Genomic DNA, 55,787 nt, shown 5'->3' on the forward strand with positions numbered 1-55,787 from the left:
CGGCGGCGCGACGGAGGGCGCGACGGCCTCGGCGATCTGTGGCGGCGGCGCATGCACAACCCGCTTGGCCGGAGCGGACTCGCTGGCCGGGGCCAGCTGAATGCCCAGGACCAGCGAGAGCGACGAGACGAAGGTGATGGCACCGGCGGCCAAAGCGGTCACCGCGCCGGCGTAGGACAACTTCCGGGGCCGCGCCTCGGGCGCGGCGGCGGGATCACTGACGTGCCCCACCAGCCGGTCGTCGGTGAACTCGGTGCTTCGAGCCGCGGCCAGCGCCGCGCCCCGCGCGATTGTCACCTGGGCCATGGTCTGCGCGAAAACCGGCACGGGCAGGGTCTTTTCGAGCTGCCAGGAGAATCCATCGACGTCGTTGCCCGGGCCGACGACAACCACTCCGCCGGGGCGCCAGCCAGTCGGTCGTTCGAACATTCCGCTCAGCCAGGAAGTCAGCCCGTCGAAGCCGCCGCGCACGTGCTTGACGGCCGTTTGCGTCTGGCCGGCATGGATGTCGACCATGACGACGGTCGCCCACTCGTGGTCGAGGATGCAGACGGCGGTCTGCTCGTATCCGATGACGGGTGCGATCGCGAGGGCCAGGGTCTCGACCGCCTCGAGTAACCGGACGGGCACCACGTTGTCGAAGCCGGCGTCGGTCAAAGCCTCCAACAGGAGCGCCGCCTGTGCGGCCGCTTCGTCCTTCCAAGTCAGCCCGATGACACGCAGCCGGCGATCGCCGGCGGCCGCCAGAGCGTCCACCCGCAATACCTCATCTGCCACTTGCTCTGCGGTATTCAGGGCGCGCGCGCCGCGGCCGGCGCGCAGGCCAAGCTCGCGATGGTCCAGGATCGTCCCGTCTGCGCCGTGTCCTTCAGCGAGGACCCACCCGACGGTGGTCGGCGTCAGCGATAGCCCCAGTACCGTGTCCAAATCTGCACCTCAATCGGTCCCGGACCTCCGACGCCCTCAGCCGCACTCACGCACCACAAAATCCGCTGGCGCGGTGGTTCATGAGGGCCGGAACGGACCGGGATTGCGTGGTCTCCATCGGCTTGCTCCGTGAGAGCCTACGCGGTCCGCGCAAGTTCGGCTGCCCCGGTTCCAAATCTCCGTCAAACGCGCGAGGGAAACGCGACGAAGCCGCGAAGCGCTCCCCGGATCCGGCGTCGTGCGCACCGCAAAACGGCAGGTGACACGCCCACGTGGCAGGCGCCCCGAGGCCCTCCGGGATTTCGCCGGGCCATCTTTTACGGCGTCGAAAAATTACTGCGCCGTCGGCCTCGATCATTCACCGGCGGCAATCGAACGCTTGGGCGACCAACTCCGACACTCCCGGCCATGCTCGACGCATGTCGCGCGCGGTTCGATGGAAATCGCCTCCGCCATTTCAATCGGAAGTGCTCGGTCCCATAAGTCGTATGCGGCCCGCTCCCCTGGCTCCGCTCACTCCACAGGCCTGCTGCCTGGGGCTTTCGGGCGGGAAGGTCGCGACCAAGGGGGCGCTCCGCGCGCCACTGCGGCCCGCGCGAGCGTCTTATCCAGATTGCGAAATTCGCACCGAAACCGATATGAAACTGAACGACTTCGCGTCCCGATCGACATTTGGATCAATCACCCGGTAAATTCCTGCCTGAGGTCGCGATCACATACGGACAAGGGGCAGGTATGACAGACGTGAGCGAGAAGATCCGGGCCTGGGGGCGCCGGCTTTTGGTCGGTACGGCGGCGGCCGTCACCCTGCCGGGCCTGATCGGAATTGCCGGGGGTGCGGCGACCGCGGGCGCATTCTCGCGCCCGGGTTTGCCGGTCGAGTACCTGCAAGTGCCGTCCGGGGCGATGGGCCGCAACATCAAGGTCCAATTCCAGAGCGGCGGAGACGGCTCGCCCGCGGTGTACCTGCTCGACGGCCTGCGAGCGCAAGACGACTACAACGGCTGGGACATCAACACGCCCGCGTTCGAGTGGTACTACAAGTCGGGCCTGTCGATCATCATGCCGGTCGGCGGGCAGTCCAGCTTCTACAGCGACTGGTACAGCCCGGCCTGCGGCAAGGCGGGTTGCTCGACCTACAAGTGGGAAACGTTCCTCACCAGCGAACTGCCGGGCTGGCTGGCCTCCAACAAGAGCGTCAAGCGCACTGGGAGCGCCGCGGTCGGCATCTCGATGGCCGGCTCCTCGGCAATGATCCTGGCCGCCTACCACCCGGACCAGTTCATCTACGCCGGCTCGCTGTCGGCCCTCATGGACCCCTCGTCGGGGATGGGGCCCAGCCTGATCGGCCTCGCGATGGGTGACGCCGGCGGCTACAAGGCCGCTGACATGTGGGGTCCGACCAGTGACCCCGCCTGGCAGCGCAACGACCCGACGGTCCAGATCCCCAAGCTGGTCGGCAACAACACCCGCCTGTGGATCTACTGCGGGAACGGCACGCCGACGGAGCTGGGCGGTGCCAACATGCCGGCCGAGTTCCTCGAGAACTTCGTGCGCAGCAGCAACCTGAAGTTCCAGGACGCCTACAACGCGGCCGGCGGCCACAACGCTGTGTTCAACTTCAACGCCAACGGAACTCACAGCTGGGAGTACTGGGGAGCCCAGCTCAACGCCATGAAGCCCGACCTGCAGGGCAGCCTGGGCGCTACCGCCGGCGGCGGTGGATAACCACCTGACCTGCCGGAGGTCCGCTACTGCGCTTGGCGACGCCGTCAGGCGCAGTAGCGCGTTAAGGACCCTTTAATCGGTCGGTGACGTCGATCCAGGCCGTCGAGTCGGTCCGGTGGTCGTTCATGTTCCGGCACTGGCCGTAGAGGCGTAGGACGCCCAGGCTCGGGGCGTCGGTCTCCCGGTACACGATCGCGGTGACTGCGTCCTTGGTGAGGGACCTGGCGAATACGTGATCGTTGGGCGGCAGGCCCTCCGTCCAGCCATGGGTGGCGAGCGTCGCCGCGACAGCCGGGAAGTAGGCCTCGGGCCGGGCGCCGACGGGCAGCGCGAAGGTCAGATAGATCGCGCCTTGATACGGCGGGTCGTCACGGTCTTTGCACGACATCCACGTGTAGCCCGCCGACGCCGTCCGCAGTCCGGTCAGAGTGACGATTTGTCGGGCCGACTCGACCGCCTGAGCCTCGGACTGATCGTCGGTGACGGGGTTGGCGGGATGGTCGAGGACGTCGGAGGGTGTCGTGTGCAGTCTGTCCATCAACACGATGGCTCCGCTCAGCAGCAGCGAGGCCGTCAGCGCGGCGGCGATCAGCGCGCGAACCTGCGTTGAGCGCAACCATTCTGCGCGTTTGCCGCCGCCCTTGCCGGGACGGCGAGTCTCGGCAGTTACAGACATCAGTGGCCAGGCTAACTCGGGAGAAAGCCAGAGTCAGGCCAGAATCATGGTCATGACCGGAACTTGCGGGCGCGCCCGGCGCGTCGTGGCGCGGGCTGCGCTGTCCGGCATGGTCGGCGTCTTGGTGTTCGCGGCACCGCTTGCGCGGGCACGAGCCGACTCCACCAGCCCGCTGACAGCGTTGGTTGGCGCGGCCGCCCAGCGGCTCCAGGTCGCCGAGCCGGTGGCCGCATTCAAGTGGAATACGCACGGCGCCATCGAGGACCCGGGCCGCGTCGAGCAGGAGCTCGCCAAACTGGGCGCCGAGGCGACCGCCGCGCACGTCGACCCCAATTACGTCACCCGCGTCTTCGGCGATCAGATCAACGCCACCGAGGCAATCGAATACAGCCGGTTCGCGGGTTGGAAGCTGAACCCCGCGGACGCGCCGGCCACGGCGCCGGACCTGTCGGCGTCACGGTCGACGATCGACGGCCTCAACCAGACGATGCTGACTCAGATCGCGGCCGACTGGGACCAGTTGCATTCGCCCGCCTGCGCACCGGACCTGGACGCCGCCAGGAGCGACGTCGTACGCGCCCGTCAACTCGACGGCCTTTACCAGCAAGCCCTTTCGCTGGCGACCCAGTCCTATTGCCAGGGCTAATTTAGTTATTTCTCACCAATTTCTAAAGCTCTGATTTTCGCTGCTCAAGGAGCTAATTTCCCTGCTAGACGGCTTATCTCGCGACATTTTCGAATCGGTAACACTTCGGACACGCCCCGCGAAATGCCTGACATGAGAAAACTCTGCAAGCCTCTCGTCACGTCCGCGCTGGTCGGCGGATTCCTGGCAGCATCGCTGAGTTCCTCCGGCGTGGCAGACGCCGCCCCCGTCGCCCCCAACTGGGATGCCGTCGCGCAATGCGAGTCCGGCGGCAACTGGCAGGCCAACACCGGAAACGGCGAATACGGTGGGCTGCAATTCAAGCCGGGCACCTGGGCCCAGTACGGCGGCGTCGGCAACCCCGCGGCCGCGTCCAGGGATCAACAGATCGCCGTGGCCAACCGGGTCTTTGCACAAGATGGACTCGACGCATGGCCGAAGTGCGGCTCGACTTCCGGCCTCCCGAGCGCAATGTATACGCACCCCGCGCAGGGCATCAAGGAGATCATCAACGGCCTTATTCAGGCGGCGGTGCCGCACTGATAAGTTCGGGCCCGCGCTCTATGACCCAGCGCCAAGCTGTGTTTGGATCAGGCCATGGATGGTTCGGCGACGGTTCACATGGCGGCGCCCGCGGCCAAGATCTGGGATCTCATTTCGGACGTTCGCAACACCGGCCGGTTCTCCCCGGAAGTCTTCGAGGCGGAGTGGCTGGGCGACGCGACCGGCCCCGCACTCGGCGCCAAGTTTCGCGGCCACGTTCGGCGAAACGAGATGGGACCGGTGTACTGGACGACCTGCAAGGTCACCGCGTGCGAGCCGGGTCGCGAGTTCGGGTTCGCGGTGATGCTCGGCGACAGGCCGGTGAATAACTGGCACTACCGGTTGGCACCGAGCGGCGGCGGCACCGACGTGACCGAGTCGTTTCGGCTCAATCCCGCACCGTGGCTTGGCGTCTATTGGTTGCTCGGCGGATTCCTGCGCAGGCGACGCAACATCCGCGATATGACCAAGACCCTCAACCGGATCAAAGACGTGGCCGAGGCGGGCTGACGCGTCGTGAAATCGGTCTTCATCACCGGCGCGGGCAGTGGCATGGGCCGCGAGGGAGCGAAGCTCTTCCATGCCAAGAGTTGGCGCGTCGGTGCGGTGGACCGCAACGAGGACGGGCTGGCAACGCTGCGAGGAGAACTCGGAGACGATCGGCTGTGGACGCGCGCCGTAGATGTGACGGACAAAGCCGCGCTCGAGGGCGCGCTGGCCGACTTCTGCGCCGGCAATACCGGCGGCGGGCTCGACATGATGTGGAACAACGCCGGCATCGGCGAATCGGGATGGTTCGAGGACGTGCCGTACGAAGCCGCGATGCGCGTCGTCGAGGTGAACTTCAAGGCGGTGCTGACCGGCGCCTACGCCGCGCTGCCCTACCTGAAGAAGATTCCCGGCAGCCTGATGTTCTCGACGTCGTCGTCCTCGGGCACCTACGGGATGCCGCGCATCGCGGTCTACTCGTCGACCAAGCACGCGGTCAAGGGATTGACCGAGGCGCTGAGCGTGGAATGGCACCGGCACGGCGTGCGAGTCGCCGACGTCCTACCGGGGCTGATCGACACCGCCATCCTCACCACGATCACCAACCACTCCGACGATGGCGATCCGGCGATGTCCGGTGAGGCGCTTCGCGCAAGTGCGCCGAAGAAAGGCATGATGCGCCTGATGCCCGCGACGAGCGTGGCTGAGGCGGCCTGGCAGGCCTACCACAACCCGAAGCGGTTGCATTGGTACGTGCCCAAGAGCATTCGCGTGATCGACCTGCTCAAGGGCCTGAGCCCCGAGTTCGTGCGGGGCCGCATCGTCAAGGCCCTGCCGGCGCTGATGCCGAAGCAGCAGTGAAGGAGGTGACGTGGTGCAAAAGCGGCTGCTCGCAGTTGTTTTCATCCTGATCGCGGGGGCCGGCGTCGCGGGGTGCGGGCAGGCGCAGACGACGCCCGGGAAAGCCGCCCGGGTGACCATCGACGGCGCCACTCGCACGACAAGTCCCGCCGCGTGCAGCCAAATCCAGTCGTACCGGACGCTCGACATCGGTGACCACGATGCCCACATCGAGGCGGTGGTGATCCTCAACGGCTACCGGGCCATCCCGCAGTGGGTGAAGATCCGCAACTTCGACGGGTTCACCGGCAGCTTCTGGCAAGGCGGGGTCGGGGACGCGCACGTCGACCTCACCAACGCCGCCTACACCATCACCGGCAGCGCATACGGCATCAACAGCAGCAATCCCAACAAAACGGTGACCACGGACTTCAAGATCATCGCCGAGTGCTGAGCGCTGCAACGGCTTCGGCCTACGCTGGGCGAAGACCGCACGCGAGGTGATGGAGGACCCCGTGAAGGAGAGATTGCACTGGCTTGCAATGCACGGCTTTGTCCGGGGCATCGCGGCGATCGGCGTCCGGCGGGGTGACCTCCAGGCCAGGTTGATCGCCGATCCGGCGGTGGCCCAGGATCCGGTGCCGTTCTACCAGCAACTGCGCGCCGAGGGGCGGTTGGTGAAAGGCCGCGCCAACTACCTGACGGCCGACCACGCCCTGGCCCACGAGTTGCTGCGGTCCGACGACTTCCGCGTGGTGAACATGGGCTCGAACCTGCCGGCGCCGTTGCGCTGGCTGGAGCGCCTCACCAGCGACGATCTCTTGCATCCGCTGCGCGCGCCGTCGTTGCTGGCCGTCGAGCCGCCGGACCACACCCGCTACCGCAAGACGGTGTCGGCCGTATTCACCCCGAGGGCGGTCGCCTCATTGCGTGAGGGCGTCGAGCAAACCGCAACCCATCTTTTGGATCAGCTGGCCGGCCAGTCCGGCGACTCGGAAGTCATAGATATCGTCGGCGTGTACTGCTCGCAGCTTCCGGTCGCGATCATCAGCGACATCTTGGGGGTCCCCGAGCGAGACCGGCCCCGGGTCCTGGAGTTCGGGGAGCTCGCGGCCCCGAGCCTGGACATCGGCTTGCCCTGGCGGCAGTACCGCAGCGTGCAGGAAGGGATCGCGGGATTCAACTTCTGGCTCGCCGACCACCTGCGCGAATTGCGACGTGCCCCGAGTGACAGTCTGATGAGCCAGCTGATCCAAGCGGCTGAAAGTGGCTCCGCCGGAACGCATCTCGACCAGGCCGAACTGCAGGCGATCGCCGGCCTGGTGTTGGCCGCGGGATTCGAGACCACGGTGAACCTGCTGGGCAACGGGATTCGCATGTTGCTGGACACGCCCGAGCATCTGGACACGTTGCGTCGACGTCCGGAGTTGTGGCCCAACGCCGTTGAAGAGATCCTGCGGCTCGACTCGCCGGTGCAGCTCACCGCGCGGGTGGCGCTCAGGGACGTCGACGTGGCCGGCACGCGGATCAAACAGGACGAGTTGGTGGTGATATATCTGGCCGCCGCCAACCGGGATCCGTCGGTGTTCCCTGATCCGGACCGCTTCGATATCGAAAGACCAAACGCGGGAAGGCATCTCGCGTTCTCCGGCGGGCGTCACTTCTGCCTTGGGGCCGCCCTCGCACGTGCCGAGGGGGAAGTCGGGCTGCGGACGTTCTTCGACCGTTTTCCGCGAGTGCGGGCGGCCGGTACCGGAAGCCGGCGGGACACGCGGGTGCTGCGCGGATGGTCGACGCTGCCGGTGGTTCTGGGGCCGGCACGGTCGATGGCTCCGATCGACGCCTAGTTTTTCTGGGGGCCCGCGTCACGCGTTAGCGGCGATGCCGTCGTCGCCGGCTCGGCCAGTTTCTGCTGCCGGAACAGGCCGCGATGAGCGTGGTGGGGGCCGCGGTCACGGCGACGAGCGCCAGTCGTCGGATGGCCTCGCGCCGGGTCAGCAGGCCGTCGACCGGGTCGGCCCCAATCTCCTCGGAGGTATCGCGCTGCGATGTCACGTCGCCAAGTATGCGGCAAAGCCGCAGTCAGCAACTCGGTTTTTTGACCGCTTTGACAGAGGTTTGTCCGTGCGGCGAGGGGCTGCTCACTAGCCGGCCAGATAGCGGCCGAACCAATCCAGCAGCCGCTGCCAAGCGTCAGCCGCCGCAGTGGCGTTGTAGCGCGGACCGGTGTCGTTGAAGAAGGCGTGGTCGGCGTTGGGTTCGACGACGATCGCGTTGACCAACCCGGTGCGATCGAGGGCCGCTTTCGCGGCGGCCTGCGAGCCGGTAACCCGGGAGTCCAGGGCCGCGTAGATCGCCAGCACCGCGGCTTTGCATCCGGCGAAGTCCGGATTGGCCGGCAAGGGACCGTAGAACGGGACCGCGGCCGACACTCCCAGCGCACCCGAGGCCAGCAGTTGCCACACCAGTCCCCCGCCGAAGCAGAAGCCGACCACGCCGACCTTCTGCCCCGGCGCGCGCAGCTTCAGTTCCGCGACACCGGAATTCAGGTCATGGGTGAATCGTTCCGCCGGGGCCTTGCCCAACGCTGCGGTGGCCTGCGCCGGATCCTGGAATGCAGCGGTCCCCCCTTCCTCGGACAGCAGGTCGATGGCCAGCGCCGAATGGCCGGCGCCGGCGAGCCGCCCGGCCACCGACCGCACCCAGTCGGTCAAGCCCTTGTTCTCGTGGATGACCAGGACGCAACCTTTGGAATCGGGTGCTTGGGCCCACGCCCCTTGCAGCTGGCCCTGTGGCCCGGCCCACGTGATGCGAGCCGTCGGCCGCGTGTTGGCCGCACCGGGCGGTTGCGCTGAGCCGGTTGAACTTTCGGGAACGGGCGCGGGAGTGGGGGCTTCGGCCGGGTTTTCCACGGAGCAGGCCGAGATCAGCTCGCTGGCGGCCGCGGCACCGATACCGAGTAGGGCGAGCCGCCGCACGGCTTCGCGGCGGGTCAGCAGGCCGTCGACGTGGTCAGTCGCAATCTCCTCGGCTATATAGCGCTGCAGCGCGGTCACCCTGGTGAGTATCCGCCGCCAAGCTGCAGTTGACACCCGTTCAGCAACCGAGTTTATTTGGCCGCTATGACAGACATTTCTGCGGCCGCGGTCGAGGACGTCGTAATCGGGATGTGGCAGTCACTCTCGCGGCGGGATTGGGATGCGGTGAAGACGTTCCTTGCCGAGGACTGTCTCTACGTCGACATGCCTGTCCCCGCACTGTCGGCGCGCGGCCCCGAAGACATCGTCAAACGGCTCAAGATGGGGCTCGAGCCGCTGGCGGGCTACGAGAACCACGACGGTGTGCTGGTGGCTAATGGCTCCGACGTCATCTACGAGCACTCGGAGACGTGGACATTCGCGTCGGGCGAGCAGGGTGTGCTGAGATTCGTCACCGTCCACAGGGTCGAGCACGGCAAGATCACCGTGTGGAAAGACTATTGGGACATGAACAGCCTCATCAGCTTCGCGCCGCCGAATCACTTTGAGGGATTAGCGACAGCGGATACCAGCTGGGTTTTTGACGCGTCGGCGCTGGTCTGACGGCGCCTGCGAAACATCAATGTTCGAATGATGTTCGCGGGGCGCATCACCGGACGGTCCGCGGATAAAAATGGCTACCGCGCCCAAATGACTCGTCATGTGGTGGTGCTAGTCGCTGCTGTGCGCGCCGAGCCGAACGCGGCGCCAGCGGCCGTCGTGTTGGCGATGGCCGCAATTCTGGACTAACCGCAACGCCGCCGTTCTATCGCGAGCGGGCATTGGGCATGGTGCCTGCCCGTCAAAGGTGCTCCATCAGGCGGGACATCAGCTCGTCCTCGAGGTAACTGGCCTCATGCAGCGGCCGGGCGGCCGCTTGATGGTGCTCGACTTCAGCACGCCGACCTCGAAGATGCTGAAGGGCGTTCACGACCTGGTCTACTTCGTCCTGATGCCGGCGGTGGGTTGGGCCTTTGCCTGGCATCGCGCCGCCCATCACTACACCTCCGAATCCATCCGCACCTGGATGTCGCGGGACGGGCTGAGCAACACGATGCTGGAAGCGGGCTTCGTCGATGCCCGATACATCCGCTGAGCAGCGGGTTCGCAACGGTCCATTTCGGTTTGCGCGCGGCCGGCTGATTGCAATCGTCGCGAAGTTCGACGTGAAGTTCGTTCGGGACTGACGGTTCCGACGCCACGGACTTGTCTAGGCGCCGCTGACCACCGGCGGTGGAGGCTGCCAGCCGCCGAATACCTTTTCCAAGTGGCCCGCGACCGCCAAGGCCGTCGCGTCCTGCCACGGCCGCGCGACGACTTGGACGCCGATGGGCAACCCGCTCTTCGAGGTCCCGCAGCGGACGACGGCGGCGGGAAACCCGGTCAGGTTGTGCACCATCAGATGCGAGAAATCGCTGACCTCCGCCAGCCCGTGATGGTGCGGCTTGGCCGGTGTCGGCATCGCAGGGCACACGATGACGTCGTAATCGCCCATGAAGAACAGCATTTCGATCCGGTAGCGGTCGACATCGACCAGGCGGTCGCGCGCCTCAGTTAAAGAGAATTCGACTTCCCTTGCCTGGCCTAGGAATTCGGCCAGTTCTTCGGAGGAATCTGTGGCGCCCATCGCTCGCAGGTCGGCTTCGAACCCCTGTCCACGGTCTCCGCCGAGGAAGACCGATGTCCACAGCAGCCCCATGGTGCGACCGAGGCAGGCCGGCGTCGCGTGCCGCACTGCGGCGGCCACTTCCCCCATCGCCTCGGCGGCGGCGGTGACCACACCGGCGACCTCGTCGGTGGGCGGCGAGATGCCGTCGTCGAGGTAGGTGGCGACGCGCAGTGCGCGCAGGTCGACCTCGTCGGGCTTGCCCAGTGTCGCCGGCACCGCATACGGATCCAGCAGATCCGGTCCGCTCATGATCGCCAGGCCGAGGAACAGATCCGGCACCGACCGCGCTAGGGGGCCGTAGTTGCAGAACGGGCCGAAGATGCCCGGGGCATCGCCGAAGACGTTGCCGGTTCGCGGAATCCGGCCGTGCGAGGGCTTCAGCCCGGCGATGCCGGTGTTGTGGCACGGTTGCCGGATGCTGCCGCCCTCGTCTGTGCCGACACTAAATGCCGCGCCGCCCGCGGCGACGAGCGCGGCCGAGCCGCCGCTGCTTCCCCCAGGCGTCCTGGCCCGGTCGTACGGATTGTTGGTGCGGCCGTAAAGATTGTTGTTGGTTTCGCCACCGCGGCCCAATTCGGGGACGTTGGTCAGACCGAGCACGATTGCACCGGCGGCTTTCAGCCGCGCCACCGCCGTCGCGTCGACGTCGGCCACCGCGCGCAGCGCACTACTGCCCCCGGAGCAGGCCAACCCGGCAACCTTCATCACGTCCTTGATGACCACCGGCAGTCCGTGGGCCGCGCCCAACGGATCGCCATGAGCGGCACGCTCGTCGGCGAGGTCGGCCAGCCGCAGGCACTCCTCCGGGTCGGCGGCCTCCACCAGCGCGTTGAGCGCGGGGTTGATCGCCTCTATTCGCTCCAGGTGCGCCCGCACAACCTCCCTGCACGACACGGCGCCGGACGACATCAGCCGGACCAGTTCATGAGCCGGCAGGTGACACAGGTAGCTCATGCCCATAGAGTGTTGCCGTTGTCGCGCTTGACGGCGGCGAAATGGCCGACGATGCGGAGGGCAGCGATGCCGCGGGCGGGCTACGAGCGGATGCGGGCGGCGCATCTGAACGCGGTGCAGGCCGATCTCGAAGACCACGTCACGCGGCTGGATTGGTCCCGTCACAGGATTGAGCGCTACCAGAATTGGCGGCTGCGATCCCTGCTCGCCTTCGCGCGGGAACGCTCCCCGTTTCACGCCCGGCGGCTACGCGGGCTCGACCCGTCCCGCGCGTCGGTGGGCGATCTGGCGTCGCTTCCGATCATGACCAAGCGAGACGCTCAGGCAAACTGGGACGCCATCGTCACGGTGCCCGACCTCGACCGCGACCGCGCCGAACGCATTCTTGCTGAGCAGCAATGGTTTTCGTATACCGCCGGAAACCAGCAGATCTTCAGCTCGGGCGGCTCCAGCGGGGTTCGCGGCGTCTACGTGTGGGATTGGCAGTTCTTCGTCTCGGCGGCCTGCCTGGCATGGCGCACACAGGCGCGGGAGGAGCTTCGCGGCGCGAAGGTTTCGCGCCCCGCCCGGCTTGCGGTGCTGGAGGCCGGCGTTCCGCCGCATGCCAGCACGCCGCTGTTCGATGTGCCGACCGCCCCGGGCATGGAGACGGTCGTGATCGCCGCCGGTGGGCCTTTCGACGAGGTGCTTGCCGCGGTGACAGCCGCGCGACCCACGCACCTGGTGGGTTACCCGTCGGTGATCGGGCGGCTTGCCCGCGCCGGCATGGCCGGCGAACTTCGCATCGAGCCGGTGCGCGTGAGCACCAACTCCGAGCCACTGCTCGACGAGGACCGGCAGGCAATCCGCGAGGCGTGGGACGCACCGATCCATAACCTATGGGGCTCCACCGAAATCGGGGTGCAGGCGGTGGGCTGCGGACGCGGCCGGGGACTGCACATCTGCGAGGACGAGGTGGTCCTCGAGCGTGTCGACGACGACGGCAAGCCGGTTGGGCCCGACGAGCCGGCCGCCCGAACGCTCGCCACCGGGCTGGCCAACCGGACGTTCCCCTTCATCCGCTACGACCTGGGCGATCAGGTCACGTCGCTACCGGGTGAGTGCGCCTGCGGCAGTGCGTTCGCGCGGGTCGCGGACATCGGCGGGCGACGCGACGACGACTTCCGGTACGGCGCAACGTCGGTGCCGGCGATCGCGTTTCGTCATGTGCTGGGCACCGATCCCCGCATATCGGAATATCAGGTCACCCAGACCGCCGCGGGGGCCGACATCGTGGTCGTCGGGAATCCGGACCCCGAGGTCCTGATTGCCTCGCTGGTCGCCGCGCTGCGGCGGTACGGGTTGCCCGAGCCGACGATCCGGATCCGGTTCGCCGACGGGCTGCAGCGCCACCAGGCCAGCGGCAAGCTGCGGCGGTTCGTTCCCCTTTAGCATCGCGCCCATCTGAGCCGCGGCGAGCGTGCGTGTTTGCACGGCGACATGCCGGTACAGCTGACATTCTGCGCACGCTCGCAGCCAAGACCGGGCGGCTACGACTCGGCCAGCCCCTTGAGGCACTTCAGGGTTGCGGACAGGTTGCGGCCCACCTGACGCACGGCGATGCGGTCGGCGATGTAGCCGAGTATCCCGCCGGGCGCCTGGTACGACAGCCGGAACGTCACCTTCGTCTTGCCCTCCCCGCAGTCGCGCAGCCGTATCCGCCCGCGCAGGGCGACGCCGGTGATGCCAACCCAAGCGATGTCGCGGTCGTCGTCGAATTCGACCACCTCGATCAGTCCGCCGACCGGGACAGAGCCGATCTTCCAGTGGACCGTGTAGCGCGCACCGACGCCGCGGGGCACGTCGTTCGACGACTCCCACCGCTCGAGGCCCGTCATGAACGACGGGTAGCAATCCGGGTCGCCGACGATCTTCCAGACCGCGTCGCGGTCGGCGTTGATGACGCAGCGGCGTTCGACGCGCATCAGCCGATCACCGGGAATCGACGTTCGGCGGCCAGGCGGTCGACGCCGCCCTGCAGGCTGGTCATCACCTTGTCGTGCACGGCCTGGTCGTCACCGTCGGCGTTGATCGGCTCCTGTACCTCGATGACGATCTTGGTCGGCAGGGGGATGTGGCCCGCCAGGTCCCCGATGTTGAGGCCCCAGGGGAACGTCAGCGATATCGGGATGCTCTTGAGCCGCAGCAGCTTGTCGGCCATCAGCAGCTTGGCCAGCCACTGCCCGCGGTTGAGGAACAGCGCGCTCTCCTGGCCGCCGACGCTGGCGACCGGGACGATCGGCACGCCGGCCTCCCGGGCCAGCCGCACGTAACCCTTGCGCCCGCCGAAGTCGACCTTGTGGCGTTCCCACGACGGGCGGAATACCTCGTAGTCCCCGCCGGGATACACCAGCAGCGCCGCCCCGGAATCCAATGCAAGGCGGGCGTTTTCGCGGTTGGCGGCGACCGTACCGAATTTGCGCAGCCAGCCCAGCGGCGGCGCGGAGACGACGAGGTTGTGGGCCAACTGGTAGAAGGGCCGCTCGACGCCGAAGTAGGAGCAAAAGGCGAGCGTGAATACGAACGTGTCCGGGGGCACGTTTCCGCCGCTGTGGTTGCCGACCAGCAGCACGGCCCCGTCGCTGGGAATCCGGTCCATGCCCCGCACATCCGCCCGGAAGTACAGCGACGCCAGCAGCCAGGTGCCCGGAAGCTGGTCGCGGATGTAGTCGGGGTCGCGCTGGTCGAGGTCGGCTGTGGGGACCCGCGACACCACCTGCTTGCGGGCCCACTCCAAGACGTCCGCCACGGTCGCCATAACCGCCGGTATACCCCGGTGTTACCCGGCGTCAAACGCGATAGATGCGGGCGGCGTTGTCGCGGGCGATGAGGTCGACCACCCGGATGGCATCGCCCTCGCTCCAGTCTCCGTCGGCGACGAATCCGCTCAACACGCGGTGAATACCCTTGCGCCACAAAGCCGCACCGAGAAAGTGCAATTCCGCGGGACCGTATCCGTCCGACGAGTACAGGATCCTGCGGAAAGGCGCCATTTCCAGCAGCCGGGCGATGAACGACGACGCGCGCGCCCCAAGATGGTTCACGCTCAGCCCGCCGTCGACGTAGACGTTGTTGAAGGCTTGCGCCAGATATCCGGCCTCGCGCTCGTAGGGGTAGCAGTGCAACAGCACGATGGACGTGTCCGCGGACTGTCGCAGGAAGTCGAGGAGCAGCAGCGGGTTGGCCTTGCGCAGATCGCAGTCCCGGTCGCCGAAGCCGACGTGGAATTGCAGGGGTTTGCCAAGCCGCAGCGCCTGGTGCAGCCCGAAACGCAGCAGCACCCGATCCCGTAGCCGGGTGCCGCCGCTGTCGCGCCACCGGCCCGCGGCGTCGGCGACCTGGGACGCCGACGGTTCGCTCAGGTCGCCGTCGAACCCGCCGCGGTAGGCGAGGATGGACTTGGTGCCGACCGCCGCGGCCGCGCGCAGGTGCAGGATCTCCTCGAACGCCGAGGCGTAGTCGCCCGGCGCCCGCGCGGCCTGCTCGGCTACCTGCTCGAGCCGGACGACCTCGTGAGCGCGGTTGCCGGACCATTCGGCCATCTCGGCAGTGCAGGCCGTTGTGCCAGAGCCGATCCCCGTGTCGACGAGCCAGTCGCTCACTGTGGCTGCCGGTAAGAACAGACGCGCCAGCTCGGCCTCGCTGTGCTGCCGGCGGCGTTCCCAATAGGCGTCCGGTTCAACGTGTTTGGGCAGGCCCAGGATGGGCCCGCAATGGGCGCGCACCGCGAAGCCCAGCTGCGAGTCGAATCCCGAATCCACGAGTGGTTCGGTATTGGCCTCGTTGAGGGCGTTCTCGAACCGCCGCCGGTCCCCCGGCCTCAGCCAGCACCCGTGGACGTGCTGGTCGATGAGTGCCACGTCGTCGATGTGGTGCGCCAGCGCGGAGGGATCGGACGCCATCACACGCCCCCTCACAGGCTCCATGCCATGCGGAACTTGTCCGCCAGCTGCTCCGGATCGAGGTTGCCGTAGCGCTCCTGCTCCAGGCGGCGGACCGCGACCACCAGGTCGATCACGGGATCGCCCAGGATTTCCCGCAGCAACCCCGAACCGTCAAGCGCGGCAATGGCTTCCGACTGGGCTTCGGGCAGCCGAACGATGCCGGCTTCGGCGCGCTCCCATTCGGACAGTTTCGCCGGGTCCACCGTGATCTCCGGCGGCAGCGCCGCCTGGCGCTTGATCCCGTCCAGCGCCAGGCCGAGGATCGCCGCCGTCGCCAGGTAGGGGTTCGCCGACGGATCGACGATCTTGACTTCGACGTTGCCGCCGCGCGGACTCCCGGGCCCGCCCTTGACGAACCGCACCGCCGCCTCCCGGTTCTCGGTCCCCCAGCACGCGTAGGCACCGGCCCAGTTACCGGGCCGCATCCGCAGACCGGACACAATCGATCCGCACAGGATGCCCTGGGCTTGGGGCAGCCCTCCGATCACCCCCGCGACGGCGCTCTCCCCCAACGCCGTCATGCCCGCCTGCCCGGTTCCGTCGGAAAACAGCGGGCCTTCGGGGGTTGTTAGCGAAAAGTGTTGGTGTGCACCGGATCCGACGCTGTCGGCGAACGGCGCCGGTGACATGCTGACGCGCAGCCCTTGACGGCGGGCGGCCCGGCCGATGATGAGCCGGGTCAACGCCAGCTGATCGGCGGCGGCCACCGGCGTCAACGGCGACAATGAGATCTCGAATTGGTTGGCGCCGTACTCGGGATGGAACTGTTCGATGGCCACACCGGCCGTCGTGGCCGCGGCGTTGACGTCGCGAATGAACGCCTCGTGTTCGAGCACCCCGGCCAGGCCGTACTGCGCCCACACCGCGGCGGGCAGCCGGCGACCGTCCGGGTCGACCAGGAGGAACTCGATCTCGTGGCCGATCGCCGCCTCGAGGCCGGCTTCTTCGAGCGCGGCCTCGATCCGGCCGAGCGTTCCGCGGCTGCACGCCGGAACGGGTGTGCCGTCCTGCTCGAAAAACGAGGCGGGCGCCCAGGCCAGCCCGTCGCCGACGATCCGTAGCCCCGACAGATCGATGCGGAGGCGCTGATCGCCGACCACGCCGACGTCGTCGGTGAACGCGATGCCGCTCTGGTCGATGGCGAATGCATGCCAGGACGGACTGGCGCCCAGGCCGGGATCGGCGAAGGTGTTGGTCCGCCGGATGGGGACCGTCTTGGCTTGCGTGAGGCCGGCGGGGTTCACGACGGTGCCGATGACCGTGTCGACGCCTTCGGCCTCCAGCTGGGCGATCGCGGCGGCGGCGAGCGGGGTGGCTGTCATGGCAGCCATTGTGGCAATTCGATCAGTTCTGGCGGGCGATCAGCTCGGCGACGAACCGATCGAGGAAGCCGTCCAGTGGGGATTTGCCCGCAGGCCGGATGACGAATTTCGTCAGTCCCGCGTCGATGTAGGCGTCGAGTTGTCGGTGCAGCTGATCCCAGCCGGCGGCGATCAGCGCGGCGGGATCGATTTCTGGACGACGGCGGCGGGCCGCCGCGACCAGCTCCGCGGGCAACTCGCCGTCGGAGACGGCCAACGAAATGCCGAAGTGATCGGGTTCGATGCGCCGGCCGGCTTGCGCCGCGGCCCGCTCGATCGCCTCGCGCCCGGCCCGCGCCTCGGCCGGGGTGAGGAAACTACCCAGCCAGCCGTCGGCCAGCGCGCCGATGCGCCGAAACGCCGCCGGCGCCGACCCTCCCAACCAGATGTCCAGCGGCGGGACCGGCCGCGGAGCGACCGCGGCCCCGCTCACGGTGAAATACCGGCCGCTGTAGCTGGCCGGATCGTCGACCAGCGCCGAGCGCAGCACCCGCAGCGACTCGTCGAACACCGCCGCCCGCTCGCCGTCGGGCACCACGAACACCTCACGCTCGGCCGGAATCGCCGAACGCAAACCGAAGACGGGCAGCACCCGCTTGGGCGCGACGGCCGCCAACGACGCCAACTGCTTGGCCACCAGCACCGGGTGCCGCCCCGGGAGCACGGCCACCGACGTGCCCACCTTCAACCGGGTCGTCCGGGCCAATGCGTAAGCCATGCCGACCACCGGATCGACCGCCGGGGAGTAAACCAGCTCGGAGAACCACAGCGAGTCCACCCCGCTGCTCTCCAGGTGATCGACGATGCCGGCGAGCCGGTCCGGAGCGGTGTCCGCGCCCAACGCGACACCGAAGCGAATCTTCACAGGTATCGCAACACGGCGGTGCCGCCGTTTGTGCCCGCGAAACTTAAACTAGCGCGACCTTTTCCGGCGTGTCGTCGCAGCCAACGCAGTGTCGCGACGCGAGGGCGATGGAGGTTGAGCTCGCGCGGTGGCTATGCGCGGCTGGGCAGGGTCAGCTTGCAAGCCTGGCCGATATCGAGGGTCCGCAGCATCCGGCCCATCCCGACCCACAGTGCGCAGGACATGGCAAGGTCGGCGAGCAGCTCTTCGGAGAAGTGCTCGTTGCACCGGTTCCAGAAGTCTTCGTCGTCGCGCAACTTGGTGTGCTCGGTGCCAAAGCGGTGCGCGAACTCGGCCGCCAGGCGCTCCTGTTCGCTGTACCCCGACCAGGTGCGCCACTCCAGCGCGTGCTCATAGAGCTCTTCAGGAACGTCCGAGTCGTGGGCGCCGTCATCTGCGATGCGGGTGTTCATGCACACCGTGCATTCGTTGTCATGGGCGATCACCGTCCGGGCCAACTCGCGGGTGCGCATGGGCAGCCGGTTCTTGGTGTAGACCGCCTGGCTGAAGTTGGCGATCGCGCCGCCGAGGTCTGGCGACTTCGTGGCCCAGCTGTAGACGTCGTCGTCAGCGAATGTTCCGATTCGGCTCATGGCGTGATGGTACGCCCAGCCCCCGGGCCCGCCGTCTTGATGGCCACCGTCGGATGCTCGTCGTGCCAATCGCGTTGGGCCAGAACCCGATGCGCGACGCGGTCGAGCGCTGCCTGCACCTGGCGACGATCGGGCCGGCCCTCGAATCCGGGCGAGCGTTCCAGCTTGTCGACGAGCCAGGCCAGCAGCAGCGAGTGCACGTATTCGACCTGCTGCGCCCCGGCGGGAGTGAGCCACATTTCGTCGCCGTCGCCGTGCGCGTACCCGGCGGCGATCAGGCGGCCGAAGGTGGGCTCCAGCACCTCGAAAGGGATGCGCATGTAGTCGCCCATGTCGGTGAGCCGCGCCGTCCCATACATCTGCTGATAGCGGTTGATGCGCAGGACGCCCCACAACCCGGCGACGTCGAGCCGGCAGTCGGGTCGCATGGCGATGCTGCGCAGCCGCATGCCGGGAGCGCCCCGCAGCAGCCGGCCGATCGCGGTCTCCAGCATGTCGTCGGGCGATTGGCTGGTGGGCATGGCGAACGCCTCGCCGATGTCGCCGCGGTTGTTGCCGATGCCCCGCAGCGGCACTTCCCGCAGAAACAGCGCCAAGACGAACCCGACCAATGCGACTGGCACCGCACAGAGGAACACCTGGGTGAGCGAGTCGGCATAGGCGGCCACGATCGGGGCCGCCATCGTATGGGGCAGCCGGTGCAGCGCCTCCGGCGAAGCGGCCGCGGCCGCGGGCGCGTGGCTGGCGGCCAGGGCCGGACCGATCCGGCTGTGCAGGAAGTTGGTGAACAGCGAGCCGAATATCGCCGCGCCGAAGGAACTTCCGATGGTTCGGAAAAAGGTGACTCCGGAGGTGGCGACACCGAGGTCGTCGAAGCTCGAGGTGTTCTGGACGATGAGGACCAGCGTCTGCATGCACATCCCGATGCCCGCGCCAAGAACGACCAGGAACAGCGACTGCACCAGGGCCGATGTCGACGGGTCCATCCGCGACATCAGGAAAAACCCTACCGCCATCACCGCGGTGCCCGCGACGGGAAAGATCTTGTATCTGCCCGTGCGGCCGACCAGGACACCACTGCCCATCGAGGTGGTCAGCATCCCCAGGACCATCGGGAGCGTGCGCAGGCCCGACGTGGTCGCCGAGACGCCGTCGACGAACTGCATGTACGTGGGCAGGAACGTCAGCGCGCCCAGCATCGCGAACCCGACCACGAAGGACAGCACGCAGCACACCGTGAATACCGGGTTGCCGAACAGCCGGGTCGGCAGGATCGGCTCGGCGACGCGGCTTTCCACCCAGACGAAGATGCCGAGTGCTACCGCGGAACCGGCGAACAGCCCGAGGATCGTCGCCGAGCCCCATGGATACGTGGTGCCGCCCCAGCTGGTGGCCAGCGTCAGCCCCGTGGCAGCCAGGCCGACGAACAGGATCCCGAGGTAGTCGATGACCGGTTTGGTGCGCTCGCTGAGCGCCGGGATGGCCGCCGCGGCCACGAAGAAGACCACGATCGAAACCGGCACATTGATCCAGAAGGCCCAGCGCCACGTCAAATGGTCGGTGAAGTACCCGCCGAGCAACGGCCCGATCACCGTGGTGACGCCGAATACCGCGCCCATCGCGCCCTGGTAGCGGCCGCGATCCCGCAGCGGAATCACCTCGCCGATCAACGCCGTGGCGGTCACCATGAGCCCGCCGCCACCGATTCCCTGCAGGGCCCGGGCCCCCACCAGCATGGCCATCGACTGGGCGAGCCCGCACAACACGGATCCGACGACGAAGAAGACGACGGCCGCCTGGAACACCCTCTTGCGGCCGAACAGGTCTCCGAGCTTGCCGACCAGGGCGGTCATGATGGTCGACGCCAGTAGGTAGCTGGTGACGACCCAGGACTGATGGCCCGCCCCACCGAGATTGGCGACGATGGTCGGCAGCGCGGTCGCAACGATCGTCTGGTCCAGTGCGGCCATGAGCATGCCGAGCAGGACCGCCACGAAGATGAAGTTCCGTCGCTGCGGATTGACCGCGACGTCGCCGGGTGCGGGCTCGGCAGCCGGGCTGGCCGGGATCGCTGATGGTGTCGCCCTCGTCATGCCTGCCTTTCCGTCGGCGTCCGATGGTTACGGGTGCCCACGGTTAAGCCACGGCAATCGGCAGATTATGCGGCGTTGGCGCGCTACCCCGCCGAGCAGCGCGCGATGATCAGCTCGGTGGCCGCGACACGCACTGCGCCGAGTACAGCTCCTCGCCCAGCTTTTCCATCAACTCCAACTGGGTCTCCAGGTAGTCGATGTGGCTCTCCTCGTCGGCCACGATCTTCTCCAGCAGGATGGCGCTGGTGCTGTCCTGCTTCTCGCGGCACATGATGATTCCGGGCTTGAGCCGGTCCATCACCTCGTATTCGATGGCGAGGTCGGCCTCGAACTGCTCGCGCAGCGTCTGGCCGATGCGCACCGAGAAGAGGCGCTGGTAGTTGGGCAGCCCGTCGAGCAACAGGATGCGATCGGTGATCGCCTCGGCGTGCCGCATTTCGTCGAACGACTCCGAGCGGGTGTGCTCGGCCAACTCGGTGAAGCCCCAGTTGTCCTGCATCTTGGAATGCAGGAAGTACTGGTTGATCGCGGTGAGCTCACTTGTCAGCTGCTCGTTGAGCAGACGCAAAACGTCCGGGTCGCCTTGCATGATCACTCCTACGGTCTGAAAGCTGTCACGTCTGGCCGCGGCGGTGGGCTGGGCTGAAGCACCGGGCTGTAGCAGCACTTTGCCATGCCGGTTTGGAATCTTCCAGGAAGGTATGGCTGTGCTCAGTGTGTCGCGTGGGTGACGAACCCGGGGTTAGGCATCGCTAACCTACTTAGGCTAGACTTCGCTAACATGCGGCTTGTTCGCCCGGCTTACGCCTGCGCCCGAGGGGTGCGCTGATGTACGTGTGCCTGTGCGTCGGGGCCACTAACCAAATCGTGTCCGATGCCGTCGCGCGGGGCGCATCCACGTCCAAAGAGGTCGCCGCCGCGTGCGGGGCCGGGACTGATTGCGGGCGCTGCAGGCGCACGCTGCGCGCGATCATCGAATCCGCGTGTCAACTCGAGCCCGCTCGGTCGCGATAGCCGGTCAGCGTTTGTTGAAGTCCGCCAGGGCCGCGGCGTTGGCCTGGGCGCCCATCAGTTCGGCGAAGTGAGCGTTTTCCCGGGCGCTCGCCGCGGCGATCTCCGGACGGATCGGTTCCATCATCGTGTGCTTGACGGCCATCAGGCTCGAAATGGGCCGTGCCGCAAGGACTTCGGCGTGCCGACGGGCTTCGGGTAGCAGCTCCTCCGGGTCGCAGACCCGCCAAACCAGGCCCATCCGCAACGCCTCGTGGGCGTCGACCCACTCCGAGGACATCAACAGCCACGCGGCGTTTTGCCGGCCCACCAGCTGGGGCAGCAGATAGGACGAGGCCGCCTCGGGCGCCACGCCCAGGCTGGTGAAGGGGCACTTGAGCCGGGCCGTCGACGACATGAAGGCCAGGTCGGCGTAGCCGAGGATGGTCGCGCCGATCCCCACGCCGACGCCGTTGACGGCGCAGATCAGTGGCTTGGGGAACGCGCCGAGCGCGTCGATCAGGCCGGTGAAGCCGTGCTTTCCGGGTGTGAAGGTCGGGTCGGTGATGCGGGCCTGCATTTCGGCGAGGTCGGTGCCCGCGCTGAAGCCGCGGCCCGCGCCGGTCAGCAGGACGACGGCGACCTGGGGATCGTCGGCGGCGGCGAAGAGCGCGTCCGCCGTGGCGTCGTAGAGGGCCTCGTTGAACGCGTTGAGCGCCGCGGGCCGATTCAGCGTGAGGGTGCGCACCCGGTTCTTGTCGTCGATCTGCAGCGTCACCGCTGCAGCGTAACGGGTGAGGCTCAGCCGTTGCTGTAGACGCGGGTCGGCGCGATCAGCACGACCGCCCGCCGCTCCTTGGCCATGACGCGGTCGTATTCGTCCCAGTCGTCGTGGGTGCCGCCGGCGGCGGTGAAGACCTCGCGGAGCAACAGCCGCAACTGGTCGGCGTCTTTCAGCCAGGGCGCCGTGTCATCCGGACCGGCCAGCTCTGCGCGGCCCTCGACCGTCGCCCACTGCCATCCGTTGCGAAACGTGACGGCGAGCTGCGGCCTCGCCCGCAGGTTGGCCAGTTTGACCTTGCCGTAGGTGGTGAAACCCAGGGCCGGCTCACCGGTCACCGGGTGTGGCAGCAGGCCGACGTTGACCAGCGAGGCCTGCACGGTTCCGTCGGCGCGAACCGTGGAGATCACCGCCAGGCCGCTTTCTCCCTTGGCCAGCGCCACTGCCTCGTCGAGTGTTGTCATGGGCGATCCTCAATCCCGGAATGGTGTTCTGAACACGTAGCGGCTGGTCGGCACCGTGTCGATGTTCTGGTTGGCACCGAATGCCGTTGTGCTGGCGACCATCCGGCCGAGCCGGTGTTGTAGGTCGTCGTCGTCGGCAGCACCGAAGAACGCCTTCAGATCGGTGATCGCCTCCTCGGGGAACAACTCCTCGACGATGCCCGCGATTCCCGGCGCACCCGGGGTGAGGGATCGCACCACCCAGTTCTGGGTGTAGCCGAACGTCGACTGGGTTTCGATCGCCACCGAGGTGTGGTCACCCTGCCACCGGGCCAGCCAGGTCGCCTGGTCCAGTTCGGCGGGACGGCGCAGCAACGCGATGTTGGCCAGACCCGTTGTTCGACAACCGGATTCGGTCGGTGGCGCGGGAAGCGGAACCGATTCCGTCACCAGGTAGGCGGCGAGCTGCTCGCATTCCTGCGCGAGAAATTTGAGCGCCGCCGTCGTCTGGTCGCCATAGCATTGCTGGGTCCACATGCTCACCACCGCGGCGGCCGGCGGGTCCATCGTTGTCAGCGTCATCAGCGAGTGACGCACCGCGCGGTCACGAACGTTCAGCTGCAGCCCGGGGACGCCCAGTTCCAACAACGCGTCAGCGACGTGACCCCGCTGCCGGGCACACCAATCGTCGTCCGGCTCCGAGCGCATCAGGACCGCGATCACCTTTTCCATGCGCCGAACTTACCGCCGGCGAACGGCTATTTCGCCGGGCGTACCTGGTGTTCCTGGCCGATCAATTTGCCGATCATCGCCGCGAGCCGCCGGTAGGACTCATCGCGTCCGCTCGAGGAGCGGAAAACCAGGCCGATCCGCCGCCCCGGGCGGGGCGCGGCGAACTGCGCGAGCCCGAGCCGGCTTCTGGCGGCCTCGACCGGCACCGCGCTCTGCGGGATGAGCGTCACCCCCAGCCCGCCGGTCACGCACTGGACCGCCGTCGCCAGCGACGCCGCGCGCGTATTGGCCAGCTCCGCGCGCACGCCCGCCTTGTGGCAGACATCCAGCGCCTGGTCGCGCAGGCAGTGGCCTTCATCCAGCAGCAGCAGCGGCAGGTCGGCCAGCGCGGTCGCCGGCACCCGACGCTTGCCCGACAGCGGGTGCCCGGGCGGCAGCGCGAGCACGAAGTCCTCGTCATAGATCGGGACGGCGGTCATCCCGACGGCCTGCAGCCCTGAGGCGGGCAACGCGATCAGCGCGGCGTCCAGCGCCCCTTCGCGAAGCAGCCTCAGCAGCCGTTCGGTTTGATCCTCGATTACGCGCAAGGTCAGCGACGGCAACTGTTCGGCCAGCCCGGCCAGCACCGTTGGCAGCACATAGGGCGCCACGGTGGGAATCATTCCCAGCCGCACGCCCGCCTGCAGCGGATCGGACGCGCCCGCGGCGGCGGAGGTGAACGCGTCGACGGCCTCGACCACCGCTTGGGCGTGCGGCAGGAGTTGCGTGCCCTCCCTAGTCAAGAAGACACGCCGGGTCGACCTTTCGATCAGCTGGTTGCCCAGCCCCGCCTCCAGCGCCGCCAGCGCCTGCGACAGCGTCGACTGGCTTACGCCGAGAGTTGTTGCGGCGCTGCTGAAGTGCTGTCGTTCGGCCACCGCGACGAACGCGCGAAGCCCGGCGATGGTCGGCTGATAGATTTTATCGGACATACCTATAAGTATAGTGCGATATATCACCTTTACTTCAAATCCATGGGGCGGCATCATGGTGACAGAATGCTAATCTTGACTTAATCCAGATAAGGAGCGATATGTCCCTGCTGACAATCGGCGACCAGTTCCCCGCCTACCAGCTCACCGCGCTGATCGGCGGCGACCTGTCGAAGGTCGATGCCGAGCAACCCGGCGACTACTTCACCACCATCACCAACGAGGACCACGAGGGCAAGTGGCGCGTGATCTTCTTCTGGCCCAAGGACTTCACGTTCGTGTGCCCGACGGAGATCGCCGCGTTCGGCAAGCTCAACGACGAGTTCGAGGACCGCGACACGCAGGTCCTCGGCGCCTCGATCGACAGCGAGTTCGTGCACTTCCAGTGGCGCGCGCAGCACGAGGACCTCAAGAAGTTGCCCTTCCCGATGCTTTCGGACATCAAGCGGGAACTCTCCCTGGCCACCGGCGTGCTCAACGACGACGGGGTCGCCGACCGGGTCACCTTCATCGTCGATCCGAATAACGAAATCCAATTCGTCTCGGCCACCGCCGGATCGGTGGGGCGTAATGTCGACGAGGTGCTGCGGGTCCTCGACGCTCTGCAATCGGACGAGCTGTGCGCCTGCAACTGGCGCAAGGGCGACCCGACCATCGACGCCGGCGACCTGCTCAAGGCATCGGCATAGGGGGGCGAGATGAGTGTCGAGAACCTGAAGGCCGCGCTGCCCGAGTACGCCAAGGACCTCAAGCTGAACCTCGGCTCGATCACGCGCAGTACCGTGCTGAACGAGGAGCAGCTGTGGGGCACCCTGCTGGCCAGCGCCGCGGCCACGCGAAACGCCGGGGTGCTGGCCGAGATTGGCGCCGAGGCGGCCGACTACCTGTCCGCCGAGGCGTACCAGGCGGCACTGGGGGCCGCGTCCATCATGGCGATGAACAACGTGTTTTACCGGGGCCGCGGCTTCCTGGAGGGTCAGTACGACGACCTGCGGCCCGGGTTGCGGATGAACATCATCGCCAATCCGGGCGTGGACAAGGCGAATTTCGAGCTCTGGTCCTTCGCGGTGTCGTCGATCAACGGGTGTTCGCACTGTGTGGTGGCCCACGAGCACACGTTGCGTGAGGCGGGCGTGGACCGCGAGGCCGTCCTCGAGGCGCTGAAGGCCGCGTCGATCGTTTCCGGTGTGGCGCAAGCGATTGTCGCCTCCCAGACGCTGGCCGCCGTCGGCTGATCGCGGCGCTGTGACGAAACCCGCCTGGATCGAGCACGCGATCTGGTGGCAGGTCTATCCGCTGGGGTTCGTCGGCGCGTTTCCACCGTCGTCGCAGCCGCCGCAGCCGGGCCAACATCGGCTGCGGCGGCTCGTCGACTGGTTCGACCACGTCATCGCGCTGGGGGCATCGGGGATCGCGTTGGGACCGATCTTCGCCTCGCGCACCCACGGTTACGACACCACCGACCACCACCGGATCGATCCGCGGCTCGGGGACGACGCCGACTTTGATTACCTGGTGGCCGAGGCGCATCGCCGCGGGCTGCGCATACTGCTCGACGGCGTGTTCAATCACGTCGGCGTGGACTTCCCGCGGTATCAGGAGGCGCCCAACGATGAGGCGTCGGCCCGCTGGTTTCGCGGGCGCCCGGGCCGCTTCCACGCGTTCGAGGGCCACGCGGAGCTCATCACCCTCAACCACGACAACCCCGAGGTCATCGACTACGCCGTCGACGTGATGGCGCACTGGTTGCGGCGCGGCGCGGACGGCTGGCGCCTGGACGCGGCGTATGTTGTGCCGGAACAATTCTGGGCTGCGACGCTGCCGAGGGTCCGCGAGCAGTTTCCGGATGCCTGGTTCGTGGGCGAGCTCATCCACGGTGACTATGCCGCGGTGGTCGAGGCGGCGAAGTTCGACTCGGCGACCCAATACGAGCTGTGGAAGGCGATCTGGAGCGGCCTCAACGACGGCAATTTCTTTGAGCTGGACTGGGCGCTGCAGCGGCACAACGAGTTTCTGGCCGCCTTCGCCCCGCTGACGTTCATCGGCAATCACGACGTCACCCGCATCGCCAGCCGGCTCGAACGCCCCGAACACGTGGCCCACGCGCTGGTGATCCTGCTGACCGTCGGCGGGGTGCCCAGCGTGTACGCCGGCGACGAGCTCGGATTCCGCGGCATCAAGGAGGAGCGGTACGGCGGCGACGACGCGGTGCGCCCCGAGTTCGGGACTCCCCCAGTGGAATTGGACGCGTTCGGCGCCGACCTGTGGGCGTTGCACCAGTACCTCATCGGGCTGCGGCGTCGCCATGCCTGGCTGCACGCGGCATCGACGACCGCGTTGCGGCTCGGCAATCGGCACTACGTCTACGAGGCCCGCAGCGGCGACAACGCGCTGCTCGTCGCGCTCAACATCGACGACGAACCGCTGCGGGTGGTGCTTCCGGAAGTGGGCACTCCCCGCGCGCGGGTCGTGGGCGGATCGGCCGCCCCGCCGCAGGAGGTCGTCGAAACACTGGTGGTGGAACCCCACGGCTGGCGGATACTCAGCCCCGCCTAAGGGCCCGTCAGCCGCGCCAGCGTCGGCTGATCCTGCTGGCCGTCGTAGTACCTATCGAGCAGTGCGACGAAGTCCTCGTTGGCGTCCGTGGCGTGGGCGAACAGCGTCATCGACGAGCGCAGCTTGAGGTCGTCGGGCGAGCCGAAGATCTCCCCGATCGAACGGCCCCGCACCTCGTTGACCAGCCGAGCGCACTCGTGCAGTCGGGGTCCGAGCAGCGCGTGCGCCAGGTAGGCGCGGGCCTCCTCGAGCGAGGAGATGCCGTAGCGCACCGCCATCGGGCTGCTGCCCAGGCCGCGGATCTGCGGGAAGACGAACCACATCCAGTGGCCGCGTTTTCGTCCGCCGCGCAGCTCGTCGACGACGCTGCGGTAGACCGGGGCCTGCGCGTCCACGAAACGCTTCAGGTCGAAGGGATCGCTCACCAAGGCCATTTGACTACGGTGGCATATATGCGGGTCAAGCGACGAGTGCCCAAGGTGCGCGACCTGGCGCCGCTGATCCAGTTCAAACGACCGCAGTTCGACGCGACCAAGCGCCGCCTGGACGCCGCGTTCACCATCGAAGACCTGCGCCGCATCGCCAGACGCCGCACCCCCAAGGCGGCGTTCGATTACACCGACGGCGCGGCCGAGGATGAGCTGTCCATCGAGCGGGCCCGGCAAGCCTTCCGCGACATCGAGTTTCACCCGACGATTCTGCGCGACGTCTCCAACGTGACCGCCGGATGGAACGTCCTGGGCCAGCCGGTGGTCCTGCCGTTCGGGATCGCGCCTACCGGATTCACCCGGTTGATGCATACCGACGGTGAGATCGCCGGCGCACAGGCGGCGGCGCGGGCCGGGATCCCGTTCTCGCTCTCCACCCTGGGCACCACCGCGATCGAGGATCTGGTGAGCGCTGTTCCCCAGGGCCGCAAGTGGTTTCAGCTGTACATGTGGCGCGATCGGGACCGCTCGATGGCGCTGGTGCAGCGCGCGGCGGACGCGGGATTCGATACCCTGCTGGCGACCGTCGACGTCCCGGTCGCGGGCGCGCGGCTGCGCGACAACCGCAACGGTATGACGATCCCGCCGACGCTGACGCTGCGGACCGTCCTGGACGCGGTGCCGCACCCGAAGTGGTGGTTCGACCTGCTGACCACCGAGCCGCTGGCCTTCGCGTCGCTGGATCGGTGGTCGGGCACCGTCGGCGAGTATCTCAGCACGATGTTCGACCCCAGCCTGACCTTCGATGACTTGGAGTGGATCAAGGCCCAATGGCCCGGCAAGCTCGTCGTCAAGGGAATCCAGACACTCGACGACGCCCGCGCCGTGGTCGACCGCGGCGTCGACGGCATCGTGTTGTCCAATCACGGTGGGCGCCAGCTGGATCGGGCCCCGGTGCCCTTCCACCTGTTGCCGGCGGTCGCCCGTGAGCTGGGCAAGCACACCGAGATCCTGCTCGACACCGGCATCATGTCCGGCGCGGACATCGTGGCGGCGATCGCGCTGGGGGCCCGCTGCACGCTGATCGGGCGGGCCTACCTGTACGGGCTGATGGCGGGTGGCGAGGCGGGTGTGACCCGCGCGATCGAGATCCTGCAGGGCGGTGTGACGCGCACGATGGCGCTGCTCGGCGTCACCTGCCTCGAGGAGCTTTCGCCCAAGCACGTGTCGCAGCTGCGGCGCCTAGGGCCGATTTCGCCGCCAGCATAACGCCTGTGTGACGCTGCGCTGGCCGGGAACAAACTGCCGCCCGGCTGGGTTAAGCGCAGGAGACTCAACTTTTGGAGGATTGATGGCTGAAGCCATGTCAGTGCCGGTGTTGTTCACCGCGACGATCGTGTTGCCGGGAATGGTGGTGCCGATTGCGCTGGACGACGCAGCACGAGCGGCGATCGACGCCGCGCAGGCCAGCGAGTCCGGGCAGCTGCTGATCGCCCCCCGGCTGGACGACCGGTACCCGACCCACGGCGTGATCGCCAAGATTTTGCAGGTCGGACGGATCGCCGGAGGCGGCGGCACCGCCGCCGTCGTGCGCGGCGAGCGCCGGGCGCACATCGGAGCCGGCGCTTCCGGGCCCGGCGCCGCGCTGTGGGTCGAGGTGACCGAGGCGCCGGAGACCGAGCCGACCGATGAAATCAAGGCCCTGGCGGCGGAGTACAAGAAGTTGCTGCTGGCCATGCTGCAGCGGCGCGAGGCCTGGCAGATCATCGACTACGTCAACAGCCTGACCGATCCGTCGGCGCTGGCGGACACGTCCGGGTACGCGTCCTACCTGACGGACGTGGAGAAGCGCCAGCTGCTGGAAACCGTCGATGTGGCCGAGCGGCTGCGGGTGCTGATCGACTGGACCAGCGGCCACCTCGCCGAGGTCGAGGTCAACGACAAGATCGCCGAGGACGTCCGCGAGGGCATGGAGAAGACGCAGAAGGAATTCCTGCTGCGCCAACAGCTGGCCGCGATCCGCAAGGAGCTCGGCGAGGGTGAACCCGACGGTTCGGACGATTATCGCGCCCGCGTGGAGGCCGCCGAGCTGCCCGAGAAGGTGCGCGAGGCCGCGCTGCGCGAGGTCGGCAAGCTGGAACGGGCCAGCGACCAGAGCCCGGAAAGCGGCTGGATCCGTACCTGGCTGGACACCGTGCTGGACCTGCCCTGGAACGTCAAGACGGAGGATTCGACGAATCTGACGGCGGCGCGGGAAATCCTGGACGCCGACCACCACGGGCTCGATGACGTCAAGGACCGCATCGTCGAGTATCTGGCGGTGCGGAGCCGGCGCGCCGAGCGCGGGCTGCAGGTCGTCGGCGGGCGTGGTTCCGGCGCCGTGATGGCGCTGGCCGGTCCCCCCGGCGTCGGCAAGACGTCGCTGGGCGAGAGCGTGGCCCGGGCGCTGGGCCGCAAGTTCGTGCGCGTCGCCCTGGGCGGTGTGCGCGACGAGGCCGAGATCCGCGGGCACCGGCGCACCTACGTGGGCGCGCTGCCGGGCCGGATCGTGCGCGCGATCGGCGAGGCGGGTTCGATGAATCCCGTTGTGCTGCTGGACGAGGTCGACAAGGTCGGTTCCGACTACCGCGGTGACCCAAGCGCGGCGCTGCTCGAGGTGCTCGACCCGGCGCAGAACCACACGTTCCGCGACCACTACCTGGATCTGGACCTGGATTTGTCCGACGTGGTGTTCCTGGCCACCGCCAATGTGATCGAGAACATCCCGTCGGCGCTGCTGGACCGCATGGAGCTGGTGCAGATCGACGGTTACACCGAGGACGACAAGGTCGCCATCGCCCGTGATTACCTGCTGCCCCGGCAGCGGGAGCGCGCGGCGCTGAACGACGACGAGGTCGCCGTCACCGACGCCGCGCTGCGCAAGATCGCCGCCGATTACACCCGCGAGCCGGGTGTGCGGCAGTTCGAGCGGCTGCTGGCCAAGGCGATGCGCAAGGTGACGACCAAGCTGGCCGAGGAGAGCGGGGCGATGGCCCCGAAAATCCTAGATGAGCCCGATTTGGTGGGTTACCTTGGCCGGCCGCGCTTCACGCCGGAATCGGCGGAACGCACGGCGGTGCCGGGCGTGGCCACCGGCCTGGCCGTGACCGGCCTGGGCGGCGACGTCCTCTACATCGAAGCCGGGGCGACCGATGGCGAGCCGGGTTTGCAGTTGACCGGTCAGTTGGGTGACGTGATGAAGGAGTCGGCGCAGATCGCGCTGTCCTACGTGCGCTCGCACGCTCACGCGCTGGGTGTCGACCCCAAGGCGCTGGATCGGCGCATCCACGTGCACGTGCCGGCCGGCGCGGTGCCCAAGGACGGCCCGTCGGCCGGTGTCACGATGGTGACCGCGCTGGTGTCGATGGCCACCGGGCGTCAGGTCCGCTCCGACGTCGGGATGACGGGCGAGGTCACGCTGAACGGCCGGGTGCTGCCGATCGGCGGTGTGAAGCAGAAGCTGCTGGCCGCCCAACGGGCCGGTCTGTCAACGGTTTTCATCCCGTCGCGCAATGAGCCGGACCTGGACGACGTCCCCGCCGAGGTGCTCGCCGCGCTGGACGTGAAGCCGATGACCGACGTCGCCGAGATCGTCGCTCAGGCGCTCGAACCGGCTGCCGCGGGCGCTTCGGCTGCCGCCTGATACCCAATGCGGCTGGGGCGAAGGGTATTCGGCGCATGTCGAGTGCCCCTCGATGCCAATGAATCGGGAGGGAGAGGTTTTTCGCTTCCCCCGCCCGGGTAGCCAAGCCTAGGTGTCGGTAAATGAACAACAAGTCAACGCAGTTCAGTGCTGTGTAAAGCAGCCGGACCGCGAGACAAGGAGTTCTCACCATGAAGCTGACGAAAATAGCAGCCAGCGCGGCAATGGCCGGCGCGTTGGGGTCCGCTGTGCTCGGGGTTGGTGCCGGTTTGGCGCAGGCCGACCCGCATGGCCCGAACCCGCCGGGGCCGGGTTGTGTCGGCGGTCCGGGCGTCAACTGCAACGGACCGGGTACTCCGCTTCCGCCGGGGCAGCAGGGATTCCCGCCGCCGGGGCACTACAACGATCCGGTCGGCTACGGATACCCGCCCACCTGGATGCCCCCGGGCAATCCGATGGCATACCCGGTGGTGTTTAACCCGGGCGTGAACGCGTGGGGTGTCTTCCTGCCCGGTGGTCAATTCGTCGCATACGCGACCTAAAGGGCACAACGAGACAGCCGCCTCCAAACAGGGGCGGCTGTCTTCGTCGCAGCCTTCGCCGAGCCTGTAAATCCGCAGGAGAAGCCGAGTTGAGGCCTGCAAAATTACAGGCTCGGCGAATTGTCGGTTGCCACCGTTAAGGTCGGCCCATGGCGTACGACGAAGACCTGGCCAACCGGATCCGCGAACTGCTGGGCGCCGAGGGGGGCGTCGAGGAAAAGCGAATGTTCGGTGGCCTGGCTTTCCTGATCAACGGCAACATGTCGGTGGCCGCCAGCGGCCAGGGCGGGTTGCTGGTACGGGTACCGCCGGAGGACACCGACGAGCTGCTGGAGCGTCCGCACGTCGGCCCGATGGTGATGGCGGGCCGGGAAGCCCGCGGCTGGTTACGCGTCGACCTCGACGGCGTAAAAACCAAACGGCAGCTGCAGAGTTGGGTCACCCGGGGCACCGGCTACGCCCGCAGCCTGCGCCCAAAGTAACGGCCGCGGTTTGCTCGGAGACGGTGCGGGTAAGCGGAGCCGTATGGACCAGCGCGAAGAACTGGTGCGACGACTGCTCGAGGTCGCCGGCACGACGTACGCGGCCGAGGCCGGTGTCAAGATCAATGACAAGCCGATGCCGCTGTTCCAGTTGCTGGTGCTGTGCATGCTCGCCAGCAAGCCGATCGATGCCGCCATCGCCATGGGCGCCGCCCGTGAATTGTTCAAGGCGGGCCTGCGCTCGCCCAAGGCCGTGCTGGCATCGGATCGGCGCACCATGATCAGCGCATTTGGCCGCGCCCACTACGTGCGGTACGACGAAAGTTCGGCCACCCGGCTCACGGACATGGCCGAGCGGGTCCGCGACGACTACTCCGGCGACCTGCGCGAAATCGCCAAACGCAGCCGGCACGACGTCGCCGCGGCGAAACGGATGCTGAAGCGATTCAAGGGAATCGGTGACACAGGCGCCGACATCTACCTGCGCGAGGTGCAAGACGTCTGGCCCTGGGCGCGCCCCCAACTTCGACGACCGCGCCACCGCGGCGGCCAAGCAACTGGGTCTGCCCGCTCAGCCGGCCAAGCTGGGAGCCCTTGCTCCGCGGGCCAACGCGCGGCTGGCGGCCGCGCTCGTCAGGGCATCATTGGACGACGACGTGCGCCGGCAGGTGTCCGGTTGATCCGGCATTGACCATACGGATCGGCACCTCCGGATGGTCCTACAACCACTGGGCGGATGTGCTGTACCCGACCGGTTTGCCCTCGGCGCGCCGGTTGTCCCGCTACGTCGAGGCCTTCGACACCGTCGAGCTGAACGCGAGTTTCTACCGCTGGCCCAAGGATTCGACGTTCGCCGGTTGGCGCGATCAGCTGCCCGACGGGTTCAGGATGTCGGTCAAGGCGCATCGGGGGCTGACGCACTACCGCCGGCTATCCTCGCCCGAACCATGGATCGAGCGGTTCGAGCGCTGCTGGCAGCTGCTGGGAGATCGCCACGGGGTGCTGCTGGTCCAACTGCACCCCGAGCAACGGCGTGACGACGCGCGCCTGGATGCCTTCCTGGGCAGCGTGCCGGAGTCCATCCGCGTGGCCGTCGAGCTGCGGCACCCGTCCTGGAACGCCCCGGCCGTGTACGAGTTGCTGGAGCGCCGCCGCGCCGCGTACGTGGTGATGAGCGGCGCCGGACTGGCGTGCGTGCCACGCGCCACCACCGATCTGGTGTATGTCCGGATGCACGGCCCGGACCAGGATGCGATCTATGCCGGCTGCTACTCGGACGACGAGCTGCGGCGCTGGGCCGACCGGATCACCGAGTGGGACGGCGACGGCAGGGACGTGTGGATGTATTTCAACAACGATCTGGGCGGCCACGCCGTGCGCAATGCGCTGACATTGCGAGAACTTCTGGAGTGAGCCGCCCCGGGTAGGCTGGAAATTCGGAGGCAGGACGGAGCGGGATCATGGCCAGCTCGACCACATTCGTAATCATCGGCGGCGGACTTGCCGGAGCGAAATCCGTAGAAGCCTTGCGCGGCAGCGGGTTTGACGGCCATGTCATCTTATTCGGCGAAGAGAAGCTGCTGCCCTACGAGCGGCCCCCGCTTTCCAAGGAGTATCTCGCCGGGAAGAAGTCGCTCGCCGACTTCACTGTGCAGAACTCCGACTGGTATCGGGATAACCACGTCGACCTGAGGCTGGACGCGCGGGTGTCGTCCTTGGACGCCGCCCGACACACGGTCGGGCTTCCCGACGGCAGCACCGTGGCCTACAACAAGCTCATGCTGGCGACGGGGTCGGCCTCGCGGCGCCCGCCGATCCCCGGAGCTGACGCCGACCGAGTCCACTACCTGCGGACATATGGCGACGCCGTGGCACTGAATTCCGTTCTTACCGAAGGATCTTCGCTGGCAGTCGTGGGTGCGGGATGGATCGGCCTGGAGGTGGCAGCGGGGGCCCGCCAGCGCGGTGTCGATGTGACCGTGGTCGAGACGGCCAGACAACCGCTGCTGGCCGCGTTGGGAGAAACCGTCGGCGAGGTGTTTGCCGACCTGCATCGTCATCACGGGGTGGACTTACGGCTCGAGGCGCACGTGGAGGAGATTGCAACGGCAGCAGGCCGGGCCACCGGACTGAAGTTGCGTGATGGATCGACGGTTACCGCGGATGCGGTGCTGGTGGCCGTCGGCGCCAAGCCGAACGTCGAACTGGCCGAACAGGCCGGGTTGTCCATGGGTGACGGCGGGATACTTGTCGATGCGTCGTTGTGCACCTCCGATCCCGACATCTATGCGGTCGGCGACATCGCCGCCGCCGAACACCCGCTGTTCAGTACCCGGATCCGCACCGAGCACTGGGCCAATGCCCTCAAACAACCCGCGGTCGCGGCGGCCGGAATGCTGGGCAATCCAGGCGAATACGCCGAGCTGCCCTATTTCTTCACCGACCAATACGACCTCGGAATGGAATACGTCGGACACGCGCCCAGCTTTGAGCGGGTGGCATTCCGCGGCGATGTGGCAGGCCGTGAGTTCGTCGCGTTCTGGCTGGATGACGAAAACCGGGTACTGGCCGGGATGAACGTCAATGTCTGGGATGTGCTCGACGACGTCAAAGCCCTGATTCGTTCGAAGACTCCGGTGGACATCGACAAGCTGACAGATCCGCAGTCGCCGCTTACCGAGCTCTAGTCGGCCGCGGACTGATCGGGTGGAGTCCAGCTCCCGTCGATGACCTCGGGCGGGCGTTGTACCTGCAGGCGTTCCCGTTCGGCGCGGCGGCGTTTGATCCGCAGCCGAGCGTCGGCCGGCATGGTGACCAGTTCGTCACAGGTCAGGTAGTAGACATCGTCAACCACGTCGATCAGGTCCGCCGTGACTCGTCGAGATCCCAACTTGCGCAACGTCATCCGCAGCTCATGGGTGAACCGGATGGTGGTGTCGTGAGCCAGCTCGCGCGACCCGCGGGCTTTCTCGGCCACTCGCCGGGCGAGCGTGGGTGGCCGCGTCGGCCCGGCGGGCGCGGCGCCGGCGACCACCGTGGGTACCGCCACCTCAGCGGCCGCCACGAGCAACATCGCCGGATCGTCGCCGAACACCGGGCTGGCCAGCTCGGCCTCACCCGGTCCGCGGTGCCCGATCCTGGCGACCGAGGCGTCGAGAGCGCCGGCGGTGTCGGGAGACAATGCACGAATGCTGCCGATGTTGCCTTCGGCGGCCAACGCCCACAACGGCGGGTCACCGCGCAACGCCGCCGCGAGCTCGGCGGTCTCGGCCGCGATGCGGGTGCTTTCCATGATCATGCCCAGCCCCGACACCCTGGACGCGGCACGCGTGTGTTCCAGGGCCGCCGCGGTGACGCCGGAATCGATCAGCCACAACGCCGTGAGGATCCAGCCCTGGTGGATGCGATCCCGCAACAGCGGCACGCGGACTTCGAGGGCGGCATCCGGCAGCGCCTCCAGCTGTGCGGCGTCGGAGCGTTCGGCCTCGGCGGCCGCGCGGTAGGCCAGCGTGTCGCGCCTGAGATGGCGCATGAGTGTTAGCGAGCGCGCGGTGACGACAGCTTTGGCGATCGACCCGAGCGCCCCCTCGGCCAGCTTCGGCTCACCGAACGGCAGGACGTCCCCCACATGCGGTTGGTCGACCAGGGCGTGCCGGGCGACGGCGTGCTGGTCCCATCCGGGCAGTTGGGTGGCGGCGACGACGTTGGCGGACACCCCGACGTAGGCGCGATGGCCGAAGACCGCGATCGCCCGGCTGCTCCACTCGTCGTCGACCACGCCGCCGAGCGCGAGCACCTGACCCATCACCCGGCTGGCCGCGCGCAGCCCTCCCAGCTGGACGTCGAGCGTCATCGGGGTCAACGGGCCGGGCAGCGCCTCGGCGAGCCGGGCCGCACTGAAGACGGGGAACCGGGGATCGATCCGATCGTCGAACTCCCCCTCCATCCCGTCGGGGGCCGCGCTGTGCAATTCGTCAGACGGCCGGGAGCGTGGGAGGACCTCCACCGGGAGTGCGAGCTGGCCGCCGCGGCTGAGCGCGCCCGCCGGAAGGAGCCGGCGCCCGGCGAGCCCACGCGCGGTGTCGGCGACCGCTTCGAGCGCCTGCCAGCCGAATTCAAAGCCCCAATCCTCTTGCACCGCAGTGATATCCATTTTCGGAATCAATGTCGACCAGCTGCGAACCCGATGCAGTCGCGAGCGCGGGTCAACGGATCGCAGCACCCGCCACGCGGTGACCACGTTGGTGGTGTCGGGGGTGGCGACGTCCACCACGCCGGTGCGGTCGCTGTTCAGCGAGAACACCAGGAAGCGGACCAGGTCGTCGATGTGCAGGACGCGCATCGGCTGGGTCGAAACCCTGCTGCGCAGCAGCGTGGCCACCGTGCGGCACACCATCCAATCGAGCTGGCGGCCGACCGGCGGCGCGATCCGGACGACCAGGCTGGGTGCCCAGCTCGTGGACACCAGCTCCTCGGCGGGTCGATACAGCTCGGGCCGGCCTGCGGCCTGGGACACGAACAGCAGCCGCGCACCGGCGCGGGCGGCCGCGTGGGTGACATGGACGACTCCGCCGATGTCTGCGCTGCCGGGCGCGCTGGTGTCGATCGGGCCCAGGTGGATCACCGCGTCGGCTTCATCGGCCAGGTCTTGCAGGACGGGGTCGCTCGGCGGCGCGCAAACGAATTCGACGCCGGGATCCAGGCAGGGGTGGGGGTGCTCAGCAATCCCGCTGACCGTGTGTCCGGCAGCGATCAGCTGCCGTGCGACCAGCCGCCCTATTGCGCCGGTGGCGTCGGTAACCAGGATGCGCACCTGGGCTCACCTCCCCCAACGTCCAACACGACAATAGGCAGGTCGGCGTCACCTACGCGACCGTTACCCCTTCTGGGACCCGCTGGCCTGTGGCGATGTATTCGGGCGGTTACCGCAGCGCCGCTCCGCCGTCCGGGGTGACGGCAACCTTGGCGCCACCAATATCTTCACGCACGGTCGCTTCGGCGGAACCGGGATCGGCGATGACGGCCAGGGTGCGGGCCCCGTCGGGCGTGCGCACCGCCACGAACGCCTTCTCGGGTTGTCCCTCGCGGTTGAACGGCGCCGTCCACGCTTCGACTGTCCCGACGCCGTCCCACTCGACCAGGCCCTCGCGGGTGGGCTGGCGGTCCACCGCCGGCTGCGCATCTTCCCAACGGAATTCGGCCGGCGGCTCGGTGCCGTAGACGCCGAAGCTGTGTTTGGTCAGGTACCCGCCGTTGGCGGTGACGAGGGCGCGACGCCCGGGGTTGGTCACCAGCAGTTCGGCCATGGTAGCGATGGAATGCATGACGTAGTTGCTCCACGGGCCACCCGCGAAGGTCAGCCCGCCGGTGACGGTGAGCGGGCGGGCCGGGTCGTCGACGCTCAGTCCGAGTTCGGCGGCCGCGACCTGAACGGCGGAGGGGAAACAGGAGTACAGGTCGACGTAATCGACGTCGTCGATGCCCAGGCCGGCCAGCTGCAGCGCCCGCGCGCCGCCGATCCGGATGGCCGCCGAGCGGTGCAGCTCGTCGCGCTCGGCGATGGACGGGGTGTCGTGCGCGTCGGTGCCCGCGTGCGGGTAGACCCACCGGTCGGCGGGGACTTGCAGCCGCTTCGCCTGCTCGACCGACGTCAGGACCAGCGCGGCGCCCTGGTCGACCATGTTGTTGGAGTTCATCAACTTGGTGTAGGGCCAGCTGATCATCCGGTTCTGCGGTCCGGGCCGCCGGATTTCCTCGGCGGTCACCGGTTTGCGGATCCACGCGTGCGGGTTGTCGACCGCGACGGCGTTAAACCGTGCCCACAGCTCGCCGATGCGCTTGAGGTGGTCCTCGACCGACTCGCCGTTCGCGACGCGAAGCGCCTGCTCGAACAGCGGGTAGACGTAGGCCGGTAGGTTCAGTCCGACCCTGAGCTCGGCGTCGCCGGCCATCGGGACGTCGTCACCGGCGACCTCGGCCGTCGGTACGGATTCGTCCTGAACCGTCCACTCGAGTTTGCTTCCCTTGGCCTTCAGTCCCCGCCGGGTGCGCCAGGTTTCGGCGCCCGCGAGCAGCACGACACCGGCCCGGCCCCGCTGAATGTCCAGGCAGGCCTGGTTGACCAGCGACTGCGGGACGTTGCCGCCGACGGGGCTGTAACGGGTGGTGAACCCCGCGGCGCCGAGCCGCTCGCCCAGCAACAACGCCGGATCGCGGTAGTGCGCCGACAACACGTTCACCACGCGGATGGAGTCCACGGCCTCGAACACCCGGGCGTCCGCGGCCTGCCGGGCCGCGGCGGCCATCAGGTCCACCGGTTCGACCGACCGCGTGGCCGGGTCGATCTCGTCGCGGTGGTTGACCTGGCCGTAGCCGATCAACACCGGTGTCCTGGGGTCGACGGTCATACGACGAATTTAGCGTGACTATGAATCGGGCCGGCCCGCAGCCCGGGAACGCCAGGCGGGCTGGTCCTGGCCCGCACTCGCGAACAGCACGCGATCGCGGATCAGCCGCTCGGTCTCTTCGGCGCCCATCCCGAGCAGATCGCGGCAGATCTCGCGAGTGTCCTGGCCCGGCAGGGGCGCCGGGCGGTGTGGGGCCGGCGGGATGTGCTGAAAGGGTGCGGGGCCCGTCTCCGCAGGCAGCGGGCGCTCGATCAGCGGATGCGCCATGTCGCTGAACAGTTTTCGTTCGATCAGCTGGGGGTCTTCCAGTATGTCCGGCGGGCGGTTCATCGGCCCGGCCGCGACCCCGGCCGCCTGCAGCAGTTCGGCATTGCGCAACGGGGTGCGCGACCGCGTCCAGGTCGACACCAGCTCCACCAACTCGCGCCGGTTGGCCAGGCGCGACTCGCCGGTCGCGAACCGCGGGTCGTCGACCCATTGTGGATGGTCGAGAAGGCCTGCGAGGCACCGCCATTCGTCGTCCGAACCGATCGAGATGGCGCACCATTCGTCGTCGCCCGCGCACGGGTAGACCGCGTGCACACTGGTGTCGTCGCGGATCGGGCCGATCCCCGCGGCCGGTGCGGCCTCGGCGACGTACAGCGTGTCGAGCTGATTGACCACGACCTCGGCCTGCGAGATGTGGACGTGGGCCCCGCTGCCGGTGCGATCGCGATGGATTAGCGCGGCCAGCGCCGCGATGGCGGTGACCCGCCCGACCACGTGATCGGGGAAGATCGTCGTCGCATCGTAAAAGGCGTGCCGCCCTGTGCCGGGCTGGTCGTCCGCATCCTCGGACGTCCACAGCCGGGTGACGCCGGTGGCGGCGCGGACCAACGGACCGTAGCCGAGCCGGGTCCGCCAGGGACCGCTGTTGCCGTAAGCGCTGCTGCCCGCGAGCACGATCCGCGGGTTGACGGCGCGCAGCGCGTCGTAGTTAAAGCCAAGGGCGGTAAGGGTTCCCGGCTTGAAGTTGGCGAACACGGCGTCGGCCTCGGCGACCAGCCGGCCGAAGACGTCCTTGCCCTCGGCGCTGCGCAGATCCAGGCCCAAGCCGAGCTGATTGCGGTGGGTCCAGGCGAACGACTCGCTCATGGCGTCGCCGGCGCGGGCCTGCCGCAGTCCGTCGGGGTAGTCGGCGCTTTCCACCTTGATGACCTCGGCGCCCAAGTCGCTGAACAGCCGGCTCAGCTCGCCGCCGGCGACGATGATGCCCAGGTCGAGAATCCGCAGCCCGGTAAGCGGATACTCGCCGACCCTGCCCGACGGCGCCCGCACCAGCACCGGATTCCCGCGCCAGCACGGTTCGTCCTGCCCCGCGGCCGGGGCCGGTGTACGGAAACCCGACCGCTGCCCGTCGACGACGAAATATCCGGTGGGCACGCGGGTGCGCACGCCGGGCAGCAGCTCGGCGTCGGTGATCGCGCCCACCTCTTGGAAATGTTCCGAGCCCAGGACCCAGGACGGCGGAAGCACCGCGGCGATCGGCACCCCGTGCGCCTGCCCGGCGGCCACCAGATCCCTCATCGTCTGGTCGGCGAACAAGGCCTGAGCCAGAACGCTGATCTCGGGCCAGGCCGCCATCCGGGCGCCGATCGCGTCGTATTCGGGGTCCTGAAAGTCTTCGGGCTCCCCCAGCCAGCGCCGCAATCCCCGCCACTGCCGCGGCGCCATCACGCACAACCGGACATACCCGTCCTTGCATGGGCAGATCGGATAGGCGTCCTGGTTCTTCGGGCGTCCGCGCCACCGCCCGCTGTGGCGGACGCCGGCCGCGACCTGCCCGTGCGCGCCGAATGCCGGGTCGAGCGCCATGACGACGGCGTCGAACCGCGAGAAGTCGACGTAATCGCCTGTGCCGCAGCGCAATCGGTTGTAGTAGGCGACGAGCGCGGCCCACGCCGCCTGCACTGCGGCGGTTGCCGAAGCGATGCCGTCCGGCGGCAACACGGGGGTTCCGGTGGTGGGACCCGATCGCGACAACGCGCCACACATCGCGAACAACACCGGATCGGTGGCACGCCATGAGGACCGCGGACCCGTCTCACCGAAGTCAGTGATCGACAGCACCACCAGGTGCGGGTAGCGGGCGGCCAAATCCGCACCCGGCGCCCCGAACGCGGCGGCCAGCCCGTCCAGGCCGCTGTCCACGACAATGTCGGCCTCCGCGGCGAGGTCGAGGAACCGGTAGCAATCGTCCTCTTCGAGCGGGTCCAGCATGGCGCTGCGTTTGTTGGCGTTGTGCACGGCGAACGGGATGCTCGCGCCGGCCAGCGCCGGCAACTCCTCGCGTCCAAGGTTTCCGCCCGGAGGTTCCACCTTGAGCACGTCGGCGCCCAGGTCGGCGAACAGGCGCGTCACGGCGTCGGCGCTGCCACTCGACAAGTCGAGAACGCGCACGGCGTCGAGCAACCCGTCTGACATCCGCCCACCGTACCTGCCTGGTCAGCGGCCGGCCGCGAGCACTTGCACGGCGGCCAAATGTGCAGCCGCCCAAGCCGGTTGGTGCGGAAATTCGGACCGGCTACGCTCGGTAGTTCTCATCAATGATCCGGGATGGAGGCGCCCCACCCAATGACCGCGCACTTGAGCTATGTCGAGGCCGTGGTAGTCGGCGCGTTCCAGGGTGTCACCGAGCTGTTCCCGGTCTCCAGCCTCGGGCACTCCGTATTGGTGCCGGCGCTGGTCGGTGGGCAATGGGCCCGGGACCTCAACGTCTCCACCCCCGAATCGCCCTACCTCGCGTTCATCGTCGGCCTCCACGTCGCCACCGCCGCCGCCCTGCTGGTGTTCTTTTGGCGGGACTGGTTACGCATCGTCGCCGGCTTCGTCTCATCGCTGCGGTACCGACGAATCCAGACGCCCGACGAGCGGCTTGCCTGGCTGATCGTGGTCGCCACCATCCCGGTCGGCCTGGCCGGGGTGGCCCTCGAACACCTCTTCCGCGCCACGCTGGGCAAACCCATTCCGGCGGCGGCATTCCTGGTGCTCAACGGAATTGCGCTGTATGCCGGCGAGGTGCTGCGTCGCCGCGTCTCACCGGCGGGCGACGACGAGCAGGCGGACCACAGCGGCGAGGCCGTCGACAACCGGCTGGCCCAACTGCCGATGCGCCGGGGGCTGGTGATCGGGTCCTCCCAGATCCTGGCGCTGCTGCCCGGCATCAGCCGCTCCGGCATCGCCATGGTGGCCGGCCTGTGGCGCGGCCTCTCGCACGAAGACGCCGCCCGCTTCTCGTTCTTGCTGGCCACGCCGATCATCCTGGCGGCCGGGGTCTACAAGGTTCCGGACCTGTTCGGGCAGCTCGGGGCCGGGATCGGAGGCCAAGTCCTGGCCGGCAGCGTCGCCTCCTTCGTCTGCGCCTACCTGGCCGTGCGGTTCCTGACGCGGTACTTCCAGACCCGCACCCTGACACCGTTCGCCGTCTACTGCGCCCTGGCGGGCGGCTTCAGCCTGGTGTGGCTCAGCGTGCACTAGACGGGCGCGCACCGGTAGCGCACTTGTTTCACCGCTGATTTGCCGAAAGTCACTGTGCGGCAGGCTCCGTCGAGTTTCCACCCGTCGCGTTCGTAAAACCGCCGGGCGAGGACGTTCCCGTCCAGCAGCCAAAGCAAGGCTCCCGTCACGCCGACCAAACGCAGCCGTTCGCGCGCGGCGGTGATCAGCAGCCGCCCGACTCCCATCCGCACGTGCGCGGGATCGACGTAGATCGCTGTCAGCTCACCGAAGTTCGGGAAGTCCATCTCGCGGCACAGGCCCGTGATAACCAGGCCGCGGATCGCGATACCGTCGACCGCGATCAGCGTGGACGGCATCCGAAGCCCGACGCGGCCGAAGGTGTACCGGTCGGCGAAGACCTCGGGCGTGAGGCCGTCGAGGTATTCCTGGGCGATCAGCCCCCGGTATGCCGACTGCCACGACCGGACCTGCAGCCGGGCCACGTCGCGCGCATCCGCTTGGACGGCCGCCCGCACCTCGGTCACCGTTGCAGTATGGCGCCCTCGCCCTGCGTGCCGTCGCGCTATTTGCGCGGCACGACGCGCAGTGGTGTGCTTACCGAGTCGCAATGCTGACACCCGTCAACTTTCGGGAAGGACGACGAAAATGGCAGACACGGCATCCATCGGCCTGAAGGTGCGCGACAAGGTGGTCGTGATCACCGGCGGCGCCCGTGGAATCGGACTGGCCACCGCTACCGCGCTGCACAACCTGGGCGCCAAGGTCGCGATCGGAGACATTGACGAGGTGCGGGTGAAGGAATCGGGCGCCGCGCTCGGCCTCGAGGTCTACGGGAAACTCGACGTCACCGAAGCGCACTCGTTCTCGGAGTTCCTCGACGACGTCGAGCGCCAGCTCGGCACGATCGACGTGCTGATCAACAATGCCGGCATCATGCCCGTCGGCCGGATCATCGACGAGCCGGACGCGGTCACCCGCCGCATCCTGGACATCAACGTCTACGGCGTGATGCTGGGCAGCAAGCTGGCAGTCCAGCGCATGGTCCCGCGCGGATCCGGCCACGTCATCAACGTCGCCTCGCTTGCCGGGGAGCTCTACGCCGTCGGCCTGGCCAGCTACTGCGCCAGCAAGCACGCGGTGGTGGCGTTCACCGACTCGGCCAGGCTCGAATACCGCCCGGCCGGCGTGAAGTTCTCCGCGGTGCTGCCGACGTTCGTCAACACCGAGCTCGTCGCGGGGACCGCCGGGATGAAGGGATTCAAGAACGCCGAGCCGTCCGACATCGCCGACGCGATCGTCGGACTCGTCGCCCACCCGAAGCCCAAGGTGCGGGTCACCAGGGCGGCCGGCGCGATGGTGGCATCCCAGAAGTTCATGCCCCGACGGGTGGCCGAGTCCCTGAACCGCGCCCTCGGTGGCGAGCACGTCTTCACCGACGACGTCGACGTCGCGAAGCGCCGGGCCTACGAGGCACGCGCCCGCGGCGAAGAATAGCCCGAAGGGCGCCGTTTACTTCGGACGCGGACAATCGGCGGGGTGACCCTAGAAACCTCGACCACCGATCTCGCGGCCCTCTCGGACGACGAACTAGCCCTCATCGACAAGTATTGGCGCGCAGCCAATTACCTGTCGGTCGGCCAGATCTACCTGCTGGATAACCCGCTGCTGGCCGAACCGCTGTCGCCCGCGCACATCAAACCCCGGCTGTTGGGTCACTGGGGCACCACGCCGGGGCTCAACCTCATCTATGCGCACCTGAACCGCGTCATCCGCAACCGCGACGCCAGCGTCATCTACGTCACCGGCCCGGGCCACGGCGGCCCGGGGCTGGTCGCCAACGCCTACCTGGAGGGGACCTACAGCGAGGTCTACACCGGCATCGAGGAAGACGCCGAGGGGCTGCGAAAGTTGTTCCGGCAGTTCTCCTTTCCCGGCGGCATCCCCAGCCACGTCGCGGCCCAGACGCCGGGCTCGATCCACGAGGGCGGCGAGCTGGGCTACGCGCTGGTGCACGCCTACGGGGCGGCGTTCGACAACCCGGACCTGGTGGTGGCGTGCGTGGTCGGCGACGGCGAGGCCGAAACGGGGCCCCTGGCCGCCGGCTGGCACTCCAACAAGTTCCTGAACCCGGTCACCGACGGCGCCGTGCTGCCCATCCTGGCGCTCAATGGCTACAAGATCGCCAACCCGACCGTGCTGGCCCGCATCCCCCACCAAGAACTGGAATCGCTGCTGCGCGGGTACGGCTACCGACCCATCACGGTCGCCGGTGACGACCCGACCAACGTGCACCGGCAGCTGGCCGCCGCGCTCGACGACGCCTTCGACGACATCGCGGCCATCCAACGTGCCGCCCGCAACGGCGGCCGGACGGAGCGGCCCGTGTGGCCGATGATCGTGCTGCGCACCCCCAAGGGCTGGACCGGGCCGAAGGTGGTCGACGGCAAGAAGGTGGAGGGCACCTGGCGGTCGCATCAGGTGCCGCTGGCCGAAACCCACGACAATCCCACCCACCGCGCGCAGCTGGAGGAATGGCTGCGCAGCTACCGGCCCGAGGAATTGTTCGACGGCAACGGCGCGCTGCGCCCCGAGCTGCGGGCGCTGGCGCCCCGCGGTGATCGCCGGATGAGCGCCAACCCGCACGCCAACGGCGGGCTGCTGCTGCACGACCTCGACCTGCCCGACTTCCGTGACTACGGGGTGCCGGTAGCGCAGCCGGGCACGGAAATGCACGAGGCCACCCGGATATTGGGCACCTTCCTGCGCGACGTGATCGCGCGCAACCGCGACCGGTTCCGCCTCATGGGCCCCGACGAGACCGCCTCCAACCGGCTCGATGCCGTGTACGGATCCACCGACAAGGTGTGGCTTTCCGAGATCGGGCCCGATGACGAACACCTCGCACCCGACGGCCGCGTGATGGAGGTGCTCTCCGAGCACCTGTGCCAGGGCTGGCTGGAGGGCTACCTGCTGACCGGCCGGCACGGCCTGTTCAACTGCTACGAGGCGTTCGTCCACATCGTCGACTCGATGCTCAACCAGCACGCGAAATGGCTTGCCACCAGCCGGGAGCTGCCGTGGCGGCGGCCGATCGCGTCGCTGAACTACCTGCTGACCTCCCACGTGTGGCGCCAGGACCACAACGGCGCCTCGCATCAGGACCCCGGATTCATCGACCTGGTCGCGAACAAACGGGCCGAGCTGACGCGGGTGTACCTGCCGCCGGACGGCAACACACTGCTTTCGGTGGCGGACCACTGCCTGCGCAGCCGCAATTACGTCAACGTGATCGTCGCCGGCAAGCAGCCCGCCCTGGCCTACCTGGACATGGACCAGGCCATCGCCCATTGCGCGCGCGGCCTTGGCATCTGGCAATGGGCCGGCACGGCCACCGCCGAACCCGATGTGGTGCTGGCGTGCGCCGGGGACATCCCGACGCAGGAGATCCTGGCCGCCGCAGACATCCTGCGTCGCGAGCTGCCGCAGCTGGCCGTGCGGGTGGTCAACGTCGTCGACCTGATGCGGCTGCAGCCCGATTACGAGCACCCACATGGCTTGCCGGACAGGGAGTTTGACGCGTTGTTCACCCGCGACAAACCGGTCATCTTCGCCTACCACGGCTACCCCTGGCTGATCCACCGGCTGACCTATGCCCGCACGAACCACGCGCACGTTCACGTGCGCGGCTTCAAGGAGCGCGGCACCACGACGACGCCTTTCGACATGGTCATGCTCAACGACCTCGATCGGTTCCACCTGGTCATGGACGTCATCGACCGGGTGGACGGGCTGGCCACCCAGGCCGCCATGTTGCGTCAGCGGATGGCCGACGCCCGCCTCGCCGCCCGCGGCTACACCCGCGAGCACGGCGAGGACGACCCGGCGATCTCGGGGTGGGCCTGGGAGTGGAGCGAGCGGAACGAACCCGTGAGCTGAGCGAGCGGAACGAACGTAGTGAGTGACGGGAGCGAGGCGAACAATCGAACCCAGTGAGTGACGGGAGTGAGACGACCAATCGGGCCTGGGAGTCGAGCTGACCTGAGCGGACCCGGCTCCCGGGTAAGCTTGCCCAATGCCCGACGCAACGGTTGCCGCCGACACCCAGCCGGTGGTGTCGCAGCTCTCGGCGCCGCACCGGTTCCGCGTCCATCTCGACATCGCCGTGGTCGTCGTGGTCCTGGTGCTGACGAACCTGATCGCGCACTTCACCACGCCGTGGGCGAGCATCGCGACCGTCCCGGCAGCCGCCGTCGGGCTCGTGATCTTGATGCGCTACCGCGGGTTGGGCTGGGCCGACCTCGGTCTTGGCCGCGAACACTGCAAGCCCGGGCTGGCCTATGCGGTGGGCGCCGTGGCCGTCGTGGCGTCGGTGATCGCGCTCGGCATCCTGTTGCCGATGACCCGGCCGATGTTCATGAACAATCACTACGCCACGATCTCCGGCGCCCTGATCGCCTCGATGGTCGTCATCCCACTGCAGACCGTGATCCCCGAGGAGCTGGCGTTTCGGGGGGTGCTGCACGGCGCGCTGCACCGGGCCTGGGGTTTTCGCGGGGTGGCGCTGGGCGGGTCGCTGCTGTTCGGTCTCTGGCACGTCGCCACTTCGCTGGGGCTCACCAGCAACAACGTCGGCTTCACCCGGCTGTTCGGCGGCGGGTTCGCCGGGATGCTGGCCGGGGTGACGCTGGCGGTGCTGGCCACCGGAACGGCCGGGTTCGTCTTCAGCTGGCTGCGCCGGCGAAGCGGCAGCCTGATCGCGCCGATCGCGCTGCACTGGTCACTGAACGGACTCGGTGCCCTGGCCGCGGCGCTGGTCTGGCACCTGTCGACCTGAGCCCCGGTCAGACGAGCAGCACCGCGGCGCCGGCGATGCGACCGGCGCTCAGATCGGTCAGGGCCTCGTCGGCCCGTGCAAGCGGGTATTCCGGCGTGGTCACCTTGATGTGATGCTCGCCGGCGAAGTCGAGGAACGCCCGCGCGTCCGCCCGGGTGTTCGACGTGACCGAGCGGACCTGGCGTTCCTGAAACAGGTGACGCTGGTAGTTCAGGGACGGGATATCGGACAGGTGAATGCCCGCGATCGCCAGGGTGCCGCCGCGGTCCAGCGCCTCGAGCGCTGGCAGCACCAGCTCGCCGACGGGCGCGAAGAGGATCGCGGCATCCAGCGGCACCGGCGGCGGATCGGCCGCACCCTGGGCCGATGCGGCGCCGAGTTCCAGCGCCAGCTTGCGCGCATCGGCGCCCCGGGTCATCACGTGCACCTCGGCGCCCTGCGCCAACGCGACCTGCGCGGTGATGTGGGCGCTGCCGCCGAATCCGTAGAGACCCAGGCGTCCGCCCGGGGGCAGCTCGGCGCGCAGCAGGGAGCGGTATCCGATGATGCCGGCGCACAACAACGGGGCCAGCTCGCTGTCGCTGTAACCGCCCGGTAGGTGGTGCGCGAAAGCGGCTGGGACGGTGGTGAATTCGGCGTATCCCCCGTCGGCGTCCCAGCCGGTGTAGCGGGACTGCGGACACAGGTTCTCGTTGCCGCGGCGGCAGTATCTGCATACGCCACAGGTGTGGCGCAGCCAGGCGATGCCCACCCGGTCCCCCGGCTTGAACTCGTCACCGGCCTCGCCCCCAACTTCGACGACCTCCCCGACGACCTCGTGGCCGGGCGTTACCCCGGCGCGGTGCACCGGCAGGTCGCCCTCGGTGACGTGCAGGTCGGTGCGGCACACCCCGCACGCTCGCACGGCAACCAGCAGCTCCGACGGTTCGGGCCGCGGCACCTCAGCGGTGACTTGCTCGAGTGGGCCGGTCTCGATTGGTCCCGGCCGGCGCACCCGCCACGCGCGCATCGTCGTGGTCGTCACCGCTGAGGCCATCACCCCATCATGCCGCTAGCGGCCCGACTTTCGCCGGGCTGCAACGGGTTAACTGCGGTTAGGTCCTTCGGCGCACCATGCCGACGACCCAGAGCAGGATCAGGGCGCCGAGCAGCGCGGTGAAGAAGGTGAAGATGATCCCGCCGCCGGCGGTGTCCACGAAGAAGCTCAGGATGAAGCCGCCGATCAATGCGCCGACGATGCCGATCACGATGTCCATCACGATGCCGGCCCCGCTGCCCCTGATGATCCTGCTGGCGAGCGCCCCGGCCAGACCGCCGATGATGATGTAGCCGATCCAGCCGACGCTGGTCAGTGTCGTGCTGCGGGCAAGGTATTCGGTTGCTGCGATGACGTCCACGCGGGTCTCCTTGCAATCGATATCAAAAGCCAGCTCGCTGCTGAACCGTGATTTCGGTATACCCGCATTGCGTAAAGATACGTGTGTCTAATTGGCCGTGATGTCGGCGGAGTTTAGGCCGGCAGGGTGCGCTGCGGCGTCGCCGCCGGGTTCCGAGTGAGTTCCCCCGCGGGCGCCTGGCCCGGCGCCGGGGCGGGCGCCGGTGCGCCGGGGGCGGGTCCGGGGGCACCAGGAGCCGGTGCCGGTGCCGCCGGCGGGGCCCAGAGCTGGATCGACTGCGCCAGCGCCGTGGCCGCGTTCGTGTCCACCGGGTCGTTCGAGGTCCCCAGCCAGACCACGAACCAGCGCTGCGGCGGCCCATTGCCGGCCGAGGGCGAGCCGACTACGCCGGTCCAGATCTGGCCGTTCGGCTTGGACGGGTCGCTGAATTTCACCTCGTAGTACGACGCGCTTCCGGTGATCCCATTGGCGGCGGTCAGCGGGGCGGTTGCCTGGTTGACCCGGGTGCCGGGATACGGCATGAAGAACTCACCCATGTCCGAGCCCAGCCGGACGGCGGCCTTGGCGTCGGTGGATTCGGCACTGGCGTAGAGCTTTTGGTCCAGCCGGCCCATCACGATGCGAGTGTCGTTGGCAACCGGCGGCGCCTGCCCCGGCATCGGGGGCTGGCCGGTGGTCTTGCTGAGCAACTCCGACCCGTAGTCGAGGTGGGTCGCGTCGGACTCCACCCAGCCGGGGGGCAGGACGAAGCTGAACCCACCGGCGGCGTTGCCGATCCGGCCCGCGTTGGGGTCGACGGCCGGCGGCGGGGGCGCGTTCGGATCAACCGGAGGCGGCGGCGCCGCGTTGGGATCGCCCGGCTGGGGCGATCCCGGGGCGCCCGGAGGGGGCGCCGTCGTGGTGGTCGACGGCGCGGGCGCTGGTGCCGCCGTCGTGGTTGGCGGGACCGGGGTGGGGGTGTCGGGATCGGCGTTGGAGGTCGCCGGCAACGCGATGGCGACGGCGCTGGCACTGGTCACCGTGGCGATCGCCAGCGTCGCCCACAGCCCTTTCCGACGTGTCGAGTTCGGGTCCACCTGATCCATGGCGACGAACCTACCGCGTTACGGCTGTGACGCAAGGGTGCCTTGCGGCGGGTTTTCCGATGTTGCCGATGTGCAACCTTGCAGGCGTCGACGCAGGTCATTGCGGCGCCGGATACAGCGTCACCTCGTGGGCCTTGACGGAGAACCAGACGCGCTCGCCGGGCGTCAGCCGCAGCTCGGTGGCGGCGTCGACGGTGATTTCCGCGGCCAGCCCCGGGGCGCCGTCCGACTGCTCCCGGCCGCGCACCAGGACCGCGGGCCCGTGGACATCCAGCTCGGCCACCGTCACCTCGACCGTATTGCGTGGGCTGCCGTGCGGCCGATCCCGGTACACGGCCACCGCCGTGGGTGGGAACACCGCGACCGCGTTGACAACCCGACTGTCCAGCTCCTGGGCGGGGGTCGCGTGCCAGTGCACGCCGGAGCGGTCGTGCAGCGAGCCGTCGGGGCCGACGGTTCCGTTGACCAGGTTGATGCCCGTGATCCGGGCACCGAAGTGACTGCGCGGCGCGGTGAGAACGTCGGCCACCGGCCCGATGTCGGCGATCCTGCCCGACTCGAGCACCAGCGCTCGATCGGCCAGCGTGAACACGTCGAGCAGGTCGTGGGTGATCAGGATTACCACGCGGCCGGTCCGGGTGACCACGCCGCGCAGCGTCGCGCGGATGCCCGCGGCCGCGGCGACGTCGAGCCCGGCCAGTGGCTCGTCGAGCAGCAACACATCGGGTTCGGCCGCCAACGCGCGGGCGATCGCGACCCGCTGGGCTTGACCCCCGGAGAGCTGCCGCGGTTTTCGGTCGGCGAGGCGCTCGGCGTCCACCTCGCGCAGCCAGCGCAGCGCCGTCGCCTTCTCGCCGGCGCGAGCCGGGCCGAGGAGGCGCGACACGTTGCGCCGACTGTGTGGTCCGAACGCCACGTTGGCGGCGACGCTCAGGTGCGGGAACAGCAACGGTTCCTGCAGCAGCAACCCCACCCGGCGATCGTGGGTTGCGACGTGCACGCCGGCCGCGGTGTCGGTCAACACCCGATCCCCCAGCCGCACGACGCCCTCGTCGGGGCGAAGCAGGCCGGCGATGACGTGCAGGGCGGTCGACTTGCCGGCGCCGTTGGGTCCGAGAACCGCGAGCACCTCGCCCGCGGACACCGAGAACTCCACATCCAGGTGGCGTTCGGCGACGACGGCGCGCAGCTGCAATTCGCTCATGGGCGCTACCTCGTGTCAGTCCCGGTGAGCCGGCGCGCGCCCAGGCCCAGCACCACCAAGGCCGCCACCGCCACCAGCAGGATCGACAACGCCACGGCCGCGTTCGCGTCGGTCACCCGCTGCAGGTAGATCTCCAGCGGCAGGGTTCGGGTGACCCCCTGCCTGGACCCGGCGAACGTCAGCGTCGCCCCGAACTCCCCCAGCGAGCGGGCGAACGCCAGCACGGCCCCCGACGTCATGCCCGGCAGCAACAGCGGCAGGGTCACCCGCCACCAGATCGTGCTTGGTCGCGCCCCGAGCGTCGCGGCCACCACCTCGTAGTCGGCTCCCGCGGTGCGCGCGGCCCCCTCGAGGGAAATGACCAGAAACGGCAGCGAGACGAAGGTCTGCGCCAGCACCACCGCGGTCGTGCTGAAGGCGATGCTGATGCCGGCGGCGTCGAGGTATCGCCCGATCAATCCCAGCCGGCCGAACGCGTAGAGCAAGGCGATGCCGCCCACCACCGGCGGCAGCACCAACGGCAGCAGGATCAGCGGCCGCAGCAGCCGGACCAGGCGCGCCGTGCTGCGGGCAAGCACCAGCGCCATCGGCACTCCCAGCAGCACGCACAGGGCGGTGCTGGCGGCGGCGGTCCGCAGGCTCAGCAACAGCGCCGTCTGCGACGAGGGGCTGGTGATCAGCGACCAGAAGTTCGGCCAGTCAACCTTGATCGCGATCGCTATCAGCGGCAGGACCACGAACGCGGTCCCCGCGGCGGCGGGGATGTACACCCACTGCGGCAGATCCGTTGGACGGTGCACGGGTCAGGGTTTGGCGAAGCCCGAATGGGCCAGGATGTTTTGACCGGTGTCACCGGTCACCATGGCCACGAACTTTTGCGCCAACGTTGTCTGCGCGGCGTTCTTCAACACCGCGATCGGATAGACGTTCACCGCGCCGGCGGCTTCCGGAAAGTTCACGGTCGCCACCTTGTTTCCGGCGCTGTGGGCGTCGGTGACGTAGACGAGCCCGGCGTCCGCCTGTCCGGTGGTGACCTTGTTGAGGACGTCGGTCACGTTGAGTTCCTCGCTGACCGGGTTGAGGTGCACTCCGGTGCAGTCTTCGACGCGCTGGGTCGCCGATCCGCACGGCACCGGTTTCTGGCAGATCACCACGCCCAGCCCAGGGTTCGCGAGGTCTGCGAAGGATCCGACCTTCTTCCGGTTGCCCGGCGCCGTGACGATGACCAATGTGTTCGAGGCGAAGTTCGTCGGGTTGCCGGCCAGCAGCCCCGCCTTGGCGACGGTGTCCATCTGCGCGGTGTCCGCCGACGCGAAGACGTCGGCCGTCGCGCCCTGAGTCAATTGCGTGGCCAGCTCGGACGAACCCGCGAACTCGAAATCGACACTGCTGCCTGGGTTTTCGGTCTTGAACTGCTGACCGATCTGACTGAACGCCGGCTTTAACGAGGCCGCGGCGAACACCACAACCTTCCCGGCGGGCGGGGCGGCTGTTTTCGAGCTGCACCCGGTCATGCCCATCACCAGCCCCGAAACCAGCAGTGTCGAAACCAAACCGGTCAGGATGCCGATCCGACGCATGGGTGCACCCTAGCCCGCCGCCGATGCGGTCCGCTCGGTGGCTAAATCGTCGCAAAAAAGTGACGGCCGAATAGTTATGCAAATAATCCGCGCGTCGCGGCGCCCGGAATTTCGCGGAGTAGCTACTGTCCAGTAACATCTCCCTAGATTGATGGCGTAACGCGCTGAGATCCCAGGCAGCTTCTGGGTTCGACGTTGAACACGAGGAGGTCATGGCAGTGGAGGTGCTGGTCACCGGGGGCGACACGGAGCTGGGGCGCACAGTGGCCGAGGGCTTCCGCGATGACGGTCACAAGGTGACCCTCGTGGGCGCGCGCCGCAGCGACCTCGAGATCGCCGCCAAGGAGCTCGACGTGGACGCCATTGTCTGCGACACCACCGATCCGGGCAGTGTCGCCGAGGCGCGCGGGTTGTTCCCCCATCACCTCGACACCATCGTCAACGTGCCGGCGCCGGCCTGGGACGCGGGCGACCCGCGCACCTACTCGATCGCCGACACGGCCAAAGCCTGGCGCAACGCCCTCGACGCGACCGTGCTGTCGGTGGCGCTGACCGTCCAGGCCGTCGGCGATCACCTTCGCTCCGGCGGCTCCATCATCAGCGTGGTGGCCGAGAACCCGCCGGCCGGAAGCATTGACGCCGCAATCAAGGCGACACTGTCGAACTGGACCGCGGGACAGGCGGAGGTCTTCGGCACTCGCGGGATCACCGTCAACACCGTGGCCAGCGGGCGCAGCGTGCAGGCCGGTTACGACGGCCTGTCGCGCACGCCGCCGACGGTCGCCGCGGAGGTTGCCCGCTTGGCGCTGTTCCTCACCACCCCGGCGGCTCGCCACATCACGGGCCAGACACTGCACGTCAGCCACGGCGCGCTGGCTCATTTCGCCTGAGGCTAAATCACATCCGTTTCACACCCTGGTCCTGATGCCGGGCTGGTGGCTACGGTGAACAACGTGGCTATCCGACTTGGTTTGCAGATTCCCAACTTTTCCTACGGCACCGGGGTGGACAAGCTCTTCCCCACCGTTCTGGCTCAGGCCCAAGAGGCCGAAGCGGCCGGATTCGACTCGGTATTCGTCATGGACCACTTCTATCAACTGCCCATGTTGGGCGATCCCGACCAGCCAATGCTGGAGGCCTACACCACGCTGGGCGCGCTGGCCACCGCGACCGAACGGGTGCAGCTGGGCACCTTGGTTACCGGCAACACGTACCGCAATCCGACGCTGCTCGCCAAGATCATCACGACGCTGGACGTGGTGAGCCAGGGCCGGGCGATTCTGGGCATCGGCACCGGCTGGTTCGAGCTCGAGCACGATCAGCTGGGCTTCGAATTCGGCACCTTCACCGACAGGTTCAACCGCCTCGAGGAGGCGCTGCAGATCATCCTGCCGATGATCAAGGGCGAACGGCCGAGCTTCTCCGGCAAGTGGTATCACGCCAACCAGGCGATGGCCAATCCCCGCTTCCGCGACCACATTCCGTTGATGATCGGCGGCAGCGGTGAGAAGAAGACGATCCCGCTCGCCGCACGCCACTTCGACCACCTCAACCTCATCGCCGGGTTCGACGAGTTGCCGGCCAAGGTGAAGGTCGTGCGGCAGCGATGCGAAGAGATAGGGCGCGACCCGGCCACGCTGGAAACCAGCACGCTGACCACGGCGGTCGTCGACGAGAACTTCAATGCCGACCAGATCCCCTCCGAGATGACTGAGCGCATGGTGGTCGGTAGCGCCGAGTCGGTTGCCGAGCAACTCAAGACCAAGGTGTTCGACGCCGGGGTCGACGGGGTGATCATCAACATGCCCTTCTACACGCCGGGCGTCATCACCGCGGCCGGCGAAGCGCTGCGCCCACTGGTGGGGCTGTAACGCAAACCGCATTTGGCATCAAGCATGACGAGTATCACGTTCACTCAACCAGGCCCGATGCCGCGATGTGGGTCATTACACATGCTTACGATCTGGTTCGGGGTTTCGCCTTCAGTAGCGTGGTAACTGATGTAGTCGCGCGTCCAGGAGCCCCCGATCAGGAGCAGCCCGAACATGAGCACGCAGGCAGAAACCACTGCCGCACCCGAGCGTCGTCATCAAGTCGTCATCATCGGATCGGGATTCGGCGGGCTCAACGCGGCAAAGAAGCTCAAGCACGCCAACGTCGACATCAAGCTGATCGCGCGCACCACCCACCACCTCTTCCAGCCGCTGCTGTACCAGGTGGCCACCGGCATCGTGTCCGAGGGCGACATCGCCCCGCCCACCCGGGTAGTCCTGCGCAGGCAGCGCAACGTCCAGGTGCTGCTCGGCGACGTCACGCACATCGATCTGGTGGGGCGATTCGTCGTATCCGACTTGCTCGGCCACACCTACGAAACCCCTTACGACACCTTGATTGTCGCCGCCGGCGCCGGCCAGTCGTACTTCGGCAACGACCATTTCGCCGAGTTCGCACCGGGTATGAAATCGATCGATGACGCACTGGAAGTGCGGGGACGGATCCTGAGCGCGTTCGAACAGGCCGAACGGTCCGGGGATCCGGAACGACGGGCCAAGCTGCTGACGTTCACCGTTATCGGTGCGGGCCCCACCGGCGTCGAAATGGCCGGCCAGATCGCCGAATTGGCCGCCCATACCTTGAAGGGGTCTTTCCGGCACATCGATTCCACCAAGGCGCGAGTGATCCTGCTCGACGCCGCCCCCGCGGTGTTGCCGCCGTTCGGCGACAAGCTCGGTCAGCGCGCCGCGGCGCGGCTGGAGAAGATGGGCGTGGAAATCCAGCTGGGCGCGATGGTCACCGACGTCGACCACAACGGCATCACCGTCAAGGACTCTGACGGCACCGTCCGGCGCATCGAATCCGCGTGCAAGGTGTGGTCCGCCGGGGTTCAGGCCAGCGGGCTGGGTGCGGACCTCGCCGAGCAGTCATCGGTCGAAATCGACCGGGCCGGACGAGTCAAGGTGCTGCCCGACCTGTCCATCCCCGGGCACCCGAATGTCTTCGTCATTGGTGACATGGCCGCCGTCGAGGGCGTGCCGGGGGTGGCGCAGGGCGCCATCCAGGGCGCCAAGTACGTCGCCGCCGCGGTCAAGGCCGAACTGGATGGGGCCGACCCGGCCGACCGTGAGCCGTTCCAGTACTTCGACAAAGGCTCCATGGCCACGGTGTCGCGGTTTTCCGCGGTCGCCAAGGTGGGTCCGCTGGAGTTCAGTGGCTTCATCGCCTGGCTGATGTGGCTGGTGCTGCACCTGGTCTACCTGGTCGGCTTCAAGACCAAAATCAGCACGCTGCTATCGTGGACTGTGACGTTCCTGAGCACTCGTCGCGGCCAGCTCACCATCACCGAGCAGCAGGCGTTTGCCCGCACCCGCATCGAGCAGCTGGCAGTACTGGCGGCCGAGGCGAAGCGTCCGGCGGCCAGGCGGGCCAGTTAGCCTTCCGGCCGGTCGGCCTGAGGGGTCCCGATCGGCTTGGGAAGGCGTCGCACTGCCCGCAACTGCTACGCCTCGAGGTTCTGCAGCCGCACCTGACCGCGGGCCACTACCCGATCGCTGTCGTCGGTGATCGTGACCAGCCACAGCTGCTGACGGCGGCCGCGGTGAATCGGCTCTGCGGTGCCGTGCACCGTCCCGGAGCTGATCGAGCGCAGAAAATCCGTGTTGTTGTTGACCCCCACCACCTTGCCGCCGTCGCCGTTCGCGTTGAGCCAGGTGTAGGCGGCCACGCTGGCCATGCTCTCGATGATCGAGCAGTAG

At 68.0% G+C, this 55,787-nt stretch carries 56 protein-coding genes and 1 pseudogene (1 of these 57 running past the window's edge); 28 read left to right on the forward strand and 29 right to left on the reverse strand.

Going from position 1 to position 55,787, the window contains the following annotated elements; translation table 11 throughout:
* Window positions 1-927 (reverse strand): hypothetical protein (locus tag JWP83_RS17340; protein ID WP_297732272.1); only part of this gene is annotated, 927 nt, incomplete at its 3' end.
* 735 nt (window positions 928-1,662) lie between these two features.
* Here JWP83_RS17340 and ag85B point away from each other — a divergent pair.
* Window positions 1,663-2,655 carry a diacylglycerol acyltransferase/mycolyltransferase Ag85B gene (ag85B, locus tag JWP83_RS17345; protein WP_297732274.1) on the forward strand — a complete coding sequence of 331 codons (993 nt, stop codon included), beginning with the start codon at window positions 1,663-1,665 and terminating at the stop codon, window positions 2,653-2,655.
* Window positions 2,656-2,716: 61 nt separating this feature from the next.
* On the opposite strand, the gene JWP83_RS17350 is transcribed toward ag85B, so the two are convergent.
* Window positions 2,717-3,331: a hypothetical protein gene (locus JWP83_RS17350; protein ID WP_297732276.1), complete on the reverse strand. Its 615-nt coding sequence runs from the start codon at window positions 3,329-3,331 to the stop codon at window positions 2,717-2,719.
* A 52-nt stretch (window positions 3,332-3,383) separates the two neighbouring features.
* On the opposite strand from JWP83_RS17350, the gene JWP83_RS17355 reads away from it, so the two are divergent.
* The 6 genes from JWP83_RS17355 to JWP83_RS17380 all read left to right on the forward strand — a co-directional run bounded on the left by JWP83_RS17355 (window position 3,384) and on the right by JWP83_RS17380 (window position 7,696).
* Window positions 3,384-3,977, forward strand: a complete 594-nt coding sequence (locus JWP83_RS17355) for a chorismate mutase (RefSeq protein WP_297732278.1) — start codon at window positions 3,384-3,386, stop codon at window positions 3,975-3,977.
* Between the two features lie 123 nt (window positions 3,978-4,100).
* A complete protein-coding gene (gene rpfC / locus JWP83_RS17360) occupies window positions 4,101-4,520 on the forward strand; it encodes a resuscitation-promoting factor RpfC (RefSeq protein ID WP_297732280.1) in 420 nt (139 codons plus the stop codon).
* 36 nt (window positions 4,521-4,556) lie between these two features.
* The gene (locus JWP83_RS17365) at window positions 4,557-5,030 is read left to right on the forward strand and encodes an SRPBCC family protein (RefSeq protein ID WP_297732390.1); all 474 of its coding nucleotides are present in this window, start codon (window positions 4,557-4,559) and stop codon (window positions 5,028-5,030) included.
* A 6-nt stretch (window positions 5,031-5,036) separates the two neighbouring features.
* Complete coding sequence (locus JWP83_RS17370) at window positions 5,037-5,870, forward strand: SDR family oxidoreductase (protein WP_297732282.1); 834 nt, start codon at window positions 5,037-5,039, stop codon at window positions 5,868-5,870.
* Window positions 5,871-5,883: 13 nt separating this feature from the next.
* Window positions 5,884-6,303: a lipoprotein LpqH gene (locus JWP83_RS17375; protein WP_297732392.1), complete on the forward strand. Its 420-nt coding sequence runs from the start codon at window positions 5,884-5,886 to the stop codon at window positions 6,301-6,303.
* A gap of 61 nt (window positions 6,304-6,364) precedes the next feature.
* Entirely contained in the window at window positions 6,365-7,696 is a 1,332-nt protein-coding gene (locus tag JWP83_RS17380; protein WP_297732284.1) for a cytochrome P450, read from the forward strand.
* Window positions 7,697-7,721: 25 nt separating this feature from the next.
* On the opposite strand, the gene JWP83_RS17385 is transcribed toward JWP83_RS17380, so the two are convergent.
* Window positions 7,722-7,904: a hypothetical protein gene (locus JWP83_RS17385; protein WP_297732286.1), complete on the reverse strand. Its 183-nt coding sequence runs from the start codon at window positions 7,902-7,904 to the stop codon at window positions 7,722-7,724.
* Between the two features lie 89 nt (window positions 7,905-7,993).
* Window positions 7,994-8,905, reverse strand: a complete 912-nt coding sequence (locus JWP83_RS17390; RefSeq protein WP_297732288.1) for a dienelactone hydrolase family protein — start codon at window positions 8,903-8,905, stop codon at window positions 7,994-7,996.
* Window positions 8,906-8,971: 66 nt separating this feature from the next.
* On the opposite strand from JWP83_RS17390, the gene JWP83_RS17395 reads away from it, so the two are divergent.
* Both JWP83_RS17395 and JWP83_RS17400 read left to right on the forward strand, forming a co-directional pair.
* Window positions 8,972-9,430: a nuclear transport factor 2 family protein gene (locus tag JWP83_RS17395; protein ID WP_297732290.1), complete on the forward strand. Its 459-nt coding sequence runs from the start codon at window positions 8,972-8,974 to the stop codon at window positions 9,428-9,430.
* A 292-nt stretch (window positions 9,431-9,722) separates the two neighbouring features.
* The gene (locus JWP83_RS17400) at window positions 9,723-9,962 is read left to right on the forward strand and encodes a class I SAM-dependent methyltransferase (RefSeq protein WP_297732292.1); all 240 of its coding nucleotides are present in this window, start codon (window positions 9,723-9,725) and stop codon (window positions 9,960-9,962) included.
* 114 nt (window positions 9,963-10,076) lie between these two features.
* Here JWP83_RS17400 and JWP83_RS17405 read toward each other — a convergent pair whose 3' ends face one another.
* The gene (locus JWP83_RS17405; RefSeq protein WP_297732294.1) at window positions 10,077-11,489 is read right to left on the reverse strand and encodes an amidase; all 1,413 of its coding nucleotides are present in this window, start codon (window positions 11,487-11,489) and stop codon (window positions 10,077-10,079) included.
* Window positions 11,490-11,540: 51 nt separating this feature from the next.
* Between JWP83_RS17405 and JWP83_RS17410 the strand changes: the two genes are divergently transcribed.
* Window positions 11,541-12,920, forward strand: a complete 1,380-nt coding sequence (locus JWP83_RS17410; protein WP_297732394.1) for a phenylacetate--CoA ligase family protein — start codon at window positions 11,541-11,543, stop codon at window positions 12,918-12,920.
* Between the two features lie 98 nt (window positions 12,921-13,018).
* Here JWP83_RS17410 and JWP83_RS17415 read toward each other — a convergent pair whose 3' ends face one another.
* The 8 genes from JWP83_RS17415 to bfr all read right to left on the reverse strand — a co-directional run bounded on the left by JWP83_RS17415 (window position 13,019) and on the right by bfr (window position 21,012).
* The gene (locus JWP83_RS17415; RefSeq protein WP_297732296.1) at window positions 13,019-13,453 is read right to left on the reverse strand and encodes an SRPBCC family protein; all 435 of its coding nucleotides are present in this window, start codon (window positions 13,451-13,453) and stop codon (window positions 13,019-13,021) included.
* The gene (locus JWP83_RS17420; protein WP_297732298.1) at window positions 13,453-14,286 is read right to left on the reverse strand and encodes a lysophospholipid acyltransferase family protein; all 834 of its coding nucleotides are present in this window, start codon (window positions 14,284-14,286) and stop codon (window positions 13,453-13,455) included. The genes JWP83_RS17415 and JWP83_RS17420 overlap by 1 nt, the downstream gene beginning before the upstream one ends.
* Window positions 14,287-14,317: 31 nt before the next feature.
* Window positions 14,318-15,430 carry an amidohydrolase family protein gene (locus tag JWP83_RS17425; RefSeq protein ID WP_297732300.1) on the reverse strand — a complete coding sequence of 371 codons (1,113 nt, stop codon included), beginning with the start codon at window positions 15,428-15,430 and terminating at the stop codon, window positions 14,318-14,320.
* A gap of 11 nt (window positions 15,431-15,441) precedes the next feature.
* Complete coding sequence (locus JWP83_RS17430; protein WP_297732303.1) at window positions 15,442-16,794, reverse strand: glutamine synthetase family protein; 1,353 nt, start codon at window positions 16,792-16,794, stop codon at window positions 15,442-15,444.
* Between the two features lie 22 nt (window positions 16,795-16,816).
* Window positions 16,817-17,698, reverse strand: coding sequence for a TIGR03854 family LLM class F420-dependent oxidoreductase (locus JWP83_RS17435; protein ID WP_297732305.1), 882 nt, complete (start codon window positions 17,696-17,698; stop codon window positions 16,817-16,819).
* 131 nt (window positions 17,699-17,829) lie between these two features.
* Window positions 17,830-18,330 (reverse strand): carboxymuconolactone decarboxylase family protein, encoded by a 501-nt coding sequence (locus JWP83_RS17440; protein ID WP_297732307.1) that lies wholly within the window; start codon window positions 18,328-18,330, stop codon window positions 17,830-17,832.
* On the reverse strand, window positions 18,327-20,423 hold the full coding sequence (locus JWP83_RS17445; RefSeq protein ID WP_297732309.1) for an MDR family MFS transporter: 2,097 nt from the start codon (window positions 20,421-20,423) through the stop codon (window positions 18,327-18,329). Before JWP83_RS17445 ends, JWP83_RS17440 begins: the two co-directional genes overlap by 4 nt.
* A 109-nt stretch (window positions 20,424-20,532) precedes the next feature.
* The gene (bfr, locus tag JWP83_RS17450; protein WP_297732311.1) at window positions 20,533-21,012 is read right to left on the reverse strand and encodes a bacterioferritin; all 480 of its coding nucleotides are present in this window, start codon (window positions 21,010-21,012) and stop codon (window positions 20,533-20,535) included.
* A 239-nt stretch (window positions 21,013-21,251) separates the two neighbouring features.
* Here bfr and JWP83_RS17455 point away from each other — a divergent pair, with 239 nt between their 5' ends.
* On the forward strand, window positions 21,252-21,437 hold the full coding sequence (locus tag JWP83_RS17455; RefSeq protein ID WP_297732313.1) for a (2Fe-2S)-binding protein: 186 nt from the start codon (window positions 21,252-21,254) through the stop codon (window positions 21,435-21,437).
* A 4-nt stretch (window positions 21,438-21,441) separates the two neighbouring features.
* Here the strand turns inward: JWP83_RS17455 and JWP83_RS17460 are convergent, their stop codons facing one another.
* From JWP83_RS17460 to JWP83_RS17475, 4 genes are read right to left on the reverse strand one after another with little or no spacing between them, the layout of a single operon-like run.
* Window positions 21,442-22,191 (reverse strand): enoyl-CoA hydratase-related protein, encoded by a 750-nt coding sequence (locus JWP83_RS17460; protein WP_297732316.1) that lies wholly within the window; start codon window positions 22,189-22,191, stop codon window positions 21,442-21,444.
* A 23-nt stretch (window positions 22,192-22,214) separates the two neighbouring features.
* Window positions 22,215-22,658: a PPOX class F420-dependent oxidoreductase gene (locus JWP83_RS17465; RefSeq protein ID WP_297732318.1), complete on the reverse strand. Its 444-nt coding sequence runs from the start codon at window positions 22,656-22,658 to the stop codon at window positions 22,215-22,217.
* Window positions 22,659-22,667: 9 nt separating this feature from the next.
* The gene (locus tag JWP83_RS17470; protein ID WP_297732320.1) at window positions 22,668-23,369 is read right to left on the reverse strand and encodes a hypothetical protein; all 702 of its coding nucleotides are present in this window, start codon (window positions 23,367-23,369) and stop codon (window positions 22,668-22,670) included.
* A 26-nt stretch (window positions 23,370-23,395) separates the two neighbouring features.
* Window positions 23,396-24,340, reverse strand: coding sequence for a hydrogen peroxide-inducible genes activator (locus JWP83_RS17475; protein ID WP_297732322.1), 945 nt, complete (start codon window positions 24,338-24,340; stop codon window positions 23,396-23,398).
* Between the two features lie 101 nt (window positions 24,341-24,441).
* Between JWP83_RS17475 and JWP83_RS17480 the strand changes: the two genes are divergently transcribed.
* From JWP83_RS17480 to JWP83_RS17490, 3 genes are read left to right on the forward strand one after another with little or no spacing between them, the layout of a single operon-like run.
* On the forward strand, window positions 24,442-25,029 hold the full coding sequence (locus JWP83_RS17480) for a peroxiredoxin (RefSeq protein ID WP_297732324.1): 588 nt from the start codon (window positions 24,442-24,444) through the stop codon (window positions 25,027-25,029).
* Between the two features lie 9 nt (window positions 25,030-25,038).
* Entirely contained in the window at window positions 25,039-25,575 is a 537-nt protein-coding gene (locus JWP83_RS17485) for an alkyl hydroperoxide reductase (protein ID WP_297732326.1), read from the forward strand.
* A gap of 10 nt (window positions 25,576-25,585) precedes the next feature.
* Window positions 25,586-26,896: an alpha-amylase family protein gene (locus JWP83_RS17490; RefSeq protein WP_297732329.1), complete on the forward strand. Its 1,311-nt coding sequence runs from the start codon at window positions 25,586-25,588 to the stop codon at window positions 26,894-26,896.
* On the opposite strand, the gene JWP83_RS17495 is transcribed toward JWP83_RS17490, so the two are convergent.
* A complete protein-coding gene (locus JWP83_RS17495) occupies window positions 26,893-27,330 on the reverse strand; it encodes a DUF1810 domain-containing protein (RefSeq protein WP_297732330.1) in 438 nt (145 codons plus the stop codon). The genes JWP83_RS17490 and JWP83_RS17495 overlap by 4 nt on opposite strands.
* An 18-nt stretch (window positions 27,331-27,348) precedes the next feature.
* Here JWP83_RS17495 and JWP83_RS17500 point away from each other — a divergent pair, with 18 nt between their 5' ends.
* The 7 genes and pseudogenes from JWP83_RS17500 to JWP83_RS17530 all read left to right on the forward strand — a co-directional run bounded on the left by JWP83_RS17500 (window position 27,349) and on the right by JWP83_RS17530 (window position 34,717).
* Window positions 27,349-28,593, forward strand: a complete 1,245-nt coding sequence (locus JWP83_RS17500; RefSeq protein ID WP_297732332.1) for an alpha-hydroxy acid oxidase — start codon at window positions 27,349-27,351, stop codon at window positions 28,591-28,593.
* 82 nt (window positions 28,594-28,675) lie between these two features.
* Entirely contained in the window at window positions 28,676-31,006 is a 2,331-nt protein-coding gene (gene lon / locus JWP83_RS17505) for an endopeptidase La (RefSeq protein WP_297732334.1), read from the forward strand.
* 191 nt (window positions 31,007-31,197) lie between these two features.
* Entirely contained in the window at window positions 31,198-31,548 is a 351-nt protein-coding gene (locus JWP83_RS17510) for a hypothetical protein (RefSeq protein WP_297732336.1), read from the forward strand.
* A gap of 149 nt (window positions 31,549-31,697) precedes the next feature.
* Window positions 31,698-32,030, forward strand: a complete 333-nt coding sequence (locus JWP83_RS17515; protein ID WP_297732338.1) for a TfoX/Sxy family protein — start codon at window positions 31,698-31,700, stop codon at window positions 32,028-32,030.
* Window positions 32,031-32,073: 43 nt separating this feature from the next.
* Window positions 32,074-32,710: pseudogene (locus tag JWP83_RS17520) on the forward strand (endonuclease).
* A gap of 7 nt (window positions 32,711-32,717) precedes the next feature.
* On the forward strand, window positions 32,718-33,443 hold the full coding sequence (locus JWP83_RS17525) for a DUF72 domain-containing protein (protein WP_297732340.1): 726 nt from the start codon (window positions 32,718-32,720) through the stop codon (window positions 33,441-33,443).
* 47 nt (window positions 33,444-33,490) lie between these two features.
* Entirely contained in the window at window positions 33,491-34,717 is a 1,227-nt protein-coding gene (locus JWP83_RS17530; RefSeq protein ID WP_297732342.1) for an FAD-dependent oxidoreductase, read from the forward strand.
* On the opposite strand, the gene JWP83_RS17535 is transcribed toward JWP83_RS17530, so the two are convergent.
* The 3 genes from JWP83_RS17535 to JWP83_RS17545 all read right to left on the reverse strand — a co-directional run bounded on the left by JWP83_RS17535 (window position 34,714) and on the right by JWP83_RS17545 (window position 40,900).
* The gene (locus JWP83_RS17535; protein ID WP_297732344.1) at window positions 34,714-36,843 is read right to left on the reverse strand and encodes an NAD-dependent epimerase/dehydratase family protein; all 2,130 of its coding nucleotides are present in this window, start codon (window positions 36,841-36,843) and stop codon (window positions 34,714-34,716) included. The two genes, JWP83_RS17530 and JWP83_RS17535, sit on opposite strands and share 4 nt — an antisense overlap.
* A gap of 109 nt (window positions 36,844-36,952) precedes the next feature.
* Window positions 36,953-38,437 carry an acetyl-CoA acetyltransferase gene (locus JWP83_RS17540; protein ID WP_297732346.1) on the reverse strand — a complete coding sequence of 495 codons (1,485 nt, stop codon included), beginning with the start codon at window positions 38,435-38,437 and terminating at the stop codon, window positions 36,953-36,955.
* 18 nt (window positions 38,438-38,455) lie between these two features.
* Complete coding sequence (locus tag JWP83_RS17545) at window positions 38,456-40,900, reverse strand: CoA transferase (protein ID WP_297732348.1); 2,445 nt, start codon at window positions 40,898-40,900, stop codon at window positions 38,456-38,458.
* A 150-nt stretch (window positions 40,901-41,050) separates the two neighbouring features.
* Between JWP83_RS17545 and JWP83_RS17550 the strand changes: the two genes are divergently transcribed.
* Window positions 41,051-41,953, forward strand: a complete 903-nt coding sequence (locus JWP83_RS17550; protein ID WP_297732350.1) for an undecaprenyl-diphosphate phosphatase — start codon at window positions 41,051-41,053, stop codon at window positions 41,951-41,953.
* Here JWP83_RS17550 and JWP83_RS17555 read toward each other — a convergent pair.
* Entirely contained in the window at window positions 41,950-42,459 is a 510-nt protein-coding gene (locus JWP83_RS17555) for a GNAT family N-acetyltransferase (RefSeq protein ID WP_297732353.1), read from the reverse strand. The two genes, JWP83_RS17550 and JWP83_RS17555, sit on opposite strands and share 4 nt — an antisense overlap.
* A gap of 121 nt (window positions 42,460-42,580) precedes the next feature.
* Here JWP83_RS17555 and JWP83_RS17560 point away from each other — a divergent pair, with 121 nt between their 5' ends.
* From JWP83_RS17560 to JWP83_RS17570, 3 genes are all read left to right on the forward strand, one after another.
* Window positions 42,581-43,429: an SDR family oxidoreductase gene (locus JWP83_RS17560; protein WP_297732355.1), complete on the forward strand. Its 849-nt coding sequence runs from the start codon at window positions 42,581-42,583 to the stop codon at window positions 43,427-43,429.
* Between the two features lie 42 nt (window positions 43,430-43,471).
* Window positions 43,472-45,871, forward strand: a complete 2,400-nt coding sequence (locus tag JWP83_RS17565) for a phosphoketolase (protein WP_297732357.1) — start codon at window positions 43,472-43,474, stop codon at window positions 45,869-45,871.
* Window positions 45,872-46,007: 136 nt separating this feature from the next.
* A complete protein-coding gene (locus JWP83_RS17570) occupies window positions 46,008-46,769 on the forward strand; it encodes a CPBP family intramembrane glutamic endopeptidase (protein ID WP_297732359.1) in 762 nt (253 codons plus the stop codon).
* Window positions 46,770-46,776: 7 nt separating this feature from the next.
* Here JWP83_RS17570 and JWP83_RS17575 read toward each other — a convergent pair whose 3' ends face one another.
* The 6 genes from JWP83_RS17575 to modA all read right to left on the reverse strand — a co-directional run bounded on the left by JWP83_RS17575 (window position 46,777) and on the right by modA (window position 52,035).
* A complete protein-coding gene (locus JWP83_RS17575; protein ID WP_297732361.1) occupies window positions 46,777-47,805 on the reverse strand; it encodes a zinc-binding alcohol dehydrogenase family protein in 1,029 nt (342 codons plus the stop codon).
* A gap of 58 nt (window positions 47,806-47,863) precedes the next feature.
* Window positions 47,864-48,166 (reverse strand): GlsB/YeaQ/YmgE family stress response membrane protein, encoded by a 303-nt coding sequence (locus JWP83_RS17580; protein ID WP_297732363.1) that lies wholly within the window; start codon window positions 48,164-48,166, stop codon window positions 47,864-47,866.
* 113 nt (window positions 48,167-48,279) lie between these two features.
* Entirely contained in the window at window positions 48,280-49,251 is a 972-nt protein-coding gene (locus JWP83_RS17585) for an alanine and proline-rich secreted protein Apa (protein WP_297732365.1), read from the reverse strand.
* 97 nt (window positions 49,252-49,348) lie between these two features.
* Window positions 49,349-50,455 (reverse strand): sulfate/molybdate ABC transporter ATP-binding protein, encoded by a 1,107-nt coding sequence (locus JWP83_RS17590; RefSeq protein ID WP_297732367.1) that lies wholly within the window; start codon window positions 50,453-50,455, stop codon window positions 49,349-49,351.
* A 5-nt stretch (window positions 50,456-50,460) separates the two neighbouring features.
* Complete coding sequence (locus JWP83_RS17595; RefSeq protein WP_297732370.1) at window positions 50,461-51,255, reverse strand: ABC transporter permease; 795 nt, start codon at window positions 51,253-51,255, stop codon at window positions 50,461-50,463.
* Window positions 51,256-51,258: 3 nt separating this feature from the next.
* Complete coding sequence (gene modA, locus JWP83_RS17600; protein WP_297732372.1) at window positions 51,259-52,035, reverse strand: molybdate ABC transporter substrate-binding protein; 777 nt, start codon at window positions 52,033-52,035, stop codon at window positions 51,259-51,261.
* A 212-nt stretch (window positions 52,036-52,247) separates the two neighbouring features.
* Between modA and JWP83_RS17605 the strand changes: the two genes are divergently transcribed.
* From JWP83_RS17605 to JWP83_RS17615, 3 genes are all read left to right on the forward strand, one after another.
* The gene (locus JWP83_RS17605; protein WP_297732374.1) at window positions 52,248-52,925 is read left to right on the forward strand and encodes an SDR family oxidoreductase; all 678 of its coding nucleotides are present in this window, start codon (window positions 52,248-52,250) and stop codon (window positions 52,923-52,925) included.
* Between the two features lie 63 nt (window positions 52,926-52,988).
* Window positions 52,989-53,906 carry an LLM class F420-dependent oxidoreductase gene (locus JWP83_RS17610; protein WP_297732376.1) on the forward strand — a complete coding sequence of 306 codons (918 nt, stop codon included), beginning with the start codon at window positions 52,989-52,991 and terminating at the stop codon, window positions 53,904-53,906.
* A gap of 174 nt (window positions 53,907-54,080) precedes the next feature.
* Window positions 54,081-55,466 (forward strand): NAD(P)/FAD-dependent oxidoreductase, encoded by a 1,386-nt coding sequence (locus tag JWP83_RS17615; protein ID WP_297732378.1) that lies wholly within the window; start codon window positions 54,081-54,083, stop codon window positions 55,464-55,466.
* A 65-nt stretch (window positions 55,467-55,531) separates the two neighbouring features.
* Here JWP83_RS17615 and JWP83_RS17620 read toward each other — a convergent pair whose 3' ends face one another.
* On the reverse strand, window positions 55,532-55,787 hold the 3' portion of the coding sequence (locus JWP83_RS17620) for a PaaI family thioesterase (RefSeq protein ID WP_297732380.1). 167 nt of this gene lie beyond the right edge of the window; 256 of the gene's 423 nt are visible here — the last part of the coding sequence; the start codon falls outside the window, past its right edge; its stop codon occupies window positions 55,532-55,534.

Source organism: Mycobacterium sp. (genome assembly GCF_025965855.1).
In the GTDB taxonomy this organism is placed as follows: domain Bacteria; phylum Actinomycetota; class Actinomycetes; order Mycobacteriales; family Mycobacteriaceae; genus Mycobacterium.

Excerpts from the sequence above, each read along its gene's own strand:
- JWP83_RS17500 (WP_297732332.1), top strand. The coding sequence starts at position 27,349 with ATGCGGGTCAAGCGACGAGTGCCCAAGGTGCGCGACCTGGCGCCGCTG.
- ag85B (WP_297732274.1), top strand. The coding sequence starts at position 1,663 with ATGACAGACGTGAGCGAGAAGATCCGGGCCTGGGGGCGCCGGCTTTTG.
- JWP83_RS17445 (WP_297732309.1), bottom strand. The coding sequence starts at position 20,423 with ATGACGAGGGCGACACCATCAGCGATCCCGGCCAGCCCGGCTGCCGAG.
- JWP83_RS17395 (WP_297732290.1), top strand. The coding sequence starts at position 8,972 with ATGACAGACATTTCTGCGGCCGCGGTCGAGGACGTCGTAATCGGGATG.
- JWP83_RS17485 (WP_297732326.1), top strand. The coding sequence starts at position 25,039 with ATGAGTGTCGAGAACCTGAAGGCCGCGCTGCCCGAGTACGCCAAGGAC.
- JWP83_RS17355 (WP_297732278.1), top strand. The coding sequence starts at position 3,384 with ATGACCGGAACTTGCGGGCGCGCCCGGCGCGTCGTGGCGCGGGCTGCG.
- JWP83_RS17470 (WP_297732320.1), bottom strand. The coding sequence starts at position 23,369 with ATGGAAAAGGTGATCGCGGTCCTGATGCGCTCGGAGCCGGACGACGAT.
- JWP83_RS17475 (WP_297732322.1), bottom strand. The coding sequence starts at position 24,340 with ATGTCCGATAAAATCTATCAGCCGACCATCGCCGGGCTTCGCGCGTTC.
- JWP83_RS17420 (WP_297732298.1), bottom strand. The coding sequence starts at position 14,286 with ATGGCGACCGTGGCGGACGTCTTGGAGTGGGCCCGCAAGCAGGTGGTG.
- JWP83_RS17575 (WP_297732361.1), bottom strand. The coding sequence starts at position 47,805 with ATGGCCTCAGCGGTGACGACCACGACGATGCGCGCGTGGCGGGTGCGC.
- JWP83_RS17495 (WP_297732330.1), bottom strand. The coding sequence starts at position 27,330 with ATGGCCTTGGTGAGCGATCCCTTCGACCTGAAGCGTTTCGTGGACGCG.
- JWP83_RS17415 (WP_297732296.1), bottom strand. The coding sequence starts at position 13,453 with ATGCGCGTCGAACGCCGCTGCGTCATCAACGCCGACCGCGACGCGGTC.
- JWP83_RS17545 (WP_297732348.1), bottom strand. The coding sequence starts at position 40,900 with ATGTCAGACGGGTTGCTCGACGCCGTGCGCGTTCTCGACTTGTCGAGT.
- JWP83_RS17480 (WP_297732324.1), top strand. The coding sequence starts at position 24,442 with ATGTCCCTGCTGACAATCGGCGACCAGTTCCCCGCCTACCAGCTCACC.
- JWP83_RS17425 (WP_297732300.1), bottom strand. The coding sequence starts at position 15,430 with ATGGCGTCCGATCCCTCCGCGCTGGCGCACCACATCGACGACGTGGCA.
- modA (WP_297732372.1), bottom strand. The coding sequence starts at position 52,035 with ATGCGTCGGATCGGCATCCTGACCGGTTTGGTTTCGACACTGCTGGTT.
- JWP83_RS17530 (WP_297732342.1), top strand. The coding sequence starts at position 33,491 with ATGGCCAGCTCGACCACATTCGTAATCATCGGCGGCGGACTTGCCGGA.
- JWP83_RS17605 (WP_297732374.1), top strand. The coding sequence starts at position 52,248 with ATGGCAGTGGAGGTGCTGGTCACCGGGGGCGACACGGAGCTGGGGCGC.
- JWP83_RS17410 (WP_297732394.1), top strand. The coding sequence starts at position 11,541 with ATGCGGAGGGCAGCGATGCCGCGGGCGGGCTACGAGCGGATGCGGGCG.
- rpfC (WP_297732280.1), top strand. The coding sequence starts at position 4,101 with ATGCCTGACATGAGAAAACTCTGCAAGCCTCTCGTCACGTCCGCGCTG.
- JWP83_RS17440 (WP_297732307.1), bottom strand. The coding sequence starts at position 18,330 with ATGAGCCGAATCGGAACATTCGCTGACGACGACGTCTACAGCTGGGCC.
- JWP83_RS17455 (WP_297732313.1), top strand. The coding sequence starts at position 21,252 with ATGTACGTGTGCCTGTGCGTCGGGGCCACTAACCAAATCGTGTCCGAT.
- JWP83_RS17615 (WP_297732378.1), top strand. The coding sequence starts at position 54,081 with ATGAGCACGCAGGCAGAAACCACTGCCGCACCCGAGCGTCGTCATCAA.
- JWP83_RS17570 (WP_297732359.1), top strand. The coding sequence starts at position 46,008 with ATGCCCGACGCAACGGTTGCCGCCGACACCCAGCCGGTGGTGTCGCAG.
- lon (WP_297732334.1), top strand. The coding sequence starts at position 28,676 with ATGGCTGAAGCCATGTCAGTGCCGGTGTTGTTCACCGCGACGATCGTG.
- bfr (WP_297732311.1), bottom strand. The coding sequence starts at position 21,012 with ATGCAAGGCGACCCGGACGTTTTGCGTCTGCTCAACGAGCAGCTGACA.
- JWP83_RS17590 (WP_297732367.1), bottom strand. The coding sequence starts at position 50,455 with ATGAGCGAATTGCAGCTGCGCGCCGTCGTCGCCGAACGCCACCTGGAT.
- JWP83_RS17540 (WP_297732346.1), bottom strand. The coding sequence starts at position 38,437 with ATGACCGTCGACCCCAGGACACCGGTGTTGATCGGCTACGGCCAGGTC.
- JWP83_RS17550 (WP_297732350.1), top strand. The coding sequence starts at position 41,051 with ATGACCGCGCACTTGAGCTATGTCGAGGCCGTGGTAGTCGGCGCGTTC.
- JWP83_RS17585 (WP_297732365.1), bottom strand. The coding sequence starts at position 49,251 with ATGGATCAGGTGGACCCGAACTCGACACGTCGGAAAGGGCTGTGGGCG.
- JWP83_RS17400 (WP_297732292.1), top strand. The coding sequence starts at position 9,723 with ATGCAGCGGCCGGGCGGCCGCTTGATGGTGCTCGACTTCAGCACGCCG.
- JWP83_RS17430 (WP_297732303.1), bottom strand. The coding sequence starts at position 16,794 with ATGACAGCCACCCCGCTCGCCGCCGCCGCGATCGCCCAGCTGGAGGCC.
- JWP83_RS17465 (WP_297732318.1), bottom strand. The coding sequence starts at position 22,658 with ATGACAACACTCGACGAGGCAGTGGCGCTGGCCAAGGGAGAAAGCGGC.
- JWP83_RS17405 (WP_297732294.1), bottom strand. The coding sequence starts at position 11,489 with ATGAGCTACCTGTGTCACCTGCCGGCTCATGAACTGGTCCGGCTGATG.
- JWP83_RS17350 (WP_297732276.1), bottom strand. The coding sequence starts at position 3,331 with ATGTCTGTAACTGCCGAGACTCGCCGTCCCGGCAAGGGCGGCGGCAAA.
- JWP83_RS17515 (WP_297732338.1), top strand. The coding sequence starts at position 31,698 with ATGGCGTACGACGAAGACCTGGCCAACCGGATCCGCGAACTGCTGGGC.
- JWP83_RS17560 (WP_297732355.1), top strand. The coding sequence starts at position 42,581 with ATGGCAGACACGGCATCCATCGGCCTGAAGGTGCGCGACAAGGTGGTC.
- JWP83_RS17510 (WP_297732336.1), top strand. The coding sequence starts at position 31,198 with ATGAAGCTGACGAAAATAGCAGCCAGCGCGGCAATGGCCGGCGCGTTG.